52 protein-coding genes and 1 pseudogene (2 of these 53 running past the window's edge) are annotated in these 57671 nt (G+C 49.2%); 36 read left to right on the plus strand and 17 right to left on the minus strand.

All coding sequences use genetic code 11. The features are described from left to right. From ACPV3A_RS25890 to ACPV3A_RS25900, 3 genes are all read left to right on the plus strand, one after another. A protein-coding gene (locus ACPV3A_RS25890) for a response regulator (RefSeq protein WP_426202088.1) crosses the window boundary here: on the plus strand, positions 1 to 283 show its 3' end. Its footprint begins 359 nt before the window's first position; only the last 283 of its 642 coding nucleotides appear in the window; its start codon lies beyond the left edge, outside the window; its stop codon occupies positions 281 to 283. A 163-nt stretch (positions 284 to 446) separates the two neighbouring features. Beyond that, positions 447 to 1265: an NmrA family NAD(P)-binding protein gene (locus tag ACPV3A_RS25895; protein WP_194542123.1), complete on the plus strand. Its 819-nt coding sequence runs from the start codon at positions 447 to 449 to the stop codon at positions 1263 to 1265. Between the two features lie 24 nt (positions 1266 to 1289). Continuing rightward, a complete protein-coding gene (locus tag ACPV3A_RS25900) occupies positions 1290 to 2813 on the plus strand; it encodes an MFS transporter (protein WP_426202090.1) in 1524 nt (507 codons plus the stop codon). Positions 2814 to 2904: 91 nt separating this feature from the next. Here ACPV3A_RS25900 and ACPV3A_RS25905 read toward each other — a convergent pair whose 3' ends face one another. After that, a complete protein-coding gene (locus tag ACPV3A_RS25905; RefSeq protein WP_426202093.1) occupies positions 2905 to 3774 on the minus strand; it encodes a helix-turn-helix domain-containing protein in 870 nt (289 codons plus the stop codon). A gap of 202 nt (positions 3775 to 3976) precedes the next feature. Here ACPV3A_RS25905 and ACPV3A_RS25910 point away from each other — a divergent pair, with 202 nt between their 5' ends. The 5 genes from ACPV3A_RS25910 to ACPV3A_RS25930 all read left to right on the plus strand — a co-directional run bounded on the left by ACPV3A_RS25910 (position 3977) and on the right by ACPV3A_RS25930 (position 10133). Continuing rightward, complete coding sequence (locus ACPV3A_RS25910; protein WP_426202095.1) at positions 3977 to 6664, plus strand: family 78 glycoside hydrolase catalytic domain; 2688 nt, start codon at positions 3977 to 3979, stop codon at positions 6662 to 6664. Between the two features lie 134 nt (positions 6665 to 6798). Beyond that, positions 6799 to 7221 carry a cell wall hydrolase gene (locus ACPV3A_RS25915; RefSeq protein ID WP_194542125.1) on the plus strand — a complete coding sequence of 141 codons (423 nt, stop codon included), beginning with the start codon at positions 6799 to 6801 and terminating at the stop codon, positions 7219 to 7221. 88 nt (positions 7222 to 7309) lie between these two features. Beyond that, positions 7310 to 7708, plus strand: a complete 399-nt coding sequence (gene gerQ, locus ACPV3A_RS25920; protein WP_397376706.1) for a spore coat protein GerQ — start codon at positions 7310 to 7312, stop codon at positions 7706 to 7708. A gap of 445 nt (positions 7709 to 8153) precedes the next feature. Next, entirely contained in the window at positions 8154 to 9473 is a 1320-nt protein-coding gene (locus ACPV3A_RS25925) for a hemolysin family protein (RefSeq protein WP_194542126.1), read from the plus strand. 162 nt (positions 9474 to 9635) lie between these two features. After that, positions 9636 to 10133: a hypothetical protein gene (locus ACPV3A_RS25930; protein ID WP_194545145.1), complete on the plus strand. Its 498-nt coding sequence runs from the start codon at positions 9636 to 9638 to the stop codon at positions 10131 to 10133. Between the two features lie 234 nt (positions 10134 to 10367). On the opposite strand, the gene ACPV3A_RS25935 is transcribed toward ACPV3A_RS25930, so the two are convergent. From ACPV3A_RS25935 to ACPV3A_RS25950, 4 genes are all read right to left on the minus strand, one after another. Further along, positions 10368 to 11180, minus strand: coding sequence for a DUF4367 domain-containing protein (locus tag ACPV3A_RS25935; protein WP_426202098.1), 813 nt, complete (start codon positions 11178 to 11180; stop codon positions 10368 to 10370). Further along, positions 11158 to 11748, minus strand: coding sequence for an RNA polymerase sigma factor (locus ACPV3A_RS25940; RefSeq protein WP_194542128.1), 591 nt, complete (start codon positions 11746 to 11748; stop codon positions 11158 to 11160). Before ACPV3A_RS25940 ends, ACPV3A_RS25935 begins: the two co-directional genes overlap by 23 nt. Before the next feature lie 390 nt (positions 11749 to 12138). Continuing rightward, positions 12139 to 13368: an aminopeptidase gene (locus ACPV3A_RS25945; RefSeq protein WP_426202100.1), complete on the minus strand. Its 1230-nt coding sequence runs from the start codon at positions 13366 to 13368 to the stop codon at positions 12139 to 12141. Between the two features lie 167 nt (positions 13369 to 13535). Then, entirely contained in the window at positions 13536 to 14768 is a 1233-nt protein-coding gene (locus ACPV3A_RS25950; RefSeq protein WP_194542130.1) for an aminopeptidase, read from the minus strand. Between the two features lie 143 nt (positions 14769 to 14911). On the opposite strand from ACPV3A_RS25950, the gene ACPV3A_RS25955 reads away from it, so the two are divergent. After that, positions 14912 to 15187 (plus strand): hypothetical protein, encoded by a 276-nt coding sequence (locus ACPV3A_RS25955; RefSeq protein ID WP_071224350.1) that lies wholly within the window; start codon positions 14912 to 14914, stop codon positions 15185 to 15187. Between the two features lie 152 nt (positions 15188 to 15339). On the opposite strand, the gene ACPV3A_RS25960 is transcribed toward ACPV3A_RS25955, so the two are convergent. Continuing rightward, on the minus strand, positions 15340 to 16692 hold the full coding sequence (locus tag ACPV3A_RS25960; protein ID WP_194542131.1) for a TrkH family potassium uptake protein: 1353 nt from the start codon (positions 16690 to 16692) through the stop codon (positions 15340 to 15342). 77 nt (positions 16693 to 16769) lie between these two features. Between ACPV3A_RS25960 and ACPV3A_RS25965 the strand changes: the two genes are divergently transcribed. The 7 genes from ACPV3A_RS25965 to ACPV3A_RS25995 all read left to right on the plus strand — a co-directional run bounded on the left by ACPV3A_RS25965 (position 16770) and on the right by ACPV3A_RS25995 (position 22595). Further along, entirely contained in the window at positions 16770 to 17687 is a 918-nt protein-coding gene (locus ACPV3A_RS25965; protein WP_194542132.1) for a DMT family transporter, read from the plus strand. A gap of 114 nt (positions 17688 to 17801) precedes the next feature. Next, on the plus strand, positions 17802 to 18938 hold the full coding sequence (locus tag ACPV3A_RS25970) for a zinc-dependent alcohol dehydrogenase (protein ID WP_426202103.1): 1137 nt from the start codon (positions 17802 to 17804) through the stop codon (positions 18936 to 18938). A 164-nt stretch (positions 18939 to 19102) separates the two neighbouring features. Beyond that, positions 19103 to 19837 carry an AzlC family ABC transporter permease gene (locus tag ACPV3A_RS25975; RefSeq protein ID WP_194542134.1) on the plus strand — a complete coding sequence of 245 codons (735 nt, stop codon included), beginning with the start codon at positions 19103 to 19105 and terminating at the stop codon, positions 19835 to 19837. After that, complete coding sequence (locus tag ACPV3A_RS25980; RefSeq protein ID WP_426202106.1) at positions 19828 to 20154, plus strand: AzlD domain-containing protein; 327 nt, start codon at positions 19828 to 19830, stop codon at positions 20152 to 20154. The genes ACPV3A_RS25975 and ACPV3A_RS25980 overlap by 10 nt, the downstream gene beginning before the upstream one ends. 304 nt (positions 20155 to 20458) lie before the next feature. After that, entirely contained in the window at positions 20459 to 21172 is a 714-nt protein-coding gene (locus ACPV3A_RS25985) for a glycosyltransferase family 2 protein (protein WP_194542136.1), read from the plus strand. 11 nt (positions 21173 to 21183) lie between these two features. Further along, the gene (locus ACPV3A_RS25990; protein WP_194542137.1) at positions 21184 to 22413 is read left to right on the plus strand and encodes a glycosyltransferase family 4 protein; all 1230 of its coding nucleotides are present in this window, start codon (positions 21184 to 21186) and stop codon (positions 22411 to 22413) included. A 17-nt stretch (positions 22414 to 22430) separates the two neighbouring features. Next, positions 22431 to 22595 (plus strand): hypothetical protein, encoded by a 165-nt coding sequence (locus ACPV3A_RS25995; protein ID WP_426202110.1) that lies wholly within the window; start codon positions 22431 to 22433, stop codon positions 22593 to 22595. Positions 22596 to 22700: 105 nt separating this feature from the next. Here the strand turns inward: ACPV3A_RS25995 and ACPV3A_RS26000 are convergent, their stop codons facing one another. Beyond that, entirely contained in the window at positions 22701 to 23327 is a 627-nt protein-coding gene (locus ACPV3A_RS26000) for a DUF1796 family putative cysteine peptidase (protein WP_426202112.1), read from the minus strand. 189 nt (positions 23328 to 23516) lie between these two features. Between ACPV3A_RS26000 and ACPV3A_RS26005 the strand changes: the two genes are divergently transcribed. Then, the gene (locus ACPV3A_RS26005) at positions 23517 to 23852 is read left to right on the plus strand and encodes a hypothetical protein (protein WP_426202114.1); all 336 of its coding nucleotides are present in this window, start codon (positions 23517 to 23519) and stop codon (positions 23850 to 23852) included. Positions 23853 to 23867: 15 nt separating this feature from the next. Continuing rightward, positions 23868 to 24935, plus strand: a complete 1068-nt coding sequence (locus ACPV3A_RS26010; protein ID WP_426202116.1) for a glycosyltransferase family 4 protein — start codon at positions 23868 to 23870, stop codon at positions 24933 to 24935. A 117-nt stretch (positions 24936 to 25052) separates the two neighbouring features. Here ACPV3A_RS26010 and ACPV3A_RS26015 read toward each other — a convergent pair whose 3' ends face one another. After that, positions 25053 to 25970 (minus strand): NAD-dependent epimerase/dehydratase family protein, encoded by a 918-nt coding sequence (locus tag ACPV3A_RS26015; protein WP_426202118.1) that lies wholly within the window; start codon positions 25968 to 25970, stop codon positions 25053 to 25055. Positions 25971 to 26148: 178 nt separating this feature from the next. On the opposite strand from ACPV3A_RS26015, the gene ACPV3A_RS26020 reads away from it, so the two are divergent. The 6 genes from ACPV3A_RS26020 (at position 26149) to ACPV3A_RS26045 (ending at position 32941) form a co-directional block, all read left to right on the plus strand. Continuing rightward, complete coding sequence (locus ACPV3A_RS26020) at positions 26149 to 28074, plus strand: LTA synthase family protein (RefSeq protein WP_426202120.1); 1926 nt, start codon at positions 26149 to 26151, stop codon at positions 28072 to 28074. A 196-nt stretch (positions 28075 to 28270) separates the two neighbouring features. Next, positions 28271 to 29269, plus strand: a complete 999-nt coding sequence (gene bioB / locus ACPV3A_RS26025) for a biotin synthase BioB (protein WP_426202122.1) — start codon at positions 28271 to 28273, stop codon at positions 29267 to 29269. Positions 29270 to 29328: 59 nt separating this feature from the next. Continuing rightward, positions 29329 to 29781, plus strand: coding sequence for a rhodanese-like domain-containing protein (locus ACPV3A_RS26030; protein ID WP_426202124.1), 453 nt, complete (start codon positions 29329 to 29331; stop codon positions 29779 to 29781). A 147-nt stretch (positions 29782 to 29928) separates the two neighbouring features. After that, positions 29929 to 30267 (plus strand): antibiotic biosynthesis monooxygenase family protein, encoded by a 339-nt coding sequence (locus ACPV3A_RS26035; protein WP_426202126.1) that lies wholly within the window; start codon positions 29929 to 29931, stop codon positions 30265 to 30267. A gap of 172 nt (positions 30268 to 30439) precedes the next feature. Next, on the plus strand, positions 30440 to 31690 hold the full coding sequence (locus ACPV3A_RS26040; RefSeq protein ID WP_426202129.1) for a DHH family phosphoesterase: 1251 nt from the start codon (positions 30440 to 30442) through the stop codon (positions 31688 to 31690). A gap of 81 nt (positions 31691 to 31771) precedes the next feature. After that, positions 31772 to 32941 (plus strand): cell wall-binding repeat-containing protein, encoded by a 1170-nt coding sequence (locus ACPV3A_RS26045; RefSeq protein WP_426202242.1) that lies wholly within the window; start codon positions 31772 to 31774, stop codon positions 32939 to 32941. A gap of 170 nt (positions 32942 to 33111) precedes the next feature. Here ACPV3A_RS26045 and qoxD read toward each other — a convergent pair whose 3' ends face one another. From qoxD to qoxA, 4 genes are all read right to left on the minus strand, one after another. Beyond that, positions 33112 to 33399: a cytochrome aa3 quinol oxidase subunit IV gene (gene qoxD, locus ACPV3A_RS26050; protein ID WP_194542146.1), complete on the minus strand. Its 288-nt coding sequence runs from the start codon at positions 33397 to 33399 to the stop codon at positions 33112 to 33114. A gap of 1 nt (position 33400) precedes the next feature. Further along, complete coding sequence (gene qoxC, locus ACPV3A_RS26055; RefSeq protein WP_194542147.1) at positions 33401 to 33997, minus strand: cytochrome aa3 quinol oxidase subunit III; 597 nt, start codon at positions 33995 to 33997, stop codon at positions 33401 to 33403. Then, a complete protein-coding gene (gene qoxB / locus ACPV3A_RS26060; RefSeq protein WP_426202133.1) occupies positions 33994 to 35937 on the minus strand; it encodes a cytochrome aa3 quinol oxidase subunit I in 1944 nt (647 codons plus the stop codon). The genes qoxC and qoxB overlap by 4 nt, the downstream gene beginning before the upstream one ends. A gap of 63 nt (positions 35938 to 36000) precedes the next feature. Beyond that, positions 36001 to 37005: a cytochrome aa3 quinol oxidase subunit II gene (gene qoxA / locus ACPV3A_RS26065; protein WP_071224329.1), complete on the minus strand. Its 1005-nt coding sequence runs from the start codon at positions 37003 to 37005 to the stop codon at positions 36001 to 36003. Positions 37006 to 37629: 624 nt separating this feature from the next. On the opposite strand from qoxA, the gene ACPV3A_RS26070 reads away from it, so the two are divergent. The 5 genes from ACPV3A_RS26070 to ACPV3A_RS26090 all read left to right on the plus strand — a co-directional run bounded on the left by ACPV3A_RS26070 (position 37630) and on the right by ACPV3A_RS26090 (position 42808). Further along, positions 37630 to 38658: a sensor histidine kinase gene (locus tag ACPV3A_RS26070; RefSeq protein ID WP_426202136.1), complete on the plus strand. Its 1029-nt coding sequence runs from the start codon at positions 37630 to 37632 to the stop codon at positions 38656 to 38658. Further along, entirely contained in the window at positions 38655 to 39287 is a 633-nt protein-coding gene (locus tag ACPV3A_RS26075) for a response regulator (RefSeq protein WP_426202244.1), read from the plus strand. Before ACPV3A_RS26070 ends, ACPV3A_RS26075 begins: the two co-directional genes overlap by 4 nt. A gap of 189 nt (positions 39288 to 39476) precedes the next feature. Further along, positions 39477 to 40409, plus strand: a complete 933-nt coding sequence (locus ACPV3A_RS26080) for an ATP-binding cassette domain-containing protein (RefSeq protein ID WP_426202139.1) — start codon at positions 39477 to 39479, stop codon at positions 40407 to 40409. Positions 40410 to 40424: 15 nt separating this feature from the next. Continuing rightward, on the plus strand, positions 40425 to 41705 hold the full coding sequence (locus ACPV3A_RS26085; protein ID WP_426202141.1) for an ABC transporter permease: 1281 nt from the start codon (positions 40425 to 40427) through the stop codon (positions 41703 to 41705). After that, positions 41705 to 42808, plus strand: a complete 1104-nt coding sequence (locus ACPV3A_RS26090) for an ABC transporter permease (protein ID WP_426202144.1) — start codon at positions 41705 to 41707, stop codon at positions 42806 to 42808. Before ACPV3A_RS26085 ends, ACPV3A_RS26090 begins: the two co-directional genes overlap by 1 nt. 93 nt (positions 42809 to 42901) lie before the next feature. Here the strand turns inward: ACPV3A_RS26090 and ACPV3A_RS26095 are convergent. Next, a pseudogene (locus ACPV3A_RS26095) lies at positions 42902 to 44310 on the minus strand (PLP-dependent aminotransferase family protein). A gap of 142 nt (positions 44311 to 44452) precedes the next feature. Here ACPV3A_RS26095 and ACPV3A_RS26100 point away from each other — a divergent pair. From ACPV3A_RS26100 to ACPV3A_RS26110, 3 genes are all read left to right on the plus strand, one after another. Further along, positions 44453 to 45064, plus strand: coding sequence for a LysE/ArgO family amino acid transporter (locus tag ACPV3A_RS26100; RefSeq protein ID WP_426202147.1), 612 nt, complete (start codon positions 44453 to 44455; stop codon positions 45062 to 45064). Between the two features lie 36 nt (positions 45065 to 45100). Next, entirely contained in the window at positions 45101 to 45949 is an 849-nt protein-coding gene (locus ACPV3A_RS26105; protein ID WP_426202149.1) for a GNAT family N-acetyltransferase, read from the plus strand. 78 nt (positions 45950 to 46027) lie between these two features. Next, a complete protein-coding gene (locus tag ACPV3A_RS26110; RefSeq protein ID WP_426202152.1) occupies positions 46028 to 46840 on the plus strand; it encodes a sugar phosphate isomerase/epimerase family protein in 813 nt (270 codons plus the stop codon). Between the two features lie 502 nt (positions 46841 to 47342). On the opposite strand, the gene ACPV3A_RS26115 is transcribed toward ACPV3A_RS26110, so the two are convergent. The 3 genes from ACPV3A_RS26115 to ACPV3A_RS26125 form a co-directional block, all read right to left on the minus strand. Beyond that, the gene (locus ACPV3A_RS26115; protein ID WP_426202154.1) at positions 47343 to 47666 is read right to left on the minus strand and encodes a hypothetical protein; all 324 of its coding nucleotides are present in this window, start codon (positions 47664 to 47666) and stop codon (positions 47343 to 47345) included. 105 nt (positions 47667 to 47771) lie between these two features. Beyond that, positions 47772 to 49616: an ABC transporter ATP-binding protein gene (locus ACPV3A_RS26120; protein WP_426202157.1), complete on the minus strand. Its 1845-nt coding sequence runs from the start codon at positions 49614 to 49616 to the stop codon at positions 47772 to 47774. Next, the gene (locus ACPV3A_RS26125) at positions 49609 to 51345 is read right to left on the minus strand and encodes an ABC transporter ATP-binding protein (RefSeq protein ID WP_426202159.1); all 1737 of its coding nucleotides are present in this window, start codon (positions 51343 to 51345) and stop codon (positions 49609 to 49611) included. The genes ACPV3A_RS26120 and ACPV3A_RS26125 overlap by 8 nt, the downstream gene beginning before the upstream one ends. Before the next feature lie 186 nt (positions 51346 to 51531). On the opposite strand from ACPV3A_RS26125, the gene ACPV3A_RS26130 reads away from it, so the two are divergent. Further along, positions 51532 to 52434, plus strand: coding sequence for a M15 family metallopeptidase (locus ACPV3A_RS26130; protein ID WP_194542159.1), 903 nt, complete (start codon positions 51532 to 51534; stop codon positions 52432 to 52434). Then, complete coding sequence (locus ACPV3A_RS26135) at positions 52431 to 52985, plus strand: VanZ family protein (RefSeq protein WP_426202161.1); 555 nt, start codon at positions 52431 to 52433, stop codon at positions 52983 to 52985. The genes ACPV3A_RS26130 and ACPV3A_RS26135 overlap by 4 nt, the downstream gene beginning before the upstream one ends. A gap of 156 nt (positions 52986 to 53141) precedes the next feature. Here ACPV3A_RS26135 and ACPV3A_RS26140 read toward each other — a convergent pair whose 3' ends face one another. Then, entirely contained in the window at positions 53142 to 54368 is a 1227-nt protein-coding gene (locus ACPV3A_RS26140; RefSeq protein ID WP_194542161.1) for a nitrate/nitrite transporter, read from the minus strand. Positions 54369 to 54807: 439 nt separating this feature from the next. Here ACPV3A_RS26140 and nirB point away from each other — a divergent pair, with 439 nt between their 5' ends. Together nirB and nasC are read left to right on the plus strand one after the other, a co-directional pair. Continuing rightward, positions 54808 to 56982, plus strand: coding sequence for a nitrite reductase large subunit NirB (gene nirB, locus ACPV3A_RS26145; RefSeq protein WP_426202164.1), 2175 nt, complete (start codon positions 54808 to 54810; stop codon positions 56980 to 56982). A gap of 33 nt (positions 56983 to 57015) precedes the next feature. After that, positions 57016 to 57671, plus strand: the 5' portion of a protein-coding gene (gene nasC / locus ACPV3A_RS26150) for an assimilatory nitrate reductase catalytic subunit NasC (RefSeq protein ID WP_426202166.1). Its footprint extends 1471 nt past the window's final position; only the first 656 of its 2127 coding nucleotides appear in the window; the start codon lies at positions 57016 to 57018; its stop codon lies off the right edge, out of view.

Below are 57671 nucleotides of genomic sequence, written 5' to 3' on the forward strand. Positions count from 1 at the left end.
AAACGGAAATCGCATGCTTCATCCTCAGGTAACGAATCAATTAATTGCCCATGTGGCGACAGATACCGAGCCTGTTAAAGGCATCGACATTCTGACTATTCGTGAGCAGCATGTACTTGAACAGATTACGCTCGGCAGGAGTAACAAAGAAATCGCTGCAGAACTACATATTACCGAGAAAACGGTAAAGACGCATATCACGCATATTCTGGGAAAAATGGAGGTGCAGGATCGCACCCAGGCGGCCTTGTACGCGATAAGGAACCATTGGTTCGACACATAACCCTCAGACTATGGTCGTAGTGTCAGGTCTTATCTTCGGGTAAGGCCTTTTTTGTATGGCTGATTTAGACCAGGGCTGGACGTAACCGGTCTGGAATTGCGTTTAAATGGAACTATAGGGAAACAGAAGTACACCGTCAATGGCTAAAAAGGAGGAATAAACAATGACCATATTAGTTACAGGTGCGACAGGAAAAGTTGGTCGACAGGTGGTAAATGAGCTGCTTAAGACTGGACATCGCGTCAAAGCGCTCAGCCGCTATCCGGCATCAGCCACATTACCTGCTGGCGTAGAAGTGGTTGCCGGTGATCTGAGTAAGCCCGACTCGCTGGTTCCAGCGTTACGGGGTGTGACCGGCCTCCATTTAATCACGACAGGAGCAGGCTACGTCCCGCTTACGACAGGGGAGGAGATTATTCGAATCGCGGAGGCTGCCGGAGTAAAGCGCGTCAGCGTATTGTGGGACGGAAAGAAAGGGACGGTGGAGGAAGCACTAGAATCGAGTAATCTGGAATGGACCCAGCTGCAGCCGGTCGATTACATGTCCAATGTTATGAACTGGAGAGAATCGATACGAACAGAGGGTGTAGTACGCGATATGTTTGGTGATTCGTTAAATGCTTCGATTCATGAGCAGGATATCGGACGGGTGGCTGCAGCGGTCCTGTCGGAGGACGTTCATGTGGGCAAGATTTATCCCCTAACCGGTCCCGAGGCGCTAACGGTTCCTGACAAGGTGCAGATTCTTAGTCACTATATCGGTAAAGCTGTAAAGTTTATTCAGTTAACCGAAGAGCAGGAGCGTAAACGAATGGCCGAACTTGGAGTCGATGAGGGTGTCATCGATTACGTCATCAACTGGTACAAGAATCCACCGATCGAAGCATATACCGTCAATCAAACGGTTGAACAGATCACAGGACGTCCTGCAAGAACGTTTGCCGAGTGGGCGGAAGAGCACGCAAGTTACTTCAAATGGTAAGAAATGAATGAAGGAGGAATGATCATGAATGACGAACGGGCTTCACGTGCGGGACCGCGGGAGTGGATCGGACTGATCGTGCTCAGTTTGCCCACATTGCTATTAGCCCTTGATTTCACGATGCTGCATTTGGCTCTTCCGCATTTGGCTGCGGATCTTAAGCCGAGCAGTGTGCAGCAGCTGTGGATTCTTGACATATACGGCTTCATGATTGCCGGGTTTCTGATTACAATGGGGACGCTCGGTGATCGGATCGGAAGGAGAAGACTACTTCTAATTGGCGCCTTTGCATTTGGCGTTGCCTCGATCGTAGCCGCGTTCTCCACCAGTGCTGGCATGCTGATTGTCACCCGTGCACTGCTCGGTATATCCGGCGCTACCTTGATGCCATCTACGCTTGCACTGATCAGTAATATGTTTAAGGATTCAAAGCAAAGGGCGACAGCTATTAGCGTGTGGATGGTTTGCTTCTCAAGCGGGGCTGTGATCGGCCCGGCCGTAGGAGGAATACTGCTTGAATATTTTTGGTGGGGCTCAGTATTTCTCCTTGGCGTTCCCGTCATGCTTCTCCTGCTTGTGACGGGGCCGTGGCTCCTGCCTGAATACCGCAATTCTGAATCCAAGAAGCTGGACCCCATTAGCGTTATATTGTCGTTTGGCTCGCTTCTCCCCTTGATTTACGGTCTTAAGGACATGGCCAAGGAAGGCATCAGTTTCCTAGCAGCGCTATTATCGATCATTGGTCTCAGTATCGGCTATTGGTTTGTCAGACGGCAAAAAAGGCTGAAAGATCCGCTGCTCGACTTGGGATTGTTCGCATACCGTGGGTTTAGCTGGTCGCTAATCATGATGCTGATGGGTTCGTTGATTGTTGGGGGATTTGTCTTTCTGTTTACTCAGTATTTGCAGATGGTGGAAGGACTTTCTCCGGTGGAAGCAGGTCTGTGGATGATGCCTTATGCCGCCGGCAGCATTATTGGTATATTGGCAGCGCCGATGTTAGCACGAAGGTTTCCCACATCACATCTCATCGCCTCTGGTTTATTGATCTCATCAGTCGGTTATCTCATGGTCATATGGACGGATACGTCATGGGGAATGTTAATCCCCATCCTCGGCAGCGTTCTTCTGCTGATGGGAGTGGGTCCTCTTCAAGTCTTAAGCATGGACCTTATTATCGGATCAGCACCGCCAGAGAAAGCAGGAGCAGCATCTTCCTTGTCGGAAACATGCGGCGAGCTTGGGATGGCACTTGGTATCGCTGTGATGGGGAGTATAGGTACAGTCATTTATCGCAATCGGATGAATGTTCCTGACGGTATTCCGAATGAAGCGGCAGAATCGGCCAGTGATACATTGGCTGCTGCTATGAATGCAGCGGAACAGCTACCTGCAGCGCTTGCCGATGAGATCCAAATGTTAGCTCAAGCGGCATTTGCGTCCGGATTTCAAGTCGTTGGTATTCTGAGCTCCGTTCTATTGATAGGAATCGCAGTAATTTCAATGGCTTCCCTCCGTGATAAAAGCCCTATCAAGGGAAATGAATAACGTTCAAAATCATCAAAGTATATTCAAAAAGCATGATGATCGAGTATTCAGGATCATCATGCTTTCATTATTTGCCGGAGAGTCCCATCGTCTATGAATGCTGAACATCGCTCCGGTATTGACCAGGTGTGAGTCCTGTATTTCGTTTAAACACGGAGTGAAAAGAATGCATGTCCTTATAACCGACCTTCTCGGCAATCGTACTGATTTTGTCCGAAGTGGTGCGCAGCAGCTCGCGGCTCATTCGAATCCGTACGGTTTGCAAATAATGATGCCAGCTCTGGCCTGTATATCGGCGGAACAGCCGCTGCAAGTGGCGCTCGCTGAATCCGCTGATATGTGCAAGCTGCGTCAAAGTGAGCTCATGCATGTACTGCACTTCCACGTATTGAAGGACATCCTGAAAGGAATGGTGCTGCGGCACCGAAGGCATCGTATGTGGATGTTCAATGACACGGCTGAATTCAATGATCAGCTGCAGCAGCAGCGTGTGCAGATAAACGGCAGAACCGCTGCCGGGCATGGCATTTTGTTCATAGAGGGAGCTAAAGAGCCTCTCGAAGCGATCATGTCGGTCCATAATCGCATGGTACCCTAGGGAGCCATCTTCCATGCCTTTCAAAAAGGCAGCCGTATCCGAACCTGTTGTAAAAGCAATCAGTTTGGGCAGCAGCTGTACAGAGAAAATGCAATTATTCACGATGAGCGGCTTCCCGTTTGCAGAAGTGGGCCGGAATACATGAGATATTCCGAGTGGGATATAGAACATTTGACCTTTGCGTACGCGCTGTACCGAGTTCTCCAGGTGATGAAAACCTTCACCCTCCGCAATATAAGCAATCTCCAGAAAATCATGGTTATGGTATGAGCCTGTAAAATTCTCCGCGTTTCGATTCACATACATCAAGGTGTCATCCTGGAAAAAGGTATCTCCATAATAGGTTTCCATGGGTCGCTTCATCATCATTCTCCTTGTCGTTAATAGGGAAAGAATGTCCGTTATGCCTCATATTGTTGTCCGATATCCCCATAATTCCACGTTCAGGTTCACTTATAATAATAGTTGAAACAGGCACGGTTAGGGAAGCGTACATCCCGAGTTGCGGCCTATAAAACTTGATTGTGGCAATAACCTTTAATGAAGGTGAACGGAGGGATAGCCTATGTTCAGCGTTACGGATTTACGATGTGAGTATCAGCATAATCCGATTGGAATCGGCGAGAAGCATCCGCGTTTAAGTTGGAAGCTGGTCTCGGACGAAAGGGCATTCAGGCAAACGGCCTATGAGATTGAAGTTTCGAATGATGATCGTTTTGCTGTGCCCTTTTGGACTTCAGGGAAAGTAGCTTCTTCGCAATCGGTTCATGTGGAATTAAGCGAATGGAGCGTATCGTCTTGTAAGCGCTATATTTATCGAGTCCGCGTCTGGAATCAAGCCGGGGAGGTATCGGAATGGTCGGATGCAGCCTATTGGGAGACGGGTAAACTGCAGGGAGAGAAATGGATAGGGGAATGGATAACGGCACCTAGTTCTTTGCTGCCGGCCGAGTCTCCTCATCTACCGCTCCTTCGCAAGAGCTTCAGCTTGAAGTCGCCCATTGCGAAGGCGAGAATATATGCCTCGGCCTTAGGACTTTATGAACTGGAACTGAACGGGCAGCGGGTGGGAGATTGTTATTTCACACCCGGATGGACGAGTTATGAACATGCGATACAGACGCAAAGTTATGACGTGACGGATATGCTGAATGCTGGCCTAAATGGCATCGGCGCTTGGCTCGGAAATGGATGGTACAGGGGGCAATTGGGATGGGAGGAACGGAGCGCAATCTATGGGAATCGATTAGCCCTTTTGCTGGAGCTGCATATTACGTATGCAGACGGGAGCGAAGAAGTAATTGCAACCGATTCAAGCTGGCAGTCGGCAAAAGGCCCGATCACGATGTCAGAACTCTATCATGGTGAAACCTACGATGCCCGGTTGGAGCTGGAAGGCTTCAGCTCAGGAGATTTTAACTCAAATGATTGGCATGGTATCGAAACGATCGATCACGGGTTTGACATGCTGAAGCCTCAAATTAACGAGCCGGTAAGAGCCATCCAAAAGGTGCAGCCCGTTGAATGTCTGATTACACCCAAAGGTGAAACCGTCATCGATTTCGGACAGAACCTGGTGGGCTGGGTCCGGTTTAGCGTGTCCGGCGCGGAAGGCGCTATCGTGACGCTGCAGCATGCGGAGATACTGGATTCCGAGGGGAACTTGTATACGGAGAACCTCCGAACCGCTAAACAAACCATTCAGTATACGTTAAAAGGTGGAGGACAAGAAACCTATGAGCCACGGTTTACGTTCCAAGGCTTCCGGTATGTCCGCTTAGACGGTTTCACGGAGGAGCAGTTGAGCCGTGGGGTTTTTGAAGCAGTTGTGCTCCATTCGGACTTTGAAGAAATCGGAACGTTTCAGTGCTCAGATCCCATGGTTAATCAATTGCAGAGCAATATTCGATGGGGGCTCAAGGGGAATTTCCTGGATGTGCCCACGGATTGTCCCCAGCGTGACGAGCGGCTTGGTTGGACGGGAGATGCACAGATGTTTATTGGGACGGCGGCCTATCTAGCGAACGTGGCTCCTTTCTTCACCAAGTGGTTATCTGATCTGGCTGCAGACCAGCGTGGCGATGGGGCAGTGCCTTTCGTTGTCCCCCATGTGCTTGGCGATGAGGCCTACGCTTCGGCCGCATGGGGAGATGCAGCGGTCATATGTCCGTGGACGGTATATGTCAGTTATGGCGACCGACGGATATTGGAACGTCAGTATGAGAGCATGAAGAGCTGGGTCTCCTACATTCAGGCTCAGGGGGAGAATGAGTATTTGTGGAATACCGGCTTTCATTTTGGTGACTGGCTGGGACTTGATGCGAAATCCGGCGACTATGTGGGGGCTACAGAGCGGGATATGATAGCGTCGGCATTTTACTGTTATTCGGTAGAACTGCTTAGGAAAACAGCGATCGTATTGGGTCAAGAAAAAGATGCTGCCCTGTATACGGAGCTTAAAGATAAGGTGGTCGCTGCATTTCGCAACGAATTCGTGACCCCGTCAGGAAGGCTAGCGGCTTCGACTCAGACCGCGCATGTGCTTGCGCTCATGTTTGGGCTGCTGGATGAAGATGCGGAAAAACGAGCAGCGAAACGTCTTTATTCGCTGCTGGAGGAGAGTAGATTTCATCTAACGACAGGCTTTGTGGGAACACCCTATATTAACCATGTATTAAGTCAGCATGGCATGCATGACGCGGCCTATAAGCTGTTGCTGCAGAGGGACTATCCTTCATGGTTGTACCCGGTTACGAAAGGCGCAACCACGATATGGGAGCACTGGGACGGTATTAAGGAAGATGGCAGCTTCTGGAGCCGGGATATGAATTCATTTAATCATTATGCATATGGAGCCATTGGCGAGTGGCTGTATCGTACGGTTGCCGGCATACAAACCGTGGAGGAAGCGCCGGGTTATAAGCATATCGTGATTGCGCCCGTGCCGGGCGAAGGATTGACATGGGCTGAAGGCGTGATCGATACGCTGTACGGATCCGTCCGGTCAAGCTGGAGAATGGAAAGTGATGGAGAGTTTCAATTAGAGGTAACCATCCCGCCAAATACAACAGCGGAAATCCGACTGCCAGGTGTTTTTAATGCATCAAGCGTTACAGAAGGAGAGGCGATACCTTTAGACGAAGCGAGCGGGATTCAATCTGCACGTGATGGTGAAGCGGGTGTTGTGATTCAAGCGGGCTCAGGAGAGTATACATTCAGATATGTTTATTCCGATCATGCTGTGCAGTCATGAATAGAAACAGGAAGCATAGAGTTCCTTACCGTGGTGAATTGCGGTAAGGAACTTTTTTTCTCTTCACATAGTCACATTTATGGGCGAATGCACATACAAATACAAAGTGATCTTAAGGAAGCGAGGGGAACTCTGTGGCAGTCATCAAAGCGAATTCGAATGATGTGGATCTTCTGGCAAGATTGATCCGCGCAGAGGCAGAAGGCGAAGGCGAGCAAGGCATGCTCATGGTCGGGAATGTCGGAGTGAACCGGATATTGGGCAACTGCCTGGATTTTCGAAACATCCGCAGCATGAACGATATGGTTTTTCAGAGCCCGGGTGGTTTTGAAGCAACACAGAAAGGCTATTTTTATCAACGAGCTAGGGATCGGGATCGTCGGCTAGCCCAAAGGGTCATTAATGGGGAACGCATATGGCCGGCTAGCAACGCGCTGTGGTTTTTCCGGCCGGCAGGAGATTGCCCGGCAACCTGGTACAATCAGCAGAACACAGGCCGATTCAAAGCACACTGTTTCTTCACCCCGACATATGCCGATTGCCCGTCCGTTTTTTGATTCATGTTATACAACCGCTTAGGCGGGAGTTATAAATTAAAGGAGGAAATTACTTATGTACAATCAAGGTGTGCCACCTGTGAACTTCATGAATGGAGTCCGTTATCCGGGAGTGCCGAACCGCGGGACGGCTGGTTATACGGCGAACGTTCCACCGCAGGTGCCTAGCGGAAGCCCAATGACTCCAGGAGGCACCGTTGTTCCCGCCCCGCAATTCGAACAATCCTACGTAGAGAATATTCTACGACTGAATCTGGGCAAACAGGGAACCTTCTATATGACGTATGAAAACAATTCGCAATGGAATGCCAAGGTGTTCACAGGTGTGGTCGAAGCTGCTGGACGTGATCATATCATTATCAGCGAACGGTCGACAGGCCGCCGTATCATCCTGCTGATGGTAAACCTGGATTATGTCGTGTTCGACGAGCCGCTTCATTATCAATATCCGGGTGTTATCGGCAATCCGCCTCCAACGGCTAGATAATCGATCCGATTGCATAAAGAAAAAACCTTCGTTTACTCAGGCGTAAACGAGGGTTTTTTCTTTATGTTATACTTGGACATATTCAATGTTCATGCGATTTTTTCTATCCAACGCGTGCGGATTCATCGTATTCTATTAACATTTTGAATGTTTATTCATAGAATATATCAATTCATCGAAAAACGAGTGCTAACGGCTGAGAATCAAATTAAAGCTGATAACAACGTTGATTATTGTCATAAGACCACGTTTGACTGTGTATCGTAGTACTATATAATTACTTATATAGCTTGATTAAGTCGGAATAAGACAAGGAGATGAGACCATTGGGAAGTTGATGCGTAGTCCGAACACGCTGTTATGCTTGATGGCACCACACATTTTTAATAACCGAAGGAGGTGTTCCTATTCGTCATAGCATGCTGTATGGCGGGTAGGAGATCGATTGAGTGACCCCTTACCGAGTTTGATAAGTTTAACCTTGGTATTGATTCTCGTCCTGTTAAATGGATTTTTTGTATCGGCTGAATTAGCTTTCGTTAAAGTGAAAAGCAGCCGTATTGACGCTCTGGCCGAAGAAGGACATAGACGTGCAAAATTTGCGCAGAACATATTGAAGAACCTGGACGGATATATATCCGCATGCCAGTTTGGTATTACCATCGTGTCCATTGGACTCGGATGGATTGGCGAAAGAACGATATCCGCCATGATTACGCCTTGGTTTCATGGCATAGGCTGGAGCAATACAGCCGTTCATGCCGTGTCCTTGGTAATTGCCTTCATCCTGATTGCACTCATGCACATTGTATTTGGTGCATTGGCGCCCAAGACAGTGGCTGTACGTAAGGCGGAACAAATTGCGCTGCTATCTGCAGGCCCACTGCGGGTGTTTTACACGATGATGTTCCCGTTTATCTGGTTTGCCAATGGGCTCTCCAATAATGTTCTCCGTTTATTCCGGATGCAACCGGTGGTTGAACGGAATGTTCATACCGAGGAAGAACTGCGGGATATGATGAAAGAGAGCAGTGAGAGCGGCCTGATGGATAGCACGGATATGGTGTTGGTAGACAACATTTTTGAATTTGCCGACACGACAGCAAGGGAAATCATGATCCCCAGAACAGAAATGATCTGCTTATACAACAATCTTTCATTGGAAGAAAATCTGAAGATCGCAAGCGAGGGGATGCGAACCCGTTATCCGATTTGTGACGAAGACAAGGATCATATCATTGGCTTTATTCACATTAAAGATCTGATGCGCGGATTCGTTCGTGACCAGCTTTCCTTGATTCGCCCGATCATTGCTGTTCCTGAGTCGATCAAGATCAGCGATCTGCTGCGAAGAATGCAGCGGAGCAAGACGCAAATTGCCATTCTAATTGATGAATACGGCGGGACTTCAGGACTCGTAACCCTGGAGGACATCATGGAAGAAATCGTCGGTGAAATTCAAGATGAGTTTGACGAAGAGCGTCCGGGCATTGAAAAGGTGGGGGAGGATGAATACTCCATTGATGGATTGATGCTGATCGATGAAATTAATGACCAATTTGGTCTGAACGTGGATACAGAAGACTATGATACTATCGGTGGATGGCTGTCCTCGCGTCTTGAGGTGCTGCTCCCACACAAAGGTCAATCTGTCATGTATGAGGATTATCGCTTTGTGATTGAGGAGACCGAGAATAAACGGATTTCGCGGATTCGTCTGATCAGGCAGCAGCAGCAGCTGATTCAGGAAGAAGCAGGTGCGTAAACTGGATATTAGAAGAAGCCTCGACAAAATATGTCGAGGCTTCTTTTTATTTGCAGAAAAGTTTCAAAAAATATATCAATCCATGAAGAATTAGAAACTTTTGTTCTGTCACTGCGTGTTAAAATATGGATGTACCTATTACATTGAAAGAAAGGTGATATGATGTCAAAAGTACGCAGTCCTAAACGTATAGCTTCAGCGGTTGCAGTCAGTGTTCTATTAAGTTTATCTCTGGCAGGAGGGGCTTACGCGGATTCGGCTACAGACATTGCACCCGGTGCCTTAACGACTCCGCCTCCTGTGGAAATGAACCTAAATTCTTCTCTCAACACGTTAGCCAATAAATATTTGATGGATTATTTTTCTTCGATAGGGAAAGTAAGCAGTACTCAAGTAGGGATTAGCGCCACTACCAGTGCTTCTCAAGCTGTAGATTCTCTGGGTATCAATTATGTTCTTCAACGCTGGACGGGCTCCGCTTGGGTCGATTCGGGAGCTTCATACGATAACGGAACGAGTAGAGCCTCTCTGAGCGGAAGCAAAACTTTTAGTGTGCAGGCGGGTTATTATTACCGGGCCAAGACGATTCACTGGGTCAAAGAGAGCGGTACATATGAAGAAGGAACTTATCACACGAGCTCGATATTGGTAGCGCAATAATCCGAATATGGATTTATGAAGGGAGTGCCTCACAAGATCCTAGATCTTGCAGGGCACCCTCTTTTTTTGCATCGAAAGACGCTCCGTACAGGAAGCGTTTCACCCTTCGCTGGCCCATTATCTGCTGATCTGTGTGGGCAGCCATGGAACAAAAAGGTCGAAGACCAGCCCTTAAGCCTGTCTTCAACCATTTTATTGGGAACAACCTGTTCTTTTTTTAGATTCTCTAAAAAATCATTGTATGCTGTTTGCAATTTTTATGAATTCATCTTCTGTGAAGAAGCCGCTAATGGATACAATCACTTGATCATTATCGTATAAGAAGCGAAGGTTAGTCTCGGTTAAATAGGCTTTTGCTCCGGAATCAAGAATAATCGTCTTCTTAATATCCCCATTGAGATTGATCATTTTACCAAGTGTCATCCCGATAAGATCTATATGGAAAAACTTTTCTTCCGAATTCTTATAATGAAGATGAAGCTCTTCAAAAACCGGATTTTCATCCGTTATTAATGCTGTAGCCTCATAGAATTTGTAATCTTCCGGTAGATAATTGATTTTTGGTATTTTAAAAGGTGCGCGTTTTTGCGATTCTGTCAGAGATTCATCGGTATCTGTGAAAGTTATATATTCGGTTTCCACTAATTGAGCTGGCGGCACATACCCTTCGGGTTCTATTCCCTGCTCCGGTGGGGGAGCCGTTAATGCCTTGCTCTTATCAACAGGCTCTCGCATACCGAAAATTTGGGTCACCACACCATTTCCCCAATCCTTGATCTCCTGATAAACCGGTGTTACCGCTTGAGTTACAGAGGATGGAGAGAATATCAATGCACCAAAGGCCATCGATGCTGCGATGACTCCGGCTAACTGAAAAGTGCGTCGACGCTGTTTCTTTTTGTGTACCTGTTTGATTTGCTGTTGAACCTGCTGCCAGGATTGTCGTTTAGATTCAATGTCAGTAGGGAGTGAGGAACGTGAAGCTGCACGATCAAAGGCTTCGTCAAACGCCTCATCAAACCAATCATCGTATTTTTCGTTGCTCATCCAATTCACCCCACTCTCTATACAGCATTTTCTTTACGGATTCTCTGGCGCGGAACAAGCGCTGCTTCACGATCTCTTCGCGAGTATTCAGCAGCTCCGCGATTTCTCTGTACGTCAGACTATGCTTCCACCGATACTCAATCAATAGCTTGTATTCAGGCTTCAATTGGTCGAGATAATGCTCGATGGATTCCTCCAGCATATTCGACTCCACCTGATGTTCGACGTTCGTGGAAGAAACTACCACGTCCTCTTCATTAATAAAAACACTCTCGACATCCACTTGGTTACGGTATTTTTTATTTTTTCTTAAATAATTCATGGTTGAGTTTTTGGCGACGACACGGAGCCATCCCCGCATCTTGCTTTCGGTTTCAAAATTCGGCTTACTTGTAATCACTTTTATAAAGGACTCCTGAATGATATCCTCAACAGCAGCATGATCCCGTACGACATAAAGTATCTGTCCATAAACGAGGTCATAAAATTCATAATAGACTTCTTCCTGAATAGGTTCGCTCAGATCAGCGAAATCTGCTGCAAGGAGGAGCTGTAATCGGTTGGACACGCGATAATCCCCTCTCTGGTGTAACCATCCTATTTCTCTCATCATTTTACAACATATCGGGTGAAAAAGCCCTATTAATTCTAATAACAGCCGACTCTGAAGACTGTTTCCGGGAAACGGGTTGATCCTTATGAAGTCATGTGGTTGAAGCGCATTAGCTTATGAAATAATATGGCAATCTTAGATATGCGTCCATCTCTTCATCATATGCTCGGCAATCTATCGGTATTAATCAAAATAGGGTTGAAGTTGCATCGGGAATCGGGAAGGGAAGGGAAAGGGCTAGAAGGTCCATTATGAAAAAAAAACAGAGCAGCCTCTAATTAAAAGACTGCTCTGTTGCAGATTTCCGATCTCATTGTGTCATGCACATAACGAAAATGTAGCGGTTTAAGCCCAATTGCCGTCGATGAATACAGGCTCCTCTTTGCCATCATGAGTGATTCCGGTAATATGAAGTTCTTTGGAGCCCATCATGAAGTCAACGTGGGTAATGCTGGTGTTCAGACCGCTTGCTTGAAGCTGTTCGGACGTCATGGTCTTGCCGCCCTCAAGGTTAAAGGCATACGCGCTGCCGATGGCCAGGTGACAGGAAGCATTTTCGTCAAACAGTGTATTGTAATACAAAATACCGCTTTCCGAGATCGGGGAGCGATAAGGCACAAGGGCAACCTCGCCAAGATAATGCGAGCCTTCATCCATGGAGATCAGGCGGGTTAAGGTATCTTCGCCTTGTTCCGCGGAAAAATCGACGATGCGGCCATTCTCGAACGTGATCGAGAAATTGTCAATGATGTTGCCGCCGTAGCTCAAAGGCTTCGTGCTGCGTACGGTGCCGTTCACGCCGGTTTTGAGCGGAGCGGTGAACACTTCCTCCGTCGGAATGTTGGCAACGAAACGCTCGCCTTTCTCGTTGTGACTGCCCGCTTGGGCCCAGATATGTCCCTCAGGAAGCTCGATCGTAAGATCCGTCCCTGGTGAAGTGAAGCGAAGCTTATGATACTTCTTGGCGTTGAGCTCATCCGATTTGTGCTGGAGGGTCGTGATATGCTCTTCCCATGCACCAATGGGATCTTCGAGATCCGCGCGGACCGCGTGGAATATCGCATCCCACATTTTATCCACCTGCTGCTCGGCCGGAACGTCAGGGAACACCTTGGCAGCCCAATCAGGGGAAGCATAGGCAATGCCGGTCCAGCTCATTTTATCGGCTTGCTGATATTGCCGGTATTTCGCCATAGCGGCGCCATATGTACGCTGGTAATTGGAAATACGCTCCGGATCAACGCCTTTAAGCAGGTCAGGGTTCGAGGAGAGTATGGTCAAGAAAGCTGCCCCTTGCTCGGCAAGCTCGGTTACTTCCTCCGCATAATATGTCGGCGGCTCCAGAAAAGCTTCGTCTGGTGCCAGATCGTACCGTATCCGGTTCACAACCTCATCACTATAGTTCACCTTTACTTGCTTGGCACCCGTTTCATAAGCTTTCTTCACGATAAGACGTACCAACGGTGCAGCATCGATCATGGCGTTAACGACCAGCGTTTGTCCCGGCTGCACATTAGCACCCACCTTGACTGCAAGCTCCGCGTAGCGTTCCATTTTTTGTTCAAAGTTGGACATGACAGCCCCTCCATTTCCTTTATGCTATCAATAAGTAATTTGATGCGCTTTCTTGATTATGACACAATTTTTCCGTTTGTAAATCAACCTCAGGTCAATTAAAAGCCGGAAAAGTTCAAGAAAGCAGCTACTTCATATGAAATAGCTGCTTTATGCTGTCCCGTTTCTTAAAATGCCCAGTTTCCTTTCAGGAATACCGGTTCTTCCTTGCCGTCCGCCGTCACTCCGTAAATATCCATGTCGCCGGAGCCGATCATGAAATCAACATGGGTTACACTCGTATTGAGACCGCTTTGAATCAATTGCTCCTGATTCATATCTTTTCCGCCTTCCAAGCAGAAAGCATAAGCGCTGCCGAGTGCAAGGTGGTTGGAGGCATTCTCATCAAACAACGTATTGTAATACAGGATGTTGGACTCCGAGATCGGGGATTGATGCGGCACCAGCGCCACTTCTCCAAGATAACGGGCACCCTCATCCATGTTCAGGAGACGCTCAAGGGTTTCATAACCTTGCTCTGCCGTGAAGCTGACTACTTTACCTTCTTCAAAAGTAAGGGAGAAATTGTTCACGATGTTTCCGGCATAACTCAAAGGCTTCGTGCTGTGTACGGTTCCGTTGACGCCTGTTTTGAGCGGAGCGGTAAAAACCTCTTCTGTTGGCATGTTAGCCACAAAGGAATGTCCGCGTTCGTTGATGCTGTCGCCTTGCGCCCAAATATGCCCTTCCGGCAGCTCAATGGTAAGATCGGTTCCCGGTGCGATATAGTGGAGTTTCTTGTATTTCTTAGCGTTCAACACGGTGGATTTCGCTTCAAGCACTTCGAGGTGCTTGTTCCAGGCTTCAACCGGGTTATCCTGATCCACACGCACGGTGTGGAAGATGGCATCCCACAATTTGCCGACTTGTTCGGATTCCGGCACATCCGGGAACACCTTGGCTGCCCAAGCTGCTGAAGGCACAGCGATCAGACACCAGCTAAACTTGTCGGACTGCTGATAAGCGCGATAGGTCTTCAATGCTTCTCCGCGCGCTTTGTAGAAGTTTCCGATACGCTCGGAATCAATGCCGCTGAGCAGATCGGGATTTTCGGCAAGCACGTGCAGAATGGCTGCGCCGTTCTCCACCAATTCCGTCATTTCGCCGGCATACCATTTTGGCGCTTCGGTAAACACGTCATCCGCAGCCTTTTCGAATTGAAGTCGTGTTATTGTTTCGTCGTTCCACAGGATCTTAACCAGGCGGGCACCCGCTTCATATGCCTTTTTGGCAATCAAGCGAGTGAATTCGGCGGAATCAACAGGAGCATGAACCACTAAGGTTTGTCCTTCTTGTATGTTAACTCCAACCTTTACAGCCAACTCGGCATATTTGTCCAAGTATGTATTGAAATCGGACATTTGGTACCCTCCAATGCAATTTAATTTACCAACCCATATTATACTAGATCAAGGCGTATAATAAAAACAATAATCAGCTGCCAGGAAAAGTGATATACTGAGTCTTGTGAGTGCTTTACAACGTAATGAAGGAGCGTGAAAACGTGTCAGAAGTCCGAATCGAGCGTGCGGATATGAAGCGGGATGACAGCGATCAGTTCGTAGGATATACCGTATTTTCTATAGATGGACATGCATCAGCCTACGAGATTACTTTCCTGAGCAAGAATGGCCGGGACTGGGACTACAGCTTGAACTTCGCTGGCGAGCCAGGAATCGAGGAGCAGTTTCTTCAGATTGACGAGCGGATTGAAGCCGATAACGAATTGTTTGATGACTTGCTGGATGCTGCCATCGATGCTAGCGAGTTCGGCGAATAAGAGACGATTATAGAAATGTATTCCAATGAAACAAACCGTACGCCTCCCATGGAAGGGGGAAGTGTACGGTTTGTTTAAGATTGTATAAGCTTTCAGGTAAGCTGAACACATTCGATAATCGCAGAAATGTTCCGACATGGGAGACGTATAACTTAACCAATCGTAATCCGGCCTTCCGGATGGCGGTACAGTTCTTTATTATTCTTGCGACTCAGCGCATAAGCAAGGGTTAGCGGTCCTAACCGGCCAAGGAACATGAGCAGGGAAATGGTCACCTTACCAACCCCGGACAGCTCGGTTGTAAGTCCCATGGATAGCCCGGCAGTACCGAACGCGGATACGGCTTCAAACAGAATTCTTAAGAATTCGCCAGATTCCGTAATGGACAGAAACATGGAAGCTCCCACCAATAGCAGCAACGATAGAATCGTTAGTGTAATGGAACGGTAAACCAGGGCTTGGGAGATTCGATTGCGATAGAGAACAACGTCCCGTTTTCCCTGGATCATCGTAACGACGGCACCGATAAGTACGGCAAAAGTAGTCACTTTAATTCCGCCTCCCGTTGATCCGGGAGCTGCCCCGATGAACATCAGGATAATCATGAAGAACTGGGAGGATTGCTCCAGACTCGCGATATCCAAGGTGCTGACGCCACCGGAACGGGGAGTGATCGATTGGAATAGGGAAGCCATGATTTTTACCGGGTACGAAAGTGGCCCTAATGTTTTGGGATTGCCATGCTCCAGAATAAAGATCATGACAGCCCCAATTACGATTAATAGTGACGTTACGGTTAATACAACCTTGGAATGAAGAGACAGTTTCTTGCATTTCGGATATTCAATAAGATCAAAAATGACGATAAAGCCGACTCCTCCAAGGAAGATCAAAAGCATGAGAATAATATTGACAAAAGGATCCGCTACATAGGTTGCAAATCCTGAGAAGGGTCCGTGAATTTGGCCAAAGAGGTCAAAGCCTGCATTGTTGAATATGGAAATACTCTGGAATATGCCGAAGTAAGCCGCATCGGAAAGCGGCATGATGGCAGAGAACCTGAGCGTTAGCAGTAATGCGCCTGCCCCTTCTATGATCAGCGTATAGACGAGCACTCTTCGGATAAGGTCTACAATCCCTTGAATTTGGTATTGTCCCATTGCTTCCTGAAGGATCATGCGCTCCCGAAGCGAGATTCTGCGGTTGAACATCAATGCAATCCAGGTGGCTGAGGTCATAAAGCCCAATCCGCCAAGCTGAACGAGCATGAGCATGACAATTTGTCCAAATATGGACCAATGGGTCCCTGTATCCACAACGGTTAAACCCGTTACACTGATGGCGGAAACTGCTGTGAAGAGAGCATCTACGATTGGGGTAGAAGTTCCGTCCGCCGTAGCAATGGGAAGTTTCAGCAGGAATGTCCCAATCAGTGTAATCGAAGCAAAGCCGATTGCCAGAAATTTGGGAGGGGTCATTTGGTTGCGAAGGTCTTTCTTTTTCATGCCAATTATCCTTTTCCGAAAGTTTAAATTTGAAATCATTCTCTAATATAACACGAAAGGTGAATCATTTAACCATCATGAATTCGAACCGAGCACCGATCCCTGTATTTATCCCACTGTTTATCGGCATCATCGCTATTTCTTTTTCCTCCATATTCGTAAAATGGTCCACCAGTCCCGTATCCATTCAAGCGATGTACAGACTGGTGATTACGTTCCTGATCATGCTGCCCTTCGCGGGCAAATATGCGCCGGCTATCAAATCGTTGAAGCGTTCTGAACTGCTGCTGCTTCTTCTATCCGGTTCGATGCTGGCCCTGCACTTTTTGTTATGGATGGGCTCCTTGAAGTGGACGAGTGTAGCCAGCTCCACAATTATCCTTGCCCTTCAGCCGGTGTTTGTGATGATAGGTGCTTACTTCTGGTTTAAGGAGAAAACATCGCTGGCGGCAATCGGCGGCATGGCGATCGCTTTCCTCGGCGTATTCCTTCTCATTGGGAGCAGCGGACTCAGTGGGAGCAAGGGGCATTTGACTGGTGATATCATGTCGCTGCTGGGGACGGCTGCGGTCGCCGTGCATATGCTCCTGGGTCAATTGCTGCTGCGGCGTCTGCCTTCATTCTTATACAGCTGGCTTGTCTTTGCAGTAGCGGCCTCCGTACTGGCGGTGTATAACGTAGGAATGAACATTCCGATGACGGGGTATTCCGGACGAGAGTGGGGGATTTTTGCTTTATTGGCTGTCGTGCCAACGGTATTCGGCCATCTGCTGTTCAATTGGCTGATGAAGTATGCCACAGCCTCCACCGTATCGATGAGCGTTCTTGGAGAGCCGGTTGGAGCGAGTTTACTGGCTTTTCTCCTGTTGAATGAGTCGATGAACTCCCTGCAGGCGGCAGGGGGGGCGCTCGTGCTGTTAGGGCTGGTATTATTCTTGAAAGTCGGGAAATCGAAAAAGCAGCCTGTAGACCTTCAACCCGAAGCGCTGGGGTGAACTTCGCTTTATTTTTGCTCTGCCGGAGTAGTTCTGATTGAAATGGCGCACACTGAACCTAAGAAAGTCAAATCCTTACAAAAATGGATATCGACTCGAGAAGGGGTTTCGAGCGTGAAAGCAGTCACTTATCAAGGCAGACATCGGATCCAAGTAAAGGATATGAAGGACGCCGTTCTTCGGCACAGCGACGATGTCCTGATCCGAGTCACCACCACGGCCATCTGCGGATCGGATTTGCATTTATACAATGGTGGATTAAAACAGCTGAACGATGATTACATTATCGGCCATGAGCCGATGGGAATCGTGGTGGAAGCAGGTCCTGAAGTAAGCAGGGTCAAAGTGGGAGACCGTGTGATCATTCCTTTTATTGTATCTTGCGGAAAATGCCTGTTTTGTCAGAATCACATGGAGAGCCAATGCGATTATGCGAATGAGGGCAAGAATACCGGCGGTTTTTTTGGATATAGTGACGCGTACGGCGGTTTTCAAGGTGCGCAAGCAGAGCTTTTGCGGGTTCCTTACGGGAATTCCATGCCCTTTGTTATACCTGAGGACGCCGAGATGGAAGATGAGAAGCTGCTCATGCTTTCCGATGCGCTGCCCACAGCCATCTGGAGCGTGGAGAACGGAGGGGTTAAACCAGGCGATGTCGTGGTTGTTCTGGGCTGCGGTCCCATTGGGCTGCTAACGCAAAAGTTTGCCTGGTTAAAAGGCGCGAAGCGGGTAATTGCGATTGATCATGTGGATTACAGGCTCGCGCATGCGAAACGGACCAATCACGTGGAGACTTACAATTTTGAGAAGATCAAACCGATTGAAGATTTCATCAGAGAACTCACAAAGGGCGGCGCGGATGTTGTTATCGATTGCGTAGGCCTTGATGCCAAGCGGACGGGATTGGAAATGCTGGGCAGCGTACTAAGGGTTCAGGGCGGTTCTTTAGGAGCTTTCCGCATGGCCGTCAACATGGTTCGCAAATACGGGACCATCCAGCTAACCGGCATATACGGGCTGGTGTATAATGCCTTTCCGCTTGGAGAGCTGTTCGAACGCAATATTACGTTAAAAATGGGGCTTGCCCCCGTTATTCATTACATGCCGCGCCTTTATCAAATGTTGAAAGAAGGGACTGTGGACCCTTCGGATATCATCACACACCGGCTTCCGATGGAGAAGGCTGCCCACGGCTACGATATCTTCAATGAGCGGAAGGATGGCTGTATCAAAGTCATTTTAAAGCCTTAAGCAGCTAAATAAACCGAATGAAAAAAGCGTTCCTGGCGAATGAGCAGCATTCCTGGTGCGCTTTTTTTTGATGGGAAAATGGTGTAACAGCGTTGACAAGGCAGCGGGAAGAATTCATAGTAATTAAAAATAGAATTGTAGAGTGAGAGAGGAATCGAACACAGATGAGCATCAAGTCAGAACGGCTCCCTGCTAGTATGGATGGGAACCAGGGAAACACCTATCTTCAAGGCTTCAAAGATTGTATTCCAACCCTCTTGGGCTACCTAAGCATCGGTTTTGCGGCAGGTGTTGTCGAGCGCACCGCAGGTTTCACCCTGCTCGAAATCGCGCTCATTTCGCTGCTGCTCTATGCGGGCTCCGGGCAATTTATTGCGGCAGGGATGATAGCGGCTGCTAGCCCGATCCTATCGATCATAGTTACGATATTTTTCGTGAATGCCAGGCATCTGCTGTTAAGCGCGGCGCTTGCCCCTTACTTTAAAGGTCTTTCTTCGGGAAAAAGCTTCTTCATCGGTTCCTTGTTAACCGACGAGACGTTTGGTGTAGCGGCAGCCAAGGCCACCGAGCAGAAAAAACTCGGCTATAAATGGATGGTCGGCCTGAATATTACGGCGTATCTGTTCTGGTGCGCAGCCAATGTAGCAGGCGGTTTAGTCGGGGAGTGGATTCCCGAGCCGGAGAAGTTTGGCCTTGATTTTGCATTGCCGGGGATGTTTATCGGATTGCTTGCTCTGCAATGGATCAGCCGGAAGAAGTATAAACTTGATTTCATGGTGGTTATGATTGCCGCTGTTTCAGTGGTAGCTGTCAGTACAATTATGCCGGGAAGCGCGGCGGTCATAGTCGCGATTGTGGTTGCGGCTACTGCAGGGATGGTGATCGAACGATGGAAATAAGATGGCCTATCGCTATATTGATTATCGGTTGTGCTGTCGTAACCCTTATTCCAAGGGTTCTGCCGCTTATGATTCTGAGCAAGCTCCGCATTCCCGAGGCGATGATCCGGTGGTTAGATCATGTCCCGATTGCCGTCATGGGAGCACTGCTAGCCCAGGAGCTGCTGTTATCGGATGGACGTGTAGATCCAGGGGGGCATTTACTAGAATTGATTGCAGCCGTGCCCGCTTTCCTAACCGCTTTTCTCACAAAAAGCCTGTTTGCCACCGTCATTGTCGGGATCCTGACTTTGGTGGGGCTCCGCTTGTTTTTCTAATTAAATATCGCATGGTTGCACAAGCTGTTCTCCCAGCTCACAAGCGGGAGGACAGCTTGTTTTATGTGGTCGACCGCCCTCCCAGCATGCTGGACCATGCACTGTGTGTGCAGTGAGGGGGAGGCACACGATGTACAAGAAACTATTCCTTTCGTTCATATTATATAAGCCGTCTGCCTGTTATTTGGTCAAATGTCAGGGGACAGGGGTCCCTTTCAGAATGCGAGTGCACTGCATATGGTGTACTAACCCATGATATGTATTGAGATCATATATCAAGTTAGGCAGAAGGAGGAGACAGGGGATGATGCCGACGGTTACGATAGTCATACCTTTCTATAACTGCCAGTATATACAGCAAGCATTGGAAAGTGCGGTACAACAAACGTACCCTGCCGTAGAAATCATAGTCGTAGATGATGGGTCAACTCAATATTCACATCTGATCGCACCTTACATGAACAGAGTCTACTATATGGGCAAGAGTAACGGCGGAACGGCCAGCGCCTTGAATCATGGCATTTTGCATGCTTCCGGTGATTATATTGCCTGGCTCAGTTCGGATGATCGTTATGTTCCCCAAAAGATTGAGCGGCAGATGTCGTATATGCTGAGCAGCGGACTCGATGTCACGTATACCGGTTTTTGCGTCATTGATGAGCACAACCGGGTGACAACGCCGTACGAAGGGATTCCCATGGCGTCTCATGCAGATTTGGCCCGTCAGCTCACGTATTCCAATCCGATTAACGGCTGCACGGTCATTATGAAGAAAGACTGGCTTCACCGGGTAGGTCTATTTAATCCACAGCTTCCCTACACCCATGATTTCGATCTTTGGATTCGGTTGTTAATGAGCGGAGCTTCTTTTGGATTCATACCGGATATGCTTACGATGTATCGGGTACATTCCCAGATGGGTACGGTCCGTCATCAAGCGAGAATTCTTCCAGAATATGAGATGGTGAAAAACAATTACCGCCATGTACTTGAGCATTTGGCTCAGCTTGGCCGATAATGGGGGATACCATGAAAATACTACTGGCAACCCATTGGCTACTCCCCCATGTTGGCGGAGTATATAACTTCATGCAGGAGCTCAAGAAACGTCTTGAACAGCTGGGTCATGAAGTTGATCTGCTCGGAAACAGTCCGGATTACAGAAAAATCCATATTGTCAACCAAGGGAAGGAACTAGCCAAAGAAGTTTTGCTGCCCATGCTGGAGGCAAAGCTTGATCCGCAGACGGCTCCTGGTTTGAATCAGCATAGTGCGATACGCTTTTATGAGCTCGAGCGTTACTGCATGGAGCTGGCGGCAGCCTATTTCGGGCTGGAGCAATACGATATCATTCATACACAGGATAGTTTTTCTACACGCTCTTTAAGCAGGGTAAAACCCAAGCGTACGCCACTCGTATCGCATATCCACGGCTCTGTCGCACGTGAGATGAAGGACATATTTCGAAATAATCCTGCACAAGGCGTCAATGAAGGAAGTCCCGCCTGGCGTTATTTTCCAGCCATTGAGTATCATGCGGCCTTGTCCTCTGATTTAACGATTACGGCTAATCAATGGTCCAAGAATGTTCTTATGAGCGATTGCGGGGTACCTGATTATCGGATTACGGTGTTTCAATATGGTCTGGACGCTGAAGCGTTTCAGGCAAAATATAGCGCGGGATCGTCACATCGGCGACCACCTGGGAAAAAGGTCATTATCTGTCCGGCCAGATTGGTGTTCGTGAAGGGGATTCATGTGCTGCTTGAATCCCTTGCTATTCTCAAGCGGATGCGAAACGACTGGGTGTGCTGGATTGTAGGGGATGGTGCCATGCGAGGGCAACTGGAAGAGCAGGCCATAAGGACGGGGCTGCAGCATGAGGTGTTATTCCTTGGACAGCATGACAACGTTCCGGGGCTGCTCAGCCAATCGGATATCTTTGTCCATACTTGCATTCAAGATAACCAGCCGTACTCGGTTATGGAAGCCCAAATGGCAGGACTCCCGAGCGTCGTATCGACCGCAGGGGGGTTGCCCGAAATGGTAACTCACGGTTTCACGGGATTGTTAGCCCCTGTAGGAGATCCGGGAAGCACGGCCCAGCACCTCAATTTGCTGCTCCGAGATGAGGATTATCGAAAATTTCTGGGTAATAACGCCAAGACATTCGCCTATAAGCATTGGTCCATGGATCTTATGATCGAACGTATGCTGAACATATACTACGGCGCCATCGCTCAGAAATCATCCCAGTAAAAAGGAGTGAGTAGCTTATGAATCAGCAAGCCTTTAACGTAATGAGTGATTTGTACAACAGGATTTTTGTCAATCAAAGATCCACTCCGGACGTGTTGGTCGATTATGTTATTTGGAACCGAATATTTCAGTCACTTCCGAAAGATTACAAGCTGCCGGATGAACCGGTAAACTATATTTAATTGTCTATGTAAAAAATGGCAGGCCAAGTTTTTATCTTGGGCTGCCATTTTTGCATATTGAGAAGGGGACTCGTCACGACACGAATTCAATTCTCGTCTTTTATGTCAGATCAAATACATGCCTTGGAACAGAAAGCTCCATCGATGGCGGTTGCTGATCCAGATATCGACATTCGGCATTTTTACAGCGCAAACGTGCTCCAAGTTCCAATCCATCATTTCTATCTCCTGTACAGGTTCGTGATTGACGGCGAGGACATGAAAAGGTCCGTAGCATATTTGTTTCAAGGAATCTACTAGTTCCTTAATATCCTCGCAGCTGGAATCGGTTCGGATAAAGAGAATGCGGCCACCGCTTTCCAATGTCTGCAGAAATCTAGCAATTCTGCGATCATATTTAACCTTGATGTCAGGATATCCCGGCAGATCGGGAGGGAAATTGTTATGCACATAAAAATCATGATTAAGATAGAGGTCATATTCTTGATCCCAGATATTATACAGTTCTTCACTCGCCTGATTAACCATGAGTAAGTTGGAATATACGAGCATGCCTTCAAACCGATTGCGAAGCATTCTTGATATTTGAGGCAGCACCGGAGTACCCATCCAATCGATAGGTCCGGCAAATTTACGCAACCCGTGTTCCCTTAATTCAATGCCTGGTAGACAGTTGTTTCCCAAGCTGAAAATCGCATGGTAGGGTCCTTTGATATCTTGAAGGCTCAACATCCCTTGTCACCGATCCTTTCTTTAGATGTAATTTACATTATATTAAATGCGAATCTAAAAGAATTGGCTTGGACCGGGAATCAAGGAACTCACAATTGGATGTTCGTCACTATGGATATGCCCTTACCCGCGAAGTGGTAGTTACATAACCTGATATTAATGATGCTGCCATAGCCAGGAGGGAATGAAATGTCCATCTTTCGTTTAGATGCAGTGGAATACGGTAATATTGACGCCCGGTACATCCAATCTGTGGACCTTACGATTACCAATGCGGGGCCTGATGTATTCGATGTTCTCGTACATGGATATCATCCCCAAGGGGTGTATCATGTAGGCCTTGTCCATGTCGGAGTCGGCTCCACGGTGTACGTGCCCAATATCACCAATCATAATATTACGTTCAGTCTGCTGCTCGTAACCAATATTAATTACTCACACTCCACATTGGTTACCGTGCATGCCAAGAACGAAGGACAGCTTGTAGCCGTCTACTCACATTCTGATTTTCAAGTTATCGAATAATGGGAGGGGTACGACATGAAGGTGCTGTTCGTCTACTATGTGCCGAGCGGGGGGGTCGAGACATTAAACAGACAGCGATGCCGTGCACTGCGACTAGCCGGAATCGAGGCGCATTGCCTGTATTATAACTGGGGGTCCGGCATGCAGAATGCTGCGGACTTCCCCATCTACGTCACCCGCAATGACATCGAGATCAAGCACATCTTGGATTCGAATAATTTTGACGTCATCGTCGTTACGACGGATCACGCCAGTTTCCCTCGCTTTCGAATGCTGGGGTTCAAAGGGAAATTTGTGTTGGAGATTCAAGGCTATGGGCCAAAAAGCGTTGCTCATGCGCAGCTTACGCAGGCAGCCCCGTATGTGAACGAATATGCTGACGCGCTGCTGAATCCCAATACCCCTCATATTGCCGCTCTGTTCCAGGAGCTTTATCTGCATAAGCCGCAATTTCATTTCAATAATTGTTTTGACAGTCAGCAGTTTACCTACAGTCATTATCCGAGTCCTTCAAGTCCGGTCATGGCATGGCTTGGACGTATCGAGGATAACAAGAATTGGCGCGAGTTTCTTCATATCGGTCATGCGCTTAAAGAGCATGTTCCTGATCTGCAGATGTGGATGTTCGAGGATCCTCAGCTCAGCCAGCCGGCGGAAAGGGAACAATTCCTGTCACTCATTCATGAGTTGGGGCTGTCGGATCGTTTAACCCTTCGGTCCAACGTGCCGAATGCAGAGATGCCATATTATTATTCGATTATTGGCGATTCCGGCGGGTTTCTGTGCTGCACCTCCAAGGTAGAAGGTGCGCCTTATGCGGTGCTTGAGGCGATGAGCTGCCGCTGCCCGGTGCTGACAACCGATTCGGATGGGGTATCCACCTCCGTTCATCATAACTACACAGGCAAGTTTTATGTGCTCGGAAACATTGACCATGCCGTTACCGAAGCGCTTGAACTCATGAAGGAACCTGTTCTTCGTGAACAGATTCGAGACCAGGCGATGAGACATGTCGAGCAACATTTCAATCCACATACCTATGCGATGAATTTTGCCGGTCTGCTTCAATCGATAGGTTTGTAATTCCCGTGATCCAAAATTTCAGAGCGAAAAAAACAGCCTGATTCCTCCAGTTGAGCGAGGAATCAGGCTGTTTTCTATGTTCATTCTTCTACCGTCTCCTGGCGTTCATTGGCCGAATCAGGATGTGCGAAGCCAGTGGCGGTAGGTTTCTTCCATGCCTTCTTCCAGGCTAAATAACGGACTCCACTGCAGCAATGCCCGGGTCCTCTCATTATTCAGGCAGCTGTGCAGAATATCGCCGTTCTTCGCGGGCAAATAGTGAACATCAATGCGGTCAGGATGCAGTCTGCTGATGTGATCGACGAGTGAATTGACGGTATGGCCGGTGCCGGTGCTAACATGTAGAACGTTCTCGTCCCCGTGTTGAATGGAGGCGAGGTTTGCTTCAACCACATCCTTGACATAAATGAAGTCCCGGGTTTGCTCGCCATTGCCGAATATATGAAACGGAGCACCTTGACGCAGGCGATCACCAAATACCGCTACAACACCGCCTTCCCCCTTCGCAGTCTGACCCGGACCGTAGACATTCCCATAACGAAGAATGGTGTACTGCAGGCCGAAGAAGCGGTGGTATAAGCGGATATATTGCTCGCCTACTACCTTGGATAGGGCATAGAAGGAGATTGGATTAACCGGATCATCCTCCGTCAGCTGAGATTTCTCCAAATCTCCATAAACGCCAGAAGTCGAAGCAAACACAATCTTACGGACTCCAGCCTTGCGGCAAGCTTCAAGTACATTGATGGTGCCCATTACATTCGCATCCGCATCAAGTTGAGGCTCTTTGATCGACCGCTGCACATCGGCCTGTGCGGCCAAGTGGAACACAACGTCCGGCTTCAGCACGGAGATATACGCCGTTGTCTGCTGGCTGTTTACATCGGTTACATGTAAAATCGCCTCGCTGTGAAGGCGACCTGGATCTCCGGTTGTGAGGTTATCAATCACATGGACTTCATAGCCTTGATTCACGAGTCCGTTCACCAGGTGGGAGCCGATAAAGCCTGCTCCGCCGGTTACAACCATCTTCATGTCTTATACCCTCCAGCCTTTTGTTTGGGATGCTTTATCCTACGTGATACGTAAGGATCATGCATTGGACAATTGACAGGGAGGGCGAAGGAATGGGCAGATTAGATTGACGTTTACATTCCTGTTATAATGGAAGCTGCAATTTAACATTATTTTTACACAAAAGAGGGAATGGAAAATGGAACGCTACCTTGAACAAAGGTTGAGATTATGCATACTCGTTTTTTTGACGCTCTTATTGAAGCTGATCCTTCTAAGAGTGTTTCTGTTTAATGGGGTCATATGGGGGAAGGTGCTCACCGACGCGCTATCCCTGCTGGCGCTGATTAGCTTTCTGGAGCTGCTCCTGCCGGTAAGAGGCAAAAAGATGGTCTATGTGATCCTAAATGTCGTATTATCGTTCATCATGTTTGCGTCCGCTGTTTATAACGTCCATTTCGGGTCCATACCGACATATACCGCGCTTGCGGGGATCGGGCAAGTAAACCAGGTAAGAGCCAGCATTACGGCTTTGTTAGAGCCGGAGCACTTTCTCTTCTTCCTGGACCTGCTGGTCCTGTTGATCATATGGGCGGTTCGAAAAATTCGTTCCCGCACCCGAGGGGGATTGCATTTTGGTGAAGTCCGTTCCAGTTATTCCGTTTCCTATTCGCGCAGGCTTGGCATGAAGTGGCGCATATCCATGATGGTTGTGCTGGTCATTGCGGGTATTCTGTCCGGACTTATCATCCGTAAAGAATGGGGAATCGAGAATGAAATCGTGCGAGCGGAGCAAATGGGATTCATGAATTACCAGGTTTCCTCCGTGATCCGGATATCGCAGGAGAACCGTGCGCTGGCCGAAGGGAGTCTGCAAGACACGATTCTGCGCTCCCAGCAGCTCCTGGCGACTTATCCTTACGTTAAGGAAGCAAAGGACAAGCCGGACTCCTACGGCGCTGCCAAAGGCAAAAATCTGATCATCGTTCAGATGGAATCGCTGCAGAATTTTCCGGTTGGTCAGTCCTTGAATGGCCAGGAGCTGACACCGGTGATGAACCAGCTCGCAGATGGCGGCCTGTATTTCCCGCATGTCTTCCAACAGATCGGGCAAGGCAACACTTCGGATGCCGAATTTGCGGTCAATACATCGATTTATCCGACCGGAACGGTGGCGATGTCCACCGGATTCGGGAATAAAGAGCTGCCAAGTCTGCCGCGGCTCTTGAACAAGCACGGTTATGTTACGACGACATTCCACGTGAATGACGTGAAGTTCTGGGATCGAAGCAAAATGTACCCTGCGCTTGATTTTCAGCATTATTACGACAAGCCCTACTTCACGAATGATAACTTCAATGAGTTTGGACCTTCCGATGAAGAGCTGTTCCGTGTCGGCGTGGATAAGCTGCTGGAGAATCAACAGCAGAACAAGCCTACCTATGCCCATTACATCACGGTATCCAACCATTCGCCATATCATGTGAAGGATGAATTTGCGAAGATCACTCTGCCGGCTGAACTGGAAGGGACCCATCTGGGGAATTACCTGAAGTCGGTGAATTATTCGGATTATGCACTCGGTACTCTGGTTGACCGTCTGAAGCAGAACGGATTGTGGGATGATACCGTATTGGTGGTGTACGGGGATCACTTCGGCATCAATCCGGCAGAAGCCGACGCCGAGATGATCTCGTCAACGCTGGGCATTCCTTACCATGAGCGGGTCAGCCGATTTAATATCCCGCTTGTCATTCATGTACCTGGCATGAAGGAAGGAAAGGTCATCGAGCAGGTAGGGGGGCAGGTCGATATTCTGCCAACCGTCGCTAACCTTTTAGGCGTATCGCTTGACGATGAAGGCTTTAACGCATTTGGGCATGACCTGCTGAATGTGGACCGCAATGTAATCGGGATGAGATATTATTTGCCGACAGGCTCTTTCTTTAATAATGACATTCTGTTCGTTCCCGGTGACGGATTTGAGGATGGCACGGCGGTTTCACTGAAGACGCTCGAGCCCGTCACGGACATCACGCCGTACCGCGGCGATTACGACTATATTCTGCAGTTAATGAAGCTGTCCGATGAATATGTGAAAATGCTGCCCAAGCGAGCGCCATAAAGCTCAATGAATAATTAACGAGGAAGAGGATTGTTTTATCAAGCCGAAGCAGGCATGGATGAAGCAATCCTTTTTTTTGTAAAAGCTGCCATGAAGGATTGTCACGGTTTTGTCATCTATGCTATTATTACTCTTATTGTTAACCTAATCATGATTTAAAATGGTTTACATTTAAACAGAGAGGGAGAATAAAGATATGACGACTCAAATCCATTATGATTGGGCGAAGCTGGCTGATCACGTTGTGCGAGGGCATGAAATAACGCCGATTGAGGCTTTGGCCATTCTCAACAGCGAGGATCAGGAACTGCTGACGGTTATGCAGGCTGCATATCGAATCCGCCGTGAGAATTATGGGAACAAGGTTAAGCTGAACATGATCGTTAACGCAAAATCCGGTCTGTGTCCTGAAGATTGCGGATACTGCTCCCAGTCCATCGTGTCGGAAGCGCCTATTGATAAATACGCATGGCTTACCAAAGACAAAATTCTCGAAGGCGCGCGTGAGTCGATTCGCCGGAAGGCGGGAACCTATTGCATCGTTGCTTCCGGTCGTCGTCCTTCCAATCGGGAGATAGATCATGTAGTCGCAGCGGTGAAGGAGATTACACAGACGACTCAGCTGAAGGTGTGCTGTTGTCTGGGCTTTTTGAATGAGGATCATGCGCGCAAGCTCGCTGATGCCGGCGTGCATCGATATAACCACAATCTGAATACTTCCAAAGATAACTATGAACAGATTACGACCACGCATACATACGATGACCGCTTAGATACCGTGAAGCAGGCAAGCTCTTCCGGAATGTCCCCTTGTTCCGGAGCCATTTTCGGAATGGGCGAGAGCCTGGAAGAACGGGTGGAGATTGCGTTTGCTCTGAAGTCGCTTGGAGCCGATTCGATTCCTTGCAATTTTCTGAATGCGATTGAAGGCACTCCTCTTGAAGGGCGTAAAGAATTGACCCCGATGATGTGCTTGAAGATTCTTGCCATGATGCGGTTTGTTAACCCTACGAAGGAGATTCGGATTGCAGGGGGACGTGAAGTGAATCTGCGCTCCTTGCAGCCGTTGGGATTATATGCGGCCAATTCGATCTTCATCGGCGATTATTTAACAACAGAAGGCCAGGCCCATAACGCAGACTGGGGATTGATTGAAGACCTAGGGTTTGAAATTGAGGAATGCGCTCTGTCATGATGTATTGACATTTAGGCATGAAGCACATACTATATACCCGTAGGGGTAGGGGGTGGAAGTTGAAAGTTCCATGCTCACCAAGCATCAAGTCGATGCACATGACAATGATGGGGGAATGCTTTGTGCTGATTGCATCTGCCGCTCTGATTATATTTATACTCAGTTTATATTACCGAAGGTATGTACCTATATCTGGCTTGCGGTTCATGAAGTGCAGTGATCTTCGACAGGCCCAGAAGGAATGTCCGAATCTGAAAGTGCTCGATGTACGTGATGTGTCCGATTATATGGCTTGTCCGCGGAAAGAGACGATTAACATCTCTCTCGGAAGGTTGCCTTATGTGTGGGAGCAGGAGCTGAAACCCGATGACTCCGTGGTCATTGTAACGCCCAAGCGTTCGGATGGAATCCTGGCTGCGCGCAAGCTGAAGAAGGCCGGCTTTACTTCGCTTTTTTATTTACAGGAGGATTGCACAGCTTGCAATTCCATGCAGCACGTTTCACTGAATTAATGACGATCTGATCAGCAGACTTTGCTGGTCAGATTTTTTGTTTTTCGGGTAAGGGGATCAAATTTGACAATGATAATCGTTATCATTTAGAATGAAAGAATATCGTTCATATTACGGTTATTTTCGCTAAGGGAGTGTTCGTTGAATATGTTGATCGAGACGAAAACGATTATTGTTAAGGCAGGCACATCCAATCTGGTTGTAGAGCGTTTCAGCAAGCCCGGACCCATAGAAGAAATTGAAGGTTTCATTGATCTGAATGTCCTAGTCAAGAATGCAAAGCGTACCGACGAAACGGAAGAGGTTATCGTTATGATTCGCTGGGAATCCAAAGAGGCGTGGAAACGCTGGGAGACCAGTCCCGCGCATATTCAAGGACATCGTGATAACCGCGGCAAGCCGCAGCCTGAGCATGTGATCAGCTCCAGCCACGGCATGTATGAGGTTATGGCAACCAAAGGATCGAGACCTGTTCAACAGGCATAATAATTTCATTATCCAGAAAGAAGCGGCTGTTAAAGCCGCTTCTTTTTTTTGTTACATTGTACCATCGGGTAGGGCTGACAGGGGGTTAAAACGGCAGATTTTAGGGAACTGTAAAGGGATGAAAGACTTGGATCAGCTATACATTCAACCTACTGTTTGGAGGAAGTCACCTATGTATCATCTGTACAGCCATAATGATCTGGATGGTGTCGGTTGCGGCATTATCGCCAAATGCGCTTTCGGCGAAGGAATTGATGTCCGTTACAACTCCATTCACGGATTGAATCAACAAGTCGCAAGGTATCTGAACCGGACTTCCTTGCAGGATAATCCGTATGATGTGTTGTTTATTACGGATTTGTCGGTCGCTCCGGATATGGAGAAGGAACTGAACGTGTTTGTTGAAGAGGGAGGGCAGGTGCAGCTTATCGATCACCATAAAACGGCTCTTCACTTGAATGAATATAGCTGGGGGCAAGTGGACGTCACGCATCGGGACGGCCGCTTGGCATCGGCAACCTCGTTATTCTATGAATATTTAATCGAGCATGGACATCTGGGCAGAAGTGAAGCGCTGGATGAATTCGTAGAGCTGGTTCGCCTCTATGATACGTGGGAATGGGAAGAGAACCAGAAGGTTGAGGCTAAACGCCTGAACGATTTGTTCTATATGTTGTCCCTTGACGAGTTTGAGAGCAAGATGACGCAGCGTCTGCGGGAGCAAGGGGGCTTTTTCTTTGATGAGTTTGAAGAAAAAATATTGGACATGGAAGAAAATAAAATCGATCGTTACATCCGCCGCAAGCAGCGAGAGCTCATTCAGACCTTCGTGGGGGAGCATTGCGTAGGCATCGTATATGCCGAATCCTATCACTCTGAACTTGCCAGTGAGCTGGGAACGACGTATCCCCACCTTGATTACATTGCTATCTTGAACATGGGGGGAAGGAAAATGAGCCTTCGCACGATTCATGATCACGTGGACGTGTCCGATGTGGCGATGCGGTACGGGGGAGGCGGTCATCCCAAAGCAGCGGGGTGCACGATCACGGAGGAAGTGTATCAGTTATTTGCTGCTGAACCGTTCGAGCTGGAACCGATCCGGTTCGATGCTTCGCGGAATCAGTTCAACATTAAGGGGGCGGAGTCCGGCGTTCTATACGAAAGCTGGGGCGAGGATCTGCTGTTTGTTTATGCCGACGCCGGGGAATGGATTGTCGAGTGGAACGGGGAACCCCTCCCATTCCGGTTTAGATCGTTCGAGGAGGCGGAGCGGCACATGAAGCGGCAGTATGGCGTCTGGCTGTCCCGGGATGACGTGTTTGTGAAGATGCTGAAGGAGCAATGGGTGCGAAACCGAACCAATGATCGTCCAGGCCTGCCACCGGATATGGACGAGGAGAAGTTAATGGAAGATCTGTAGATTAAATAAACAGCATCAGGAGTGGTAGATCAATCCTAGAGCCGCTTCATTGTAAGACAGGAGGAATATACGGTGAAAAAAATGATCGCCGGCTGGGCTCTTGCCCTGTTAACGGCAGGCATCCTCGCATGGAGTCAGACCCAAAGTCATTCCGAACCCTCCATTCCCTCGGCTGTTCACAGCGAAGAACTGCTGAAGGATGTTCCTGTACCATGGTCCGCCACGAAGAACACCATTCGATTGAATACATCCGATCCTGTAAATGCGGCCGTACTGACCTCCAAGACGCTGTGGCAGTCCACGAATGAGCACAGTCGTCCGCAGACGGTGATTCTGGTGGATGCGGCTCAATGGTCCATAGCGGCCGTGAGCGTCGATCTGACGCAGCTTAGCGAAGGGCCGCTGCTGTTTGTGGAAGAAGAGGGGATTCCCAAGGAAACGCTGGAAGAGCTGCGGCGGTTGAAGCCAAGGGGAGCGGAGCATAACAAGGGCATTGAGATTATCACCGTCGGACCAATCTCGGATCAGGTGATGAAGGAGCTGAACGGGCTTGAATACAAGCTTGATCACATTGCTGCCGGGGAACCTGAAGCAGCTGCAGCCGCGATTGATGAATATGCTGCTAAGGTATCCGGATCTGTACCCACCTCGGTTATTGTCGGATCGATGGACCGTCCGGATTATACGCTCCCAGCGGTGAGCTGGATTGCCCATATGCCGGAAACAATGCTGTATGTTGGCGAGAAGAATGTCCCTGAAGAAACGGCACAGGCGCTTCATAAGCGGAAAGGGAAAGCGAATATCTATATCATCGGTCCGGAAAAGGTGGTATCCCGGGCAGTAGAGGACGAGCTGCGACAATATGGTAAGGTGACGCGAATATCCGGGGATGACCCATTCGAGAATGCCGTTCATTTCGCGCAGTTTAATGATCCCGTAACAGGCTTCGGTTGGGGCGTTCAATCGCCGGGATACAGTCTCTCGTTCTCGACGCCGGATTCGCCCGTATTGTCCATTGCAGCCGCTCCATTGTCCCATATGGGTAAGCATGCCCCTTTATTGTTTACGGAGCGAGACGGGGTGCCACGCTCCATTACGAAGTATGTTGAATCGATCCGCCGTCAAAGTGCTGCGTCCAATGGGGAGGCTCCGTACAATCACGCCTGGATCATTGGTGACGAACAGACTCTGACCAAGAAGCTTCAGGGCGAGCTTGATGAGATTTTGGATATGGAGTCTGGACATAACTAATGGATCCTCCTATTGTCATATCGATTCGTACACGCTGCGTCGTAAAACAGAAAAAGAGGGCATCCCGCCAGATCTAACATCTTTTGGGATACCCTCTATGATATGGGATGATATATGTTCAAGCTGCGAACATTCATCGTTACGTTGCAAATTCAGAGATATTCGCAGGATTAAGCATACCAGCCCCATACGAAGATGAACAGCGTTCCGAAAATCGTGACAAGGCCAACGAACAGAGCGAAGGCAATGTTGATGTAAACGGATTTTTTGTCATCACTTTCCCCGACGTGCATGAACAGCATGAGCTGAACGGCTGCCTGCAGGATAGCGGTCACCAGCAGAACGGCCATTTTCGAAGCTGCCGGCATATCCAGCAGAACGACGAGTGCAACTGCTGAAAGGACGAGAGACGATATATAACCCGCTACATGCTTAATTGGAAACAGCTGTTTTATCATGTCACATCAGTCCTTTCAAGTATACAAAGCTGAAAATGAAGATCCACACAACGTCCAGGAAGTGCCAATAGAGCGAGAAGATGAAGGACTTGTTGGCTGTGGAATGATCCAGTCCATGCTTTTTAAGTTGAATCAGAATGGCAGCTCCCCACAGGAGACCGAAGGTAACGTGAGCTCCATGCGTGCCAAGCAATGTGAACAAGCTGGAGGAGAAGGCGCTGGTTGAGAGCGTTACTCCTTCATGCACATAGGTGAAGAATTCGAAGATCTCGATTCCGAGGAATCCCGCACCCAGCAGCAGGGTGATGACCATGAAGATCATCATCTGCTTTTTCAGTCCCAGACGCATCGCATGAACAGCCAAACCAATGGTGAAGCTGCTTGTTAAGAGCAGGAACGTTTCAAGCAGGACCGGCGTAATTTCAAAGATTTCCGCTCCGCTCGGACCGCTGGCAAAGCGGTTCACGAGAACGAAGTAGACGGTAAACAAGGTGGCAAAGAGCGCAATTTCAGCTCCGAGGAACAGCCAGAAGCCGAATATTCGATTACGGTTTTCCTCTGTTCCATATTCCAGCGGCTGAGTGGCATCTATTTTCATACCGTATCACCCCGCAGTTTCTGTTCGGTTTGAACAATCTCTTCAACCGGAATGTAGTATCCGTGATCACGGTCGAAGGACATGGTTGCCATAATAATCAATACCGCGATACCCGCAACGATGGATGGAATCCACCAGCTGAATACCAGGAAGAAGCCAAGGAAGAAGAAGGCGATACCCAGTATAAACGGTTTTCCGGTGTTGCTTGGCATATGAATCTTCGTGATTTTCTCATCCGAAAGCGGCTCGTTGTTTTTCTTCGAGAACCAGAAGGCGTCGCGGCCCTTGACTTTCGGCGTTACCGCAAAGTTGTATACAGGAACCGGACTTGGCGTTGACCATTCCAGTGCGCGTGCATCCCATGGATCTCCTGTTTTGTCGCGCGGCTCGTAACGTGTACTCCAGTAGATGTTGTATACCAGAATGATGAATCCGATCGCCAGTCCAATTGCGCCGACCATCGACAGCATATTCAGCGGGCCAAAGCCGGTTTCGGCCGAATAGGTGTACGTACGACGGGTCATCCCCATCAATCCCAGGAAGAACATCGGGAAGAACGTTACGTTAAATGAGATGGCAATGAACCAGAATGCGATTTTGCCCAGCTTTTCGTTCAGACGGAAGCCGAACACTTTAGGGAACCAGTAATGGAAACCGGCAATGACGGCGAATACCGCGCCTGGAATGAGCACATAGTGGAAGTGGGCAACCAGGAACATCGTATTGTGATATTGATAGTCGGCACTGGCCATCGCCAGCATAACGCCGGTTACGCCGCCGATCGTGAAAATCGGGATAAAGGCAAGCGAGTAGAGCATCGGCGTCGTAAAGCTGATTCGACCCTTGCGAAGCGTAAAGAGCCAGTTAAATATTTTGATCCCGGTCGGTACGGCGATCGCCATCGTTGTGATGGAGAAGAAACCGTTGACCATGGCCCCTTGACCCATCGTGTAGAAATGGTGGGCCCATACCAGGAAGGACAATCCGGAAATAATCGCCATGCTTAATACCATGGAGCTATAACCGTACAAGTTCTTTTTGGAGAAGGCCGAGATAATCTCACTGAAAATACCGAATGCCGGCAGAATAACGATATACACCTCAGGATGACCCCATACCCAGAACAGGTTGGCCCATAGCATATCCATACCGCCGTTCGCCATCGTGAAGAATTGGGAACCAAAGATGCGGTCGAACATCATAAGCAGGAGCGCAATCGTAAGTACAGGGAAAGCAAAGATAATGATGACACAAGTGATCAATACAGACCACGTAAACATCGGCATGCGCATCAAGGTCATGCCCGGAGCACGCATCTTCAGTATCGTTACGATAAAGTTAAGACCTGTCAGCAACGTACCAATCCCTGAGATTTGAAGCGACAGAGAGTAGTAGTTATTGCCGACCGTCGGACTGAATTCGATACTGGCCAGCGGGAAGTAAGCGGACCAGCCGGCATCCGGCGAACCTCCGATAACGAAGGAAATGTTGAACAGCATCGCGCCGGCAAAGAACAACCAGAAGCTGATTGCGTTCAGTTTAGGGAATGCTACGTCACGGGCGCCGATCTGGAGCGGAACGATGACGTTCATCAGACCGAAAATAAACGGCATGGCCATAAAGAGGATCATGATGACCCCGTGAGTCGTGAATACTTCATTATAATGCTGCCCGGTCAGAAACTTCATCTCCGGTGCGGCGGTTTGCGCACGCATCATGATCGCGTCCACGCCTCCGCGGAACAGCATGATCAATGCACAGATGATGTACATGACACCAATTCTTTTGTGATCCACGGTCGTCAGCCATTCCCGCCACATGTAACCCCACTTCTTGTAATAGGTCAAACCGAAGAGGATTGCGAGCGAGACGAGCACGATACTCACCATGGCGCCGTAAATTAACGGATCACCGGTAACGAAAAATTCGTCCCATTTCATAAAGGCCTAGCTCCTTTCTGGATGTATGAAGTAGATCGGGTGAACAACGTTTCACGCACCGATTTAATGTCCTTCATGTTGATGATTTGGGCTTTCTTCAGCCGGGAAGTTCGGCAGCGGTTCGTTCGGATCCACGTTCGTTTCGCTGTCAAATTCCGTTTCTTCCGTTGTTGCAGGATCCGGGTGGACGTCTTTATGGTCCTGATGCTCCTCATTGCCGTTGACATCGCCGCCATGGTGATGATCTTCGGATGGCGGCGGACTGAATTCCAGATGCGTATTGGAGAAAGTCATCCGACCGACATGCGCGGTATCCAGAAGCTTCTTGAACTCATCTTCCTTCAGTTCAGGCGCGGTGTCCTTTACATCTTTAACCCACTCATCGTACTCGGCAGAGGTCATGGCAAGAGCTTCGAACTCCATATGGGCAAAGCCTTCGCCGTTGAAGTTCGCGTTACGACCCATCATCGAACCCGGTACGTCGGCAACCATGTTCAGCTTGGTGATCATGTCGCTCATCGCGTACTTCTGTCCGTGAAGCTGAGGAATCCAGAAGCTTGTGATCGGACCGAATGAATACAGTCTGAACTCGATTGGACGATTGGTCGGAATGTTCACGTAATTGACAGTCTCGATTCCTTCTTCCGGATAACTGAAGTGCCATTTCCAGTTCGAGGAGGAAGCGTAAATAACCAGAGGCTCTTGGTTCTCGTAGCCTTCAGGCACATTCTCGACGGCCACCGTCGTTTTGACCGTTACGACCGAGAGCACGGCAACGATCAGAATCGGAATGGCGGTCCACAGAATTTCCAGCCATTTGTTGCCCTCTTCATGAGGCGGCTCGTAACCTTCGTTGGATTTCTTGGCTCGATATTTGGTAAGCATGTAGATATAGAGCGCGTAAACTACCGCTAGAATTCCGACCATCATGAGAATGGAGAATATGATTGTATCGGATAGGGTTCTGGCAGCTGGTCCTTTCGGATCTAATACCGTGAGCGAGCTGCATCCCGATAAGAGCAAGGTAAAGCATAATAACAATGCAAATAACGGCCCTCTTTTGTTCATGATGTACCCCTTTCCTTGAAACGTTCGTTCGATTCAATGTTACTGACACATCTATAGTAGAAAGTTCCGGTCGGCTTTGCAAAACACATAAACTTGTATAATTAACAAATAAATCCACATTCGTGTCAATGTATGTAATTTTATGTGTTCAATTTGTTACAAAAGGGTACGGCTGTGAGCGAAATCATTGTAGTGGCGCGGTTTTGAGGCAGTTCATACTTTGTTCAAACATTCACGAGAGTTACCAGTTTCGTCACAATTCCGGGCCTGTTTTTCGCCGCAATCGACCCCTAAGCCTGCCGAATAAATCCCTGTATTGGTAAGGGTTTAAAGGTGTATGTATATTTTTTCACAATAAATTCGAAGCGAATTTTTATTTCCAGTTTACTTATTTCACCCAAAGGCGCGACGAGGCATGTGATATGATATAACTAAAAATTGGAACGGGATTTTTTTCTGGAAATTGTGAAACTCTTGATAGGAAAGAGAGGGGAGCAAGTGCGGTCGTTCTGGATATGGTTTTTATTTCTTGTTTTGAGCTGGCTGGGCGCCTTCGCCCCTGTGCTCCAGCATGTTAATCCGGATCAGTTGCCTTGGAGGTTGGGGAGCAGTTCCATTTTTTTTATGGCCTTTTTTTTGGCGCCATTATTCCGTGCCAGGCCTGCAATGCTATTTGTCACACTGCTCGTAGCGTCGGTATTTTCCGTCATCTCCTTATGGCCGACCAATACGACTGCAACGAACCCGTACATTCTGCTGGTTTATTCCATCCTGGCGGGAAAAGCCGTGTATCGGCTCCCATTCGTTCATGCTGCCTGCATTGGTCTTGTTCTGGCTGCAGGCGCCGTGGTGCCGGGTTTGTTCGGATACCCCGAGTTTCCGTGGTTCTTCCTCGTTTTATACTCAGTTATGCTCGCGATGGGGCTGGCCTTATTTCGCACCGTCTTCTCCCGTAATGAAGAGTCAAGAGTACGATATGAAACGCTGCTCAGTGAGTATCGTAATATGAAACGTCGCCTGATTACCGATGAGCAGCATGCCAGGCAAGAGGAGCGGGCTCAGGTCGGTCGCGATATCCATGACTCCGTCGGGCATAAATTAACGGCACTGCTCATGCAGCTTGAGATGCACCGGATGCAGGCAGACGGGGAAACCGCCGAGGTTCTGAAGGGGCTTAAAGCCCTTGCCAAGGAAAGTCTGGAGGAGACCAGGAATGCGGTGAAGTCCATGAAGCAGCAGGAGACCAGCGGATTGCCCGCAATCATTGGACTTCTCCGGCGGTTGGAATCCGAGAGCTTTATGCGCGTAACGCTAACGGCGCGGCATGGAGCCCTAACTGTACCTTTAAACAATATCCAATCCATTGCGGTATACCGTGCGGTTCAGGAAGCCATGACCAATGCGATGAAGCATGGGAGCACGCGAGAAGTGTATATCATTTTTGAAGCGCCGGGAGGCGGCATTTTCCGTTTTGAGGTAAGCAATCCGTATCACCGGAAACGCGATATACACCGGGAGGGCTATGGTTTAAAAGCGATGCGAGAGCGAATGGAAGAGGCTGGGGGTGAGCTTCAAATCTCCCAGTACGACAACCAATTTATCGTTCGCGGAACGTTATTCATGTCCAAGTTAATAGAGGAGGGAGTCCGCTGATACGTATATTATTGGCAGAGGATCAGGCCATGGTTCGTCAAGGTCTGAAGATGATGATCGAAAGCGATTCGGATATGCTGGTTGCCGGTGAAGCTGGTAACGGCAAAGAGGCTGTGGCTTTATGCGAAAGCCATATCTTTGATGTCGTCGTACTCGATATCCGAATGCCGGAGATGAACGGATTGGAGGCTGCCCGCATCATACGTTCACGCTGGCCGAAGACAAAAGTTCTGATGCTGACGACGTTTAACGACGATCAGTATGCGGTCGAGGCGCTAAAGAGCGGGGCAAGCGGATACATGCTGAAGGAGGCGGAGCCGGAGGCTTTAATCCGCTCGATTCGAAGCTGCTTGAGCGGTGGATTGTCGCTCCAGGAGGATGTGGCGGCCAAGGTGATCCCCAAACTGCTGGGAGAAAAGAAAGCACCCGTCGTTGATGCTTCGATTACCCCGCGGGAGCTGTCCATCATGCGTCTGGTAGGGGAAGGGCGCAGCAACCGCGAAATCGCAGACGAGCTGGGTTTGTCAATCGGAACGATCAAGAATCTCGTCAGCCAGATTATGGACAAACTTGATCTAAGAGATCGGACACAGCTGGCGATTTATGCTATACGGCACAATGTGGTTTGATTCGCGAGAGAGGACGATATCCCGTTAAATCCGAACCTAACATGACTGAGGTCATGGTTCGGAATCAAAGCAATGACCGAGGGCAGTGATGGCACTGCCTTTTTGCATATACACTTGTAGCAGTGGAGGACGATATGAACGAAGGGTAACAAGGCACGTTAGGGTTCATATCGAGAATGGAGGGACATGATGCTGGAAACCGTAGAACTTCGAAAAGTGTTTAAGGGCAAGACTGCTGTGGAGGAAGTCAGCCTGTATCTGGACCGGGGAGAATCCGTCGGATTGATCGGTCCGAACGGCGCCGGGAAATCGACAACAATCTCCATGATATCATCCTTGCTGAAACCGACGGGCGGCGATGTGCGCCTGAACGGCAAAAGCGTGCTCAAGCATCCGCAGGACATTCGCACCGTATTAGGCGTGGTGCCTCAGGAAATTGCCTTGTATGAGGAATTGACCTCGTATGAAAACCTTAAATTTTTTGGGCGCGTATATGGATTGAACGGAAAGGAACTCGAGATCAAAATTCAGGAGCTGCTTGAGACGGTCGGTCTTCGGGATCGCCAGAAGGAGTTAATTCGAACCTATTCCGGAGGCATGAAGAGAAGGATCAATATTGCAGCTGCTCTGTTGCATGATCCGCAAATCGTCATCATGGATGAACCGACCGTGGGCATTGATCCGCAATCCCGCAATCATATTCTTGAAACGGTCCGGCGATTAAACCGGGACAAAGGGACAACGGTACTGTACACAAGCCATTACATGGAAGAGGTGGAGCAGCTGTGCAGCCGGATGTACATCATGGATCACGGGCGGATTATTGCTTCGGGTACTAAGGAGGAGCTGCAGCACATCTTATCCGGTGAGGATACGCTGATCATCCAGCTAAATCGCCCGAATCCGGAGCTGGCCGAGGAGCTTCGCTCCGTAGAAAGCGTCAGGCAGGTTGAGGAGACGGATCATGGGCTGAAGCTCATTGTCATGAAGAACAGTTACATTCTGTCCGGTATTGTGCAGGCTGCCGAACGCCATGAGGTGCAGATTCAGAATATTCATATCCAGTCGCCAAGTCTCGAGGATGTATTTCTTCATTTGACCGGCCGCAAGCTTCGGGATTGAGGGGGGGACAGCCGCTTGGGCGTATTTTTCAAAAAAGACTTTCTCGTCTATTGGAGAGACCGGAAAGAGATGCTGATTGCTTTGTTTATGCCATTAGTGTTAATCCTAATACTTGGATTTGCCTTGCCGAATTGGGTAGAGAATTCGAATGAATCCCTTGAGATGAGAGTTGCATTGGTCGTGAAGGACCGGCATGAAGAGGGAGTTCATGCCTTTCAGGAACGTCTAAAGAGTTTGTCGATCAGTGCGGTAGAGAAGAACGAATTGAGTAAAGCAGCTGCGAATTTCCAACCGGAAGCCTTATTAATGAATATGTTTGGCAGCGAAGATGTGGAGGAATTTCTTCAAGTTGCTGCTTTGGATGACCAGACTGCCCAAGTACAGCTGAAGGAAGAGAAGGTGGAGGCCGTCCTAACAGTTCCTGAGGGGTATACGCTGGCTGCGCTTAACAAGCTGCTCCTGCATGAGGGGGACGGTGCGGTGCTGACTTTGACGGCGCTAGAGAATTCAATGAAAGTGAATGTTCTTCAAAATATGCTGGATGGATTTTTGGGTGCCGTAAATTATCAAGCAGCGCTGGACAGCGGAATGGAAGAACAGGAAAGCAAGGGTGAGGGCGAGCTTGCACTGGCGAACAGCCCTGTCGGGGGATTGGAACAGATTGAAGGTGTGGACATGATCACCTCGTTCCAATATTACGCCCTGGCGGTCAGTATATTCTTTGCGCTGTCCGTTTCCACAACGACGGCGTCCAAATCGATCACGGAAAAGAGAGAGATGGTGTTCATGCGTCTGCTTCTTGCCGGAACCCATCCATTTCGCTACTTGTCCGGTAAGGTTGGGTCGACCTTCTGCATGTCTCTGCTGCAATCTGCGGTCCTGCTGATCGTCTCGCATTTTCTGTTTCAGCTTTTTCCGGGGAAATCCCTGATCTTCTGGATCGGCTTGACCTTCATTATCTTCATGATGTGTCTAACGGTTGCGGCGTTATCTGCGCTTTATACGGCCATGCTCTTCCGAATGAAGGACACGGATGTCGCAACCGGCATTTCATTCATACTGCTTCTTGTGCTTGGCGTTATCGGAGGGAATCTGGTGCCGATCTATATTTTGCCGGATTGGCTGATGAGCATCGGCAGCGTAACCCCCAACGGCTTGGCCTTAATGTCCATGATTCAGTGGATACAGGGCAGTCCGTTTCAAGAACTATGGCTGCCGATCCTGTACCAAGGGGTGTTCTTCATCGTTATTCTAGCTGCGAGTTTATGGATCTTTCCAAGAAGGGGGCGGATCTGATGGCGCCCATCTTATTATCGCAATGGATGAAAGAAAAGCGAAATCCATGGATGATCATCATGTTCATCGGTCTGAGCATAATGGCCACGCTGATGTTCGGAGGGAAGGCTGACAGCAAGATCAAGATTGACATTTTCACCGCAGACGGGGCGGTTGATGAGTCCGAAGCCAAGTGGATCGAATGGCTGAATCAAAACGATACGTTCGAATTTCGAATGGAGGATGAACAGACGGCAAGAAAGAAAGTGCGCGAGGGACGCGCAGATCTCGCCGTGAAGCTGGTCTCGGACGATTATCGCATCATAGCCGCAATGGATAACCCATATGCCCAGTTAGCTGATCAGCATCTCCGTACGGTTTATGAAAGAGAGCTGCAGCTTCGGGCCGCAGCGGCGAACCTGCAAGATGAAACGAAATTTCGCGAGCACGTGCATGCTTATATGGAGAAGCCACCCTTGCGTCTCCAATCCGAGTCGCAGAGCGGGGGAAAACTCGTTTCTCATGATATGGGACTTCAGCTGATGTTCGGATTTTCGTTATTCCTCGTCATGTTTACCATTGGTTTTAAGGTAAATACGATTACGAAGGATAAAGCCTCCGGCGTATGGAATCGGCTGATACTGTCTCCTGTCCGAAAAACAGAGATGTATATGGGTCACCTGCTATACAGCTCTGTGATCGGCATCTTGCAGCTCATCCTGGTGCTGCTCATCTTTCGGTATGGTTTCGGCTTCGACCTAGGCGACCAATACGGCTTGCTGCTGCTAGTCACTGTGATCTACACACTGACCATCGTCGCTTTATGTATGCTCTTTGTTGGCATATTGCAGTCGCCTGAGCAATTTGGGACGTTGTTTCCGTCCATCATTCCGATCATGCCGCTCATCAGCGGGGTATATATGCCGCCAGGCACAATCACGAATCCGATTTTGCTTGGCCTCGCGGAAGTCATTCCGCTGACGCATGCTATGAAAGCATTGACGGGAATCGCTGTGTACGGCAATGGCATCGCGGATCTCTGGATCCCGATTACCAAATTACTGCTCATCGGGGTGTTGTGCATGGGCATAGGCATTAATCTGATGGAGCGGCGTCATGTGTAGGTTACGGGTATGGATTAGCGAAATGAAGCGGGCACACTGACAAAAGGAAAGGGCCTTCCCAAAGGATCAAAGTCCTCGGGAGAGCCCTTTTTTTCATGACAACGCATGAAGGCGGATAAGCTCCGCCAGCCGGATAAGCCCGCTCTTCAGCTGATCGTAAGAGGTGTATGCATAGGATAGGCGCAGATGCTGCTGGTCGTTACGGTCATATATATTTCCGGGATTAAGCAAAATACTCTCCTTCAGCGCCTGCTCAAATAAAGGCCGAATAGAGAGGGGATTCTTGATACGAAGCCAAATATAGAATCCGCCTTGAGGGATATTCCAGTGTGCGATATCGTGGAAATGTTGCTCAAGTAACGATAGGGTAAAATCTCGGCGTCTCATCAGCTCTGTCCGGATCCGACTGAGATGATTCTCATATAACCCGCTGGAGAGCCATTCCGCGACGGCATGCTGGGAAAGTGAGCTGGAGCCGTAATCGGTTTGCATTTTGATGTCGGACAGCCGGTCGATGACCGGCTCAGGCCCGACGATCCACCCGATGCGCAGCCCGGGACCCAGGGTCTTGGACATGCTGCCCATATAGAGTACCAGACCTTGTTTATCCGAAGCTTTCAGCGGAGGTGGCGAGGGGCTATCGAGCCATAAATCCCCATACACGTCATCCTCGATTAAGGGCAGCCTCTCCTGAGCGCATATCCGAAGCAGTGAAAGGCAGGGATGGTATACAGCAGGGCAGCCCTGTGTTGGCGCTTGAGTCTCCCGATGGCTTCCGTTCGGATCCCGTTCTCATCCATAGGGATGCCGTGCAAATGCATGCCGGCGGATTGAAACACATGGATCGAGTTCAGGTAAGAGGGATTCTCCACCAACATGGAGGAGCCGTGATGCAGCAGTCCCAGCGAGATCAGCTGTAAGCCTTGCAGCCCGCCGGAAACGATGAGTATGGAAGCAGGGGAGGCTATAATCCCTTTCTTTTTCAGATGCTCACTGATGATTTCTCTTAAATATAGGCTCCCTTTCGGTTCCGAGTAGCCCAAGGTGAAACGGCTGGACATCCTGCCGTTCAACGTCTCCCGCATTTGGTCGGTCGGGAGGAGATCGGGCGAGAGCTCGCCTGTTCCGAGACGGATCATGTTCGAATCGGTTTCCGCACGATTGATTTGCTGGATCATCTGGATGTTGGGCTGATAGGAGCCGGATTTTACATATTGATTCCAATCAGGCGGAGGCGTGGCAGCAAGTAAACTCCAAGTATTGTTGATAATCACCGTGCCTTGGCCCACGCGGGATTCAATTAAACCGTCTGCAGCGAGCTCCCCGAGCGCATACACAATGGTGCTGCGGTTAACTTGATATTTGGCAGCCAGCTCTCGCTGCGTGGGAATTCGGGTTCCGACCGGCCATTCCCCGTTCATGATTCTGCTCTTGATATCATCATAAATTTGCTGATGAAGCGGCACATCGGAGTACTTATTTAATTTCCATTCTTCAGCCATAAGTATAAGTAAACCCGCCTTCATGTAGGAATATGCCTCAGTATACCTCATTGGTTGGTTCAAGCGCCAACCAATTGGTTGGAGACGCAGCCGACATCCTCCTTTACAATGGTGAAAATATTCACTGGAGGTTTGGTTTTATATGATCAGTGTCTTACTTCATGGCTTCATCCTAGCTTTAGGCCTTATTCTTCCTTTGGGCGTCCAGAACGTGTTTGTATTGAATCAGGGAGCGGTACAATCCCGCTTCGTCAAGGCACTGCCCGCCATAATTACGGCATCGCTCTGTGATACGCTGCTGATCTCACTAGCGGTTCTGGGGGTATCTGTTGTTGTACTGGAATACGAGTGGATCCGAACGGTGCTGTTTTCACTGGGGATCTGTTTCCTGGTCTATATGGGAATGGTGACATGGAAGAGCAAACCTTCGGGTCAAGCGTTGGAAGAGGCCCGTTCGTTTACGCCGAAGAGGCAAATTGTTTTTGCCATGTCCGTATCCTTGTTGAATCCGCATGCGGTCCTGGACACGCTGGGTGTCATTGGCACAAGCTCTCTTCAATATACAGGGATGGACAAATTGACCTTTGCCGTCGTATGCATCGCAGTTTCATGGCTGTGGTTCTTGGGTCTAGGAATAGCGGGCAGGGCAGCGGGAAGGATCGATGCATCAGGGAAATTGTTGTATGCGTTGAATCGAATATCCGCGTTGATTATGTGGGGAACAGCGGGGTATCTGGGGGTTAGCCTGATATAATGAGCCTAATTCAAAAGGGGATAAGGAGGGGGAGTTATGGAATACAGATTAGTAAAGGCGGATCGCAAAATGTTCTCGAAATATTTCGCTACCTATTATAAGAATAATTGGTTTAGACCGAGCTGGGGTGATTTAACCAAGGTTCTATCGGCTTCGGACGACGGTTACTGGGTTATCGCAGGCGAAGATAAAGCGGCTGGGGTTTATTTGTCTGACCATTCTATCGCTCTTGTATTTGGCATCCCCCCATATTCCATTACCACCAAGATGATGGATGCCGTAAAGAGCTATGCCTTAAAATCTTGGAAATTGACAGAGGATCTGCATGCATATAACGTTCTAGCTGAGCAGGAGATCGCTTTTCGTGAAACTGGTTTCGTTCGAGTTGAATCCAGGCAATGCATGATGCGGCCTACCGAGCAGCTGGAAACATCGATGGATCTCAATTATATGCATAGAATACCGTCAATAGATAATATGTCTAAGATTGTAGAGGTGTTTAGGGAAGCCTATGCTAATGGACCGGATGAGCGGGAAGCTCAGGTATATGCTGAGGATGCATCACGATATTTTGACGTAGTGGACCCCAAACTGTTGGGAGCATCTTCCGTAGTATATGACCGAATAACGGGAGAAATCGTCGGTGTATGTATGATCTCTTTATGGGAGGGCTTGCCACTCGTCTATAGTATCGCCGTATTACCCCAACATTGGGGAATGGGGTTGGCGAGCGCGATGCTGGATAGGGCGTTAACAGTCCTGGAGCCTGATTATCCGGTTCTGCGTCTCTTTGTAACGATGGGAAATCAGGCGGAGCAGCTGTATAGGAAGAGAGGCTTTCTCTCCGGCGGGGAATATCATCATCATATATACACCATCGAGTAAGATGTGATGCGTAGGTGTTTTGGAAGTGCGATAAACGGAAGCTAGTTCAATTCATCCATTCTCTGAGGAGGTATTCAGTTGAACATTTCGATTGGCGGTTATTCTTTTTATAATACGTTTCTGGAAGGGGAAATGGATGTGTTCGGTTATTTGGAGACGGTGAAGTACCGGTACCGAATGGATGCGGTTGATATGTGGAACGGTTTTTTCATCGATCGGAGCGACAGCGTATACAAGCTTGCTGATAAGAGCTACATCCGCAAGATTAGAGAAGCGCTGGATGAGAAAGAGATGAGGGTGGTCAACTTTGCAGTGGACGGAGCGCAACTATGGGATCCTGACCCGGATCTTCGGCAGAGGCTGTATGAGAATGCGCTGGTTCATCTGGATGCCGCTGAAATTCTGGGCGCTGAAACCGTGCGGATCGACACCGGCGGCAGTTATAAGGGATCGGAGCCGATGACTGATGAACAGTTCGAGTATACCGTTAAACGTTATCGGGAATATGCGGATCGTGCAGCGGATGGCGGTTATACCATTGGTCCGGAGAATCATATGGGCGCGTCGCTGCTTCCACGCGAAATGAAACTGCTTGCAGAGGAAGTCCATCATCCTGCTTTTGGTTTTCTGCTTCATCTTGGCAGATGGAAGGCCGATGAGGCTGAAGGGGATGCGATGGTTGCCCCGTGGACGGTACATACTCATTTTGACGCGAAAACAGCGGTCCATCCCGGTGCGGAGGAGAAGGTACGGGGCCTGCTGGCAGGCGGTTACCAGGGCTATTGGGGCGTCGAATACAATGCGCCGAACAATCAATATGTGGAGATGGAATGGATGATCGGGGCTGTAAAACGGATCGTGAGTAATGCCAGTCGAGTTGAGTTGGAATGATGGGATCGTACGAGATGGTGGGCTTGTAGTGCATTGGCATGGCATTGCGAAGCGCGTTTGATTAGTATTTGTATTGCATCGGAAGTACGATTGAATGGCATTAGCATGGCATTGGAAGTGCGTTTGAATGGCATTTGTATTGCATCGCAAGTGCGTTTGAATGGCATTAGCATGGCATCGAAAGCACGATTGAATGGCATTTGTATTGCATCAAAAGTACGATAGAATGGCATTTGTATTGCTTCGAAAGTACGATTGAATGGCATTTGTATTGCTTTGAAAGTACGATTGAATGGTATTTGCATGGCATCTAAAGTACGATTGAATGGCATTAGCATGGTATCGAAAGCACGATTGAATGGTATTTGTGTGGCATCGCATTGTATTTGTTTTGTTAACGGACTGAGCATCCGTTATTTAGTTAAAAAAGACGAAATTAACTAGTTTAGCGGACATGAGGAACGTTATTCGCCGTAAAAGTGTGATTTTCGCCCTATGCTAACTAAAATAACGGATCTGGTGTCCGTTCGATTCGCGAATTGAGCTGTTTTGATGGAAATAACGGATCTGGTGTCCGTTCGATTTGTAGATTGAGCTGTTTTGATGGAAATAACGGATCTGGTGTCCACTCGATTTGTAGATTGAGCTGGTTTGATGGAAATGAAGGCCCGGGTGCCCCGCTCGATTCGCGAATCGAGCTGGTTCGATCGAAATAACGGCGCTCAGGTCCGGTTGTGTTATTCCCGATAGTCTTAAGCAGATACAGATACAGATACAGATTCTGCTCTGCAGTAATAAGGAGAAGATAGTGATACGCGACACTCATTACTAAAGACACTTATCCTTATAGCAAACAAACAAGAGAGCCGTTCCAAGGAACCGGCTCTCTTGTATATGGTCAGCGGCTTGTAAGAAATTACCTAACCCATCTTCAACCGCTTAACTTAAACTGGCTGTTATATAACTCGTAATAAAAGCCGCGTTTGGCTAGCAGCTCTTCGTGTGTGCCGCGCTCCGCGATACCGCCTTGATTCATGACGAGAATCTGGTCAGCCTCACGGATTGTGCTTAGACGATGAGCGATGACGAAGCTGGTTCTGCCCTTCATCAGGGTGCGCATGGCGGTCTGAATATGCATCTCTGTCCGTGTATCGATGCTGCTGGTAGCTTCGTCCAGAATCAAAATGACCGGATCGGCAAGCACCGCGCGAGCGATCGTCAAGAGCTGCCGTTGGCCTTGGCTCAGGTTGCCTCCACCCGAGTGAAGCAGCGTATCATAGCCTTCGGGCAGCTTCATGATAAAGTCATGTGCATTGGCAAGCTTGGCGGCGGTTTCGATCTCTTCGTCCGAGGCATCAAGCCGGCCGTAGCGGATGTTCTCCCGAATCGATGCCGAGAATACATAGGCATCCTGCAGCACGATTCCCAGCTTGCTTCGCAGATGGTCCTTATCAAGCTGTCGGATGTCGACTCCATCAATGGTGATATTGCCGGAATCGATCTCATAGAAACGGGTCAGCAGATTGATGATGGTGGTTTTGCCGGCACCTGTCGGGCCGACGAGCGCAATGGTCTCGCCCGGCCGAGCGGTAAGGGAAACATCCTTCAGAATCGGGACACCCTCCTTATAACTGAAGCAGACATGGTCAAATTGCACCTCGCCATACATGTCATCTGCTGTATTCTCGTCTGGATTGTCCTGGTACTCGGACTCGGTATCCATCACCTCAAAGACCCGTTCAGCACCCGCCACAGCAGATTGCACCAGATTAAATTGATTCGCCAGGTCGTTCAGCGGCCGTTGAAACTGCTTCGAGTAGTTCAGAAATGCAACGACAACCCCCACGGTAGTAAAATCCTTGAATGCCATATACCCGCCGACCGCCGCAATCAAAGCAAAGCTGACGTTATTCAGCACGTTCATAACCGGACCGACGGTCCCCGAATAAATCTGAGCTTGAATGCTGGCATCGGTCAGCTTCTTGTTCATGACATCGAACTGCGCAGCGGCATGCCGCTCCCGGCGATATACCTGAACGACCTTCTGCCCCGAGACGGTTTCCTCGATGAAGCCATTAAGCTCACCCAGCGTGCTCTGCTGCTTGGAGAAATGCTTCCTTGTCCGGCTTGCTACGATCTTCGTGAACAGCATGACAAGCGGAATGGTCACCATGCTGAGCAGCGTCAGCCATACGTTCAGGTACAGCATGATGGCAAGCGATCCAACCAGGGACAGCACGCTTGAAATGAGCTGGGTTACGCTCTGATTCAACGTCCCGGAGACGTTCTCGATATCGTTGGTCGTGCGGCTCATTAATTCGCCGTGGGTCTTGCTGTCAAAGAAACGCAGCGGAAGGACTTGAAGTCTCGCAAAAATATCCCTCCGCATGGCCTGAATAGACAGCTGGGAGACCTTAACCATGACATGCTGCTGCAGCCATGCTGTGAGTGCGGTACCCGCATAAACCGCTAGAAGCACCGCGCACAGCCCCATGAGTCCCTCAAAATCTCCCGGAATGATATAATGATCCACCGCATTCCCCAGCAGGTAAGGAGCAATCAGGGACAGAATCGTCGTGATGAGCGTGAATGAGAAAACAGCGATCATGCCGCCTTTAAATGGTCGTATGTAACCCCAGATCCGGCGTATCGTTCCCATCGTATTTTTGGGCTTCGCCTTGGCCATCGTCATTCCACGCATGGGGCTGCTGCCGCGCAAACTCAGATCCGGAGCTTCTGTATTGCCATGCTTGGATCCCTGATCGGGTTTAGCCATGGGAAGACACCTCCTTGCCGAATTGCGATTGATAAATATCCTGGTACAACTCACAGGAAGCAAGCAGCTCGCTATGCGTACCTTCCGCTACCAATTTTCCATCGTCCAGCACCAGTATGCGATCGGCATCGATTACGGAAGAAATCCGCTGGGCAATCATGAGGCAGGTACGACCGTTCATCAGCCGGGCCAGCTCTTTCTGAAGCCTGGACTCCGTTCCCATATCGATGGCACTGGTGCTGTCATCCAGAATCAGAATGGCGGGGCGAAGCAGTAATGCCCGTGCAATGGATATCCGCTGCTTCTGACCGCCGGAGAGGTTCACGCCTCTTTGTCCAAGCATCGTATCGTATCCTTCCGGCATGGACGAAATGAATTCATGCGCCTGCGCAGCCTTGGCCGCTGCAATCACTTCTTCATCGGAAGCATCCGCTTTCCCGTAGCGGATATTGTCCCGAATGGTGCCTGTGAAGAGGATGGATTCTTGCAGGACGATGCCGATGCGTTCGCGTAACGCCGATAAGTCGAATTGTCGCACATCGGTTCCATCGATGAAGATCCGTCCGGAAGTTACATCATACAGGCGGGGGAGCAGGCATACCAGAGAGGTTTTTCCCGAACCGGTTGCTCCCATAATCGCGACGGTCTGCCCCGGTCGAACCTTGAAACTGACATGATGTAAAACGGGCTTCTGAATCCCCGGTTTATAGGAAAAAGTCACCTGGTCAAATTCGATTTCTCCCTGCTTGTATGCATTCATCGCCGGATGAGCAGCGTTTGCAATCTCGGATTCCGTATGCATGACTTCCTGGATACGATCAGCGGAAACCTTGGCCGTAGAGATTCGAACCAGCATCATCGCCACGGAGGAAACGGAGAACAGCACCTGTGTCACATAGTTGATGAAGGCAACCAGGCTTCCCACCTCGAACGAGCCATCAATCGCGTTCTTCCCGCCGAGCCAGAGGACAACGACGATGCTGACGTTCAGTATCATGCTCAAGATGGGCATATTGAGCGCAACGATCCGTTGTGTTTTAACCGAAACTTGCGTGAAGTCGGTATTCGCTTGATGGAATCGATCCTTCTCATACCCTGCTCGCACGAATGCTTTGGATACCCGGATGCCGGCAAAATTCTCCTTCAGGACCGTATTCACTTTATCGAGTTTCTTCTGAACGGTGGCGAATAAGGGTAGGGTAGCCCGGATCAGAAAGAACATCACAACGAACAACAACGGAACGGCAATGGCCAGAATGATGGCGAGCTTCGGGCTAATGATCACTGCCATGATCATGCTTCCAATCGCGAGCAACGGAGAGCGTACGAAGATACGCAGCAGCATCTGAACCATGGTCTGAATCTGGACGATGTCGCTCGTAAGCCGTGTGATCAGCGAACCCGTTGAGACATCGTCCAGATTACGGAACGAGAGGGTCTGAACCTTAAGGAACAAATCCCGGCGCAGGTCGGCACCGAAACGCTGCGAGGCAATGGAAGAATAGATCGTACAACCGAGACCTCCAAGCAGCCCGATGGCAGCCGCACCCAGCATGATGAGACCTGTATGGAGAATGTGCGCAGTATCGTTCTGCATGACGCCTTGATCAATAATGCTGGCCATGAGAATGGGCTGGAGCAAATCCATGGCGACCTCCAGCAGCATAAGCAGCGGCGCAAGCAGGGCCGCAGCCCAGTGGGGACGTAAATAACGAAATAATTTGAGCAAGAATAATGGCACCTTCTTTATTCTTTTTAGTCTAAATACCAAGTTAAGCCATTGGCTTCAATCTTGTCAAAGGGAAAAGGGATAGGCGAGAATCATCTCTCTTAAGAAAAACTTTAACTTTTTCCTACTTTTCCTTAAACTCTATTCATTAATCTGGATAGACCAAGCTAGAGGGAGTTGTTGAAGTTGAAAAAAGGTTTGATTATGCTCGTTATATTTCTGTTGGTCGGATGCGAGTCCATTCTGACGGAGACGCCTAACGTGAAGGATAGGGTGGACAGTAGGGATGGACAGGAAACAAAGACGGATTCCGGCACGCAATCGAATCAGACATCCGCTACGCAGACGATCCGTGTAACGGATGAACAAGTGACACGTGGAAACTTGGTTCTGGTCAATAAGGATCATCCGCTTGATCCGGAAGCGGTGCCGAAGGATATCGTAACATTGTTTGAAAATCAAGATTTAATGTATGGTTATGTGGTTCTGGATAACACGATCCGGTTATCGCGCAGTGTGGCGGAGAATTTCCGTAATATGATTGAAGCCGCCGGAGAAGATGGAGTCAATCGCTTCATGATCAGCAGCGGGTATCGGGATGAAGACGAGCAAGAGCAGCTTTATCGTGAAAAAGGTTCCGATTACGCCTTGCCTCCAGGCTACAGCGAGCATAATCTCGGGCTCTCGATGGATATCGGATCGACGCAGCAGTCGATTGATCGATCGCCCGAAGGGAAGTGGCTGAAGGAGCATGCATGGGCGCACGGATTCATTCTGCGCTATCCTCAGGACAAGACAGAGATTACAGGCATTCAGTATGAACCGTGGCATTTTCGTTATGTTGGGCAGCCGCACAGCATGATCATGAAGGAACTGAATCTTACCTTGGAGGAATATCTGGATTACCTAAAGGATCAATCCAGCTACAGAACAACCGTAGATGGGAAGGAATACGAAATTAAGTATGTACCCGTGACATCCAAAGACATGGAGATTGAGATACCGGCAGGAAGCGAGTATGAGATATCTGGAAACAATATCGACGGAATCATAGTGACGGTACTGCTAAGCAAGGATGATGCGGAATGAAATTATCGAGTAAATGGTTACTATTATTGCCGTATTCATTGTATCTCTACGTCTTACTCAAGGTGATTCTATTCAAGTTCGGTTCCGTAGATATATCGGTTCTGTGGCAGCAGCTGCATCGAGCCACCGAGATCCCGGAATATGCACAGAATCGATTGCAATTTGCCAATTTCACGCCTTTTGAATCCATTCGAATGAATATGAGGCGTCTTTCGAGTCCACATGACGTGATCAATCTCTTCGGGAATATCGCCATATTCATGCCTAATGGCATATTCGTCGGTCTTATGCTTAGGAGCAAGTTCCTCGGGTTCATTGGCTCCTTTACGACATCTCTGGGGTTGAGTCTCGCGCTGGAATGCTCCCAGCTCGTTTTTTCAATGGGAAGTTTTGATGTGGATGATTTAATTCTGAATACAGCCGGCGGGGTGCTTGGATACGGCGTGTTTCTCATGTTGAAGCTAATCTTTTCAGGAACAACGCTGCCTATTGACGAGAGACGAGAAAGAACGGGTAAGCCTTTAACTGGGAACGAACGAGTAAGGAACTGAAGTGAATTGGATAGAAGTGGATTGGATAGAAGGGGATTGAAAAGGCACAGCTACAAAGCATGACCAATACCCGGTTTAATACCGGGTATTGGTCTCCTCAACATATTCTTAACATTTGTATTCGTTTGACAAGGATATAACCTGAGAGACTTTTATTTATAGCTTGGCCGAACCGGCCTGCGGACCTGATGACACACTGCGAAGCCAGCTTCGCCGCCATTTCAGCTGCATCACGACTGTAAGGGTCAGCGAAGCGGCAGCTATGAAACTTAAAATAATGAAGCCCGCTGTGTATGAGCCTGTCGCCTGGTATAATCGGCCGAGAATAAGCGGCAGAGCATAACCTCCAAGCCCTCCGGCGGCTCCGACAATACCGGTAACCAGGCCGATCTCGCCGCCAAACCGCTGAGGGACGAGCTGAAATACCGAACCGTTTCCCGCACCCAGGCACATCATGCCAATAAACAGCAGCGTGACAACAAGCCAAAGTGGAGGCATGAAGGAGACGCCGATGAGCATGATGGACGCCCCGGTATAGAGAAACATGAGCATCCGTGAGCCCCCGATTCGATCGGCCAGAAAGCCGCCCACAGGGCGGAAGAAGCTCCCTGCTATGACGCAGATCGTGGTAATGTCGGCGGCCTGGACCGCGGAGAGACCATACTGGGTGTTGAAGAAGATCGTCAAATAGTTAGCAAGTCCCACAAAGCCGCCGAACGTCACGCAGTACAGGGCACAGAATACCCAGGCATCACGCTGCTTAAGGACATTTGCATATTCGGACCATCTTTTGGGAGCGGGACGATTCGGACTATTGCGTGCAAACAGCGAGAAGTAAATGAATACCAGCACGATGGGGATAATGGCGAGTCCGAACACAATCTCCCAGCTTCCGAAATGTTGGGCAAGCCGATTGGCGAAGAGGGTTGCGAGGACCGTGCCGCTGTTACCGGCACCGGCAATTCCCATCGCCAAACCTTGATGTTCCTTGGGATACCACTGTCCCGCCAGTGGCAGAGCTGCAGCGAACGAAGCTCCAGCCACCCCTAGCAGAATAGCGACAACATACAATTGATCCAGGGAATCTACCCACAACCAGCCTAATAATAAAGGGATCAGCGTAACGACCATTCCAATCTGAGCCGTTAATTTAGGACCCAGGCGATCCGCCAGGAATCCTAATACGAGTCGGAGTATGGAGCCGCCCAGAACGGGAAGCGCCACAAGATTTGCCTTCTGCACCGGGTCCATCGGATAATCCGCGGCAATGACCACCGCAAGGGGGCCAAGCATGCCCCATATCATAAAGCTGATGTCAAAATACAGAAAAGCACCGAACAGCGAGGGCTTATGCCCGCTTTGCCAAAATCCTTTCCTCTCCATCGTTATCGCTCCTTATCCAAAATGTGTACTTTCTCTATTCGTGTCGACTCCCAGCTGCAGGCATAAAAAGACCGCAATCGCCCTTTGCCAAGACGATTTGCGGCCTCATTGCCCAAAGACTAAAGACACATCATTGTGTCCCCGTCCGTAAAATAACATATGATTATGATGATTCACATTATAGAGAAGTGGTCAACTGAATGTCAATATACTTTACATAATTTCGCTTGATATTTATTTATTCAGCAAATATAATGAATTTGGTGTTATGTATATTGACATTTTTTTGTGCATCAACTAATCTGAATGTATGGTTATTATTGAAAATCGGCACAAAGGTGTGCCGAATTAGAGGCAATGACGCCCTTTCCCTCATTATGGGAAAGGGCGTTTTCTATTTTCTTACATGAAGATGACATGGCGGGAGTGGAGGTGTTTCATGAGGAGAAAGAAGCTACTTGTCGTTGGCAATGGGATGGCGGGAATACGATGTGTTGAGGAAATCCTCAAGCTGGATCCGGAGCTCTTCGATATTACGATATTCGGTGCCGAACCTCGCCCTAACTACAATCGAATCCTCCTATCCAAAGTGCTTCAAGGTGAACATTCTCTCCAGGATATCATTCTGAACGATTGGTCCTGGTATGAGCTGCATGGCATTCGGCTGTTGGCAGGGGAGACCGTTTGTCATATCGATATCAAATCCCGCGCTGTCGAGACAGTCTCCGGTATACGGGAAACGTATGATGCGTTAATTCTGGCAACAGGCTCATCTCCCTACATTCCGCCTATAACCGGAGCGGATAAGGAAGGCGTCATTTCGTTTCGGACTGTGGACGACTGTACGAAAATGACCGAAATGTCCAAGATGTACACGAAGGCGGCAGTCATTGGCGGAGGCTTACTGGGATTGGAGGCTGCCCGCGGGCTTCTCCATCTCGGGATGGATACCCAAGTGGTTCATAATGCTCCTTATATCATGAACCGGCAGCTGGATCGAACGGCTTCGATGATGCTGCAGCGGGAACTTGAAGCTCAAGGGATGCAATTTAACTTGGCGAAGGACACCACGCGAATTGTTGGCCGCACGAGAGCGCAGGGTCTTCGGTTTATGGACGGGACGCGTCTAGATGCGGATGTAGTCGTTCTCGCTGTTGGGATCAAGCCCAATGTGGAGCTTGCCCAAAGAAGCGGCATTCGAACGCAGCGGGCGATTCTGGTGGATGACTTCATGAGAACGAGCGAGCCGAACATTTATGCCGTGGGAGAGTGCGCGGAACACCGAGGCGTAAGTTATGGTCTGGTCGCTCCTCTGTATGAGCAGGGGAAGGTGCTGGCCCGTGTCATCTGCGGCCGGGAGGCGGAGCCATATGGCGGGTCGATTCCCTACTCCCAGCTTAAAGTATCGGGCGTGGATGTATTCTCCGCCGGAGTGATATCAGGGGAAGGTGCTGAAACGGCCATTCAGCACTACGATGCCGTATGCGGCACATACAAAAAAGTGACCATGCGCAATGGCAGGGTTACGGGTGCTGTTCTGTTCGGAAATACGAATGAGGGGTCCTCGCTCCTGACATTGGTGCAGCAGGGTGCGGCTGTGTCAGAGCTTATACCTTCTGAAAGCAGCGGCCTCAGCGCAGCCGAATCCGCTGCAGAGGCGCTCCCGGAACATGAAACGGTTTGCGCTTGCAACGGCGTCAGCAAAGCGGCGATCATGGCGGCTATTACCGAACATCATCTGGAAAGCTCGGATGAAGTGAAGGAGCATACCAGGGCATCCGGTTCCTGCGGCGGCTGCCGGCCTATGGTGGACGCTCTTGTCAAATATATGCGAAGCGGCAAGAGGAAAGAGGGTTTGCATACGGAAGCCAGAACGCCAATCGAGGTTCCTGTATGTGATTGCACGGTGCTTGGTCCATCTTCATTGAAGCAAGCGGTGGTTCATGCCGTGTCTCAAGGCTGTCATTCCGTTCAGGATTTTATGTTACGTCAAGGTTGGAAGAAACCGGACGGTTGTGAGGTGTGCTGTCCAGCCTTACGATTTTATTTTGACATTGAAATGACGGGTGCAGTTCACCATGATGAGCGTAGCCAACCAATTAAAGCAAGTGCCGACGACGTTTTTTATAAGGGCTCAAGGTCCTATCAGGGGGTCAAGGTATGGGTGGGAGACACGGAAGGATCGAAGCCAGAGGCGGCAAGCATTCGTAAAATTGGGGAATGGCTTCGAACCGGCTGGCGAGAGGTGTCCCTTCCTTCCCCGGTGAGTGCAGGGGTGTCTGATTGCACAGCGTCGTCCGTCAGCATCCTGGTTCAGGGGATCGGAATTTCCGTTTCTCCCGCGGGCTGGGAGGTTTATCTCGGCGGACATGCGGCGCATCCTGTCCGTGAAGGGCAGTTGATCGGTGTTGCGGAGAGTGAGGAAGATGTCGTCCAGCTCGCAGCTGCTAGCTTGCAGTGGTACCGTCAGAACAGCATGTATGAGGAACCGCTGTGGAGGTGGGTGGAACGTACAGGCGTGACGGCGATCCGGGAGAATGTTCTTGACGATGATCTGCAAAGAGAACTTGCAGAACAGCTGTCTCGCTATGCATGGGAGGCGCAGGTCCGTTAAAGCAGAAGAATAATAGAAAGAGGTGGTCTCGTTATGCTTCAATCGGATCGTGCTGAAGCGACAGAAGCTGCTGCCGTGATCGAGACGCAATGTCCGTTCTGCAGTGTGCAGTGCAAGATGACGGTAACCGAGGGTGGGAACGGCATTCCGGGTCAGCGCCGGGCCGAATATAAGGTGGAAGGGGTACCGAACGCCGCATCGGAGGGCAGGGTATGCGTCAAAGGCATGCATGCGCATCAGCATGCAGTCCATTCGCAGCGTCTGACAAACCCGTTCATCCGTTCAAATGGTGAACTCGTCCCATGTTCGTGGGATGAAGCATTTGCTGTGGCCAGTCAGCATTTACAGGGGATATCAGAGCAGCATGGCCCTGATGCCAATGCCGTTTACGGCGGTGGATCGTTGACCAACGAAACGGCATATTTGCTCGGGAAATTTGCCCGAGTGGCGCTGGGAACCCGCCATATCGATTATAACGGCCGCTTCTGTATGTCTGCCGCTGCTTCTGCAGGGAGCAAAACCTTCGGGATTGACCGGGGGTTGACCTTCAGATTGGCTGATATTCCTCTGGCCCGCTGCATCGTGCTGGCCGGCACCAATATAGCGGAATGTCAGCCAACGCTGCTGCCTTACTTCAACCGGGCTAAGGAGAATGGGGCGAGGATCATTGTCATCGACCCGCGGAAAAC

It is taken from the genome of Paenibacillus sp. Dod16, from assembly GCF_049893405.1.
In the GTDB taxonomy this organism is placed as follows: Bacteria; Bacillota; Bacilli; order Paenibacillales; family Paenibacillaceae; genus Paenibacillus_AQ.

Bases quoted from the DNA above. Each gene is read 5' to 3' on its own strand.
- ACPV3A_RS26135 (WP_426202161.1), top strand. From the start codon at position 52,431: ATGAAATTATCGAGTAAATGGTTACTATTATTGCCGTATTCATTGTAT.
- ACPV3A_RS26090 (WP_426202144.1), top strand. From the start codon at position 41,705: ATGGCGCCCATCTTATTATCGCAATGGATGAAAGAAAAGCGAAATCCA.
- ACPV3A_RS25995 (WP_426202110.1), top strand. From the start codon at position 22,431: ATGAATCAGCAAGCCTTTAACGTAATGAGTGATTTGTACAACAGGATT.
- ACPV3A_RS26115 (WP_426202154.1), bottom strand. From the start codon at position 47,666: ATGAGTGTCGCGTATCACTATCTTCTCCTTATTACTGCAGAGCAGAAT.
- qoxA (WP_071224329.1), bottom strand. From the start codon at position 37,005: ATGAACAAAAGAGGGCCGTTATTTGCATTGTTATTATGCTTTACCTTG.
- gerQ (WP_397376706.1), top strand. From the start codon at position 7,310: ATGAATGGAGTCCGTTATCCGGGAGTGCCGAACCGCGGGACGGCTGGT.
- ACPV3A_RS25980 (WP_426202106.1), top strand. From the start codon at position 19,828: ATGGAAATAAGATGGCCTATCGCTATATTGATTATCGGTTGTGCTGTC.
- ACPV3A_RS26070 (WP_426202136.1), top strand. From the start codon at position 37,630: ATGGCCTTTTTTTTGGCGCCATTATTCCGTGCCAGGCCTGCAATGCTA.
- ACPV3A_RS25950 (WP_194542130.1), bottom strand. From the start codon at position 14,768: ATGTCCGATTTCAATACATACTTGGACAAATATGCCGAGTTGGCTGTA.
- ACPV3A_RS26035 (WP_426202126.1), top strand. From the start codon at position 29,929: ATGTTGATCGAGACGAAAACGATTATTGTTAAGGCAGGCACATCCAAT.
- bioB (WP_426202122.1), top strand. From the start codon at position 28,271: ATGACGACTCAAATCCATTATGATTGGGCGAAGCTGGCTGATCACGTT.
- nirB (WP_426202164.1), top strand. From the start codon at position 54,808: ATGAGGAGAAAGAAGCTACTTGTCGTTGGCAATGGGATGGCGGGAATA.
- ACPV3A_RS26015 (WP_426202118.1), bottom strand. From the start codon at position 25,970: ATGAAGATGGTTGTAACCGGCGGAGCAGGCTTTATCGGCTCCCACCTG.
- ACPV3A_RS25935 (WP_426202098.1), bottom strand. From the start codon at position 11,180: ATGAGCAACGAAAAATACGATGATTGGTTTGATGAGGCGTTTGACGAA.
- ACPV3A_RS26000 (WP_426202112.1), bottom strand. From the start codon at position 23,327: ATGTTGAGCCTTCAAGATATCAAAGGACCCTACCATGCGATTTTCAGC.
- ACPV3A_RS25930 (WP_194545145.1), top strand. From the start codon at position 9,636: ATGTCAAAAGTACGCAGTCCTAAACGTATAGCTTCAGCGGTTGCAGTC.
- ACPV3A_RS25945 (WP_426202100.1), bottom strand. From the start codon at position 13,368: ATGTCCAACTTTGAACAAAAAATGGAACGCTACGCGGAGCTTGCAGTC.
- ACPV3A_RS26010 (WP_426202116.1), top strand. From the start codon at position 23,868: ATGAAGGTGCTGTTCGTCTACTATGTGCCGAGCGGGGGGGTCGAGACA.
- ACPV3A_RS25965 (WP_194542132.1), top strand. From the start codon at position 16,770: ATGAATTCGAACCGAGCACCGATCCCTGTATTTATCCCACTGTTTATC.
- ACPV3A_RS25960 (WP_194542131.1), bottom strand. From the start codon at position 16,692: ATGAAAAAGAAAGACCTTCGCAACCAAATGACCCCTCCCAAATTTCTG.
- ACPV3A_RS26080 (WP_426202139.1), top strand. From the start codon at position 39,477: ATGCTGGAAACCGTAGAACTTCGAAAAGTGTTTAAGGGCAAGACTGCT.
- qoxB (WP_426202133.1), bottom strand. From the start codon at position 35,937: ATGAAATGGGACGAATTTTTCGTTACCGGTGATCCGTTAATTTACGGC.
- ACPV3A_RS26040 (WP_426202129.1), top strand. From the start codon at position 30,440: ATGTATCATCTGTACAGCCATAATGATCTGGATGGTGTCGGTTGCGGC.
- ACPV3A_RS25900 (WP_426202090.1), top strand. From the start codon at position 1,290: ATGAATGACGAACGGGCTTCACGTGCGGGACCGCGGGAGTGGATCGGA.
- ACPV3A_RS25895 (WP_194542123.1), top strand. From the start codon at position 447: ATGACCATATTAGTTACAGGTGCGACAGGAAAAGTTGGTCGACAGGTG.
- qoxC (WP_194542147.1), bottom strand. From the start codon at position 33,997: ATGAAAATAGATGCCACTCAGCCGCTGGAATATGGAACAGAGGAAAAC.
- ACPV3A_RS26140 (WP_194542161.1), bottom strand. From the start codon at position 54,368: ATGGAGAGGAAAGGATTTTGGCAAAGCGGGCATAAGCCCTCGCTGTTC.
- ACPV3A_RS26045 (WP_426202242.1), top strand. From the start codon at position 31,772: ATGATCGCCGGCTGGGCTCTTGCCCTGTTAACGGCAGGCATCCTCGCA.
- ACPV3A_RS25975 (WP_194542134.1), top strand. From the start codon at position 19,103: ATGAGCATCAAGTCAGAACGGCTCCCTGCTAGTATGGATGGGAACCAG.
- ACPV3A_RS26105 (WP_426202149.1), top strand. From the start codon at position 45,101: ATGGAATACAGATTAGTAAAGGCGGATCGCAAAATGTTCTCGAAATAT.
- ACPV3A_RS26005 (WP_426202114.1), top strand. From the start codon at position 23,517: ATGTCCATCTTTCGTTTAGATGCAGTGGAATACGGTAATATTGACGCC.
- ACPV3A_RS26100 (WP_426202147.1), top strand. From the start codon at position 44,453: ATGATCAGTGTCTTACTTCATGGCTTCATCCTAGCTTTAGGCCTTATT.
- ACPV3A_RS25905 (WP_426202093.1), bottom strand. From the start codon at position 3,774: ATGAAGCGACCCATGGAAACCTATTATGGAGATACCTTTTTCCAGGAT.
- qoxD (WP_194542146.1), bottom strand. From the start codon at position 33,399: ATGATAAAACAGCTGTTTCCAATTAAGCATGTAGCGGGTTATATATCG.
- ACPV3A_RS25910 (WP_426202095.1), top strand. From the start codon at position 3,977: ATGTTCAGCGTTACGGATTTACGATGTGAGTATCAGCATAATCCGATT.
- ACPV3A_RS26020 (WP_426202120.1), top strand. From the start codon at position 26,149: ATGGAACGCTACCTTGAACAAAGGTTGAGATTATGCATACTCGTTTTT.
- ACPV3A_RS25990 (WP_194542137.1), top strand. From the start codon at position 21,184: ATGAAAATACTACTGGCAACCCATTGGCTACTCCCCCATGTTGGCGGA.
- ACPV3A_RS25985 (WP_194542136.1), top strand. From the start codon at position 20,459: ATGATGCCGACGGTTACGATAGTCATACCTTTCTATAACTGCCAGTAT.
- ACPV3A_RS26120 (WP_426202157.1), bottom strand. From the start codon at position 49,616: ATGGCTAAACCCGATCAGGGATCCAAGCATGGCAATACAGAAGCTCCG.